Below are 57,376 nucleotides of genomic sequence, written 5' to 3'. Positions count from 1 at the left end.
ACCCCAGCGAGCGCCCGCTCGACGGCACGCCCGTCATCGACGTGGACCGCGGCGGAAAGATCACCTGGCACGGCCCCGGCCAGCTCGTCGGCTATCCGATCATGAAGCTGCCCCGGCCGGTGGACGTCGTGGCCCACGTCCGACGCCTGGAGGAGGCGCTGATCCGCACCGCCGCCGACTTCGGCCTGGAGACCACGCGGGTCGAGGGCCGCTCCGGTGTCTGGGTGCTCGGCGACCCGGTCGAGGAGCGCCCGAAGATCGGCGGCCTCTCCCTCGACTTCGACCCGCGGCTCGCCGACGAGGAGTTCGACCCCCGGCTCAACGGGCCCGAGTACGCCCCGTCCAACGCCGGCCAGCGGCGCGAGGACCGCAAGCTCGCCGCCATCGGGATCCGGGTCGCCAAGGGCGTCACGATGCACGGCTTCGCGCTCAACGTGAACCCGGACAGCACCTGGTTCGACCGGATCATCCCCTGCGGGATCCGGGACGCCGGTGTGACCTCGCTCTCGTACGAACTGGGCCGTGAGGTCACCATCGCCGAGGTGCTCCCGGTCGTCGAGCGCCACCTGAAGGACGTACTGGAGCAAGCCGAGTTGCGGCCCCGCGAGATCGAGACCGCATAGAGACCTCCCCGCTGCGGGAATGAGTCCGGCCGCTCGCAGGTTGGGCGACGTAAGAGCGTACGAAATTACGGGCGTACCCTGGTGGGCGCCCGAACAATCGAAGTCACAGGGAGCCGGTCGTGTCCGCAGTCGCACCCGACGGACGCAAGATGCTGCGCCTCGAGGTCCGGAATGCCCAGACCCCCATCGAGCGCAAGCCCGAGTGGATCAAGACCCGGGCGAAGATGGGCCCCGAGTACACCAAGATGCAGGCCCTGGTGAAGGGCGAAGGACTGCACACGGTGTGCCAGGAGGCCGGCTGTCCCAACATCTACGAATGCTGGGAGGACCGCGAGGCCACCTTCCTCATCGGCGGTGACCAGTGCACCCGGCGCTGCGACTTCTGCCAGATCGACACGGGCAAGCCCGAGGCGCTGGACCGCGACGAACCGCGCCGCGTCGGCGAGTCCGTCGTCACGATGGACCTGAACTACGCCACCATCACCGGCGTCGCCCGCGACGACCTGGCCGACGGCGGTGCCTGGCTGTACGCCGAGACCGTGCGCCAGATCCACCAGCAGACGGCGGGCCGCGAGGCCGGCCACACCAAGGTCGAACTGCTGGCCCCCGACTTCAACGCGGTGCCGGAGCTGCTGGAGGAGGTCTTCGCCTCCCGCCCCGAGGTCTTCGCGCACAATGTCGAGACGGTGCCGCGGATCTTCAAGCGGATCCGCCCGGGCTTCCGCTACGAGCGCTCGCTCGACGTGATCACCAAGGCGCGCGAGTACGGCCTGGTCACCAAGTCGAACCTGATCCTCGGCATGGGCGAGGAGCGCGAGGAGGTCTCGCAGGCCCTGAAGGACCTGCACGAGGCCGGCTGCGAGCTCATCACCATCACCCAGTACCTGCGGCCCTCGCCGCGGCACCACCCCGTCGAGCGCTGGGTGAAGCCGGCCGAGTTCGTCGAGCTGGCGAAGGAGGCCGAGGAGATCGGCTACTCGGGCGTGATGTCCGGGCCGCTCGTCCGCTCGTCGTACCGGGCCGGTCGTCTGTACGCGCAGGCCATGGAGAAGCGCGCGTCCGTCTGACGCGCGGCGCGACCGTCCGTGTGAAGTCGCGCACAAAGTGCTACCAACGAGTAATACCGCATCGGCGCGGCCCCTAGGCTCTTTCATGACGGAAGAACCCGGCGGGCCGCGTCGGCGTATACAACGTGTCCATCACATTTGACCGACCGGTCACGCCCTGGTAACACCAGTCAGTGACGCTTGGTCCACGCACCGTAGACGCCCGCCCACCTCGCGAAGACGTGAGCATCGTGAAAGGGATCGACATCATGCAGGCCGCGCCCGTACGCGCCATCGCCATCCCGACGCTCTCCGACGCCTTCCGGGGCCTCGAATCCCTCCTGATGAGCGGGGCCCGCCGCAACGCCTGGACGGCGGTCCTGGAGGACCGCCAGCGGGCCAAGGACCGGGTCGAAACCGAACACGTACTTGAGGCCGCGGCTACCCGAACCCCGCAGGCCACGTAAACTTCGCTTTATGGCGAGGAAGTCAAACGCAGAGACTGCTGCGAACCCCGGGCGACTGAAGCAGATCGCCCTGACGTACAAGATGACGCGCAAGGCCGACCCGAAGGTCGGTCTGATCGTCGCGGGCGTGGGAATCGTCACCTTCGGTGTCTTTCTTGCGATCGGCTTCCTGATCGACCACCCGGTCTACCTGGGCATCCTGGGCTTCCTGGTGGCTTTCCTCGCGATGGCGATCGTCTTCGGGCGACGGGCCGAGCGGGCTGCCTTCGGGCAGATGGAAGGGCAGCCGGGAGCGGCCGCGGCCGTACTGGACAACGTGGGACGGGGCTGGACGACCACCCCGGCCATCGCGATGACCCGGCAGCAGGACATCGTCCACCGTGCCGTGGGCAAGGCCGGCGTCGTGCTGATCGCCGAGGGCAACCCGAACCGGGTGAAGCCGCTGCTCGCGAACGAGAAGAAGAAGATGGCCCGGATCATGCCGGACGTGCCGGTCCACGACTTCATCGTGGGTACGGGCGAGGGCGAGGTGCCGCTCAAGAAGGTGCGCACCACCCTGCTCAAGCTGCCGCGCGTCCTGACCGGCCCGCAGATCACCGCGGTCAACGACAAGCTGCGTGCCATGGGTGACCTCATGAGCAACATGCCGCTGCCGAAGGGCCCCATGCCCAAGGGCATGAAGATGCCGCGCGGCGGAAAGATGCGCTGACCCGCTCAGCGGATTTTCGTATACGAGACAGGGGCGCCCCCCGAGCCGGCCGGCTCGGGGGGCGCCCCTGTGTCTGCTTGCACGTGCTAGATGCGGACCTGGACGGCGCGCGCGAGGCGGTCGTGGAGGCCGCGGCCGTCGCGGTCCCAGATCAGCGCCGGGATGACCAGGGCCAGCAGCAGCGTGCGCACGACCACGCGGACGAAGCCGAGGCGGCCGCCGTCCTCCGCGACCACGCGCAGGCCCAGGACCCGCTTGCCGGGTGTGAAGCCCACGGTGCCGACCGTCAGGACGGTCAGGGCCACGAAGAGCCCGAGGGTCCAGTTGCCCGCGGCGCCCAGGTTCCCGCCGGTGATCAGCCCGTACGCGATGAGCTGGCAGCCGATCCAGTCGAGGGCCACGGCCCCGATCCGGCGCCCGAAGCGCGCCACCGAGCCGGGTCCCTGCTGGGGCAGACCGAGCCGCTGCCCCGGATAGCCGAAGTCGACACCCATCTCCTCGGCGGCCGCCTTGGGGCCGGAGAGCCAGGATCCGATTGCCTGTCTGTTGTCCACCCGACCACGGTACCGGTGGCGCCTCACGGCGCTCCGGCCGGACCCTGGTTAACTTGTGCGAAACAAATGGGTCATGCTTGGGAAATCCCGTCTGCTTATGGTCGGGTCAGCGTGCGGCACCGCACTGACGCACCACGAGCTATAAAGCCCGTCCCTCCCCCGGGGTCGGGAGTAGGAGGAGTTGGATGTTCCAGAACGCCGACGAAGTCAAGCAGTACATCGAGGAGAACGACGTCAAGTTCGTCGACGTCCGCTTCTGCGACCTGCCTGGTGTGATGCAGCACTTCACGATCCCGGCGCGGGCATTCGACCCGGCGGAGGAGCTCGCCTTCGACGGATCCTCGATCCGCGGCTTCCAGGCGATCCACGAGTCCGACATGGCCCTGCGCGCCGACATCACCACCGCGCGCCTGGACCCCTTCCGTCGCGACAAGACGCTGAACATCAACTTCTTCATCCACGACCCGATCACGGGTGAGGCCTACAGCCGCGACCCGCGCAACATCGCGAAGAAGGCCGAGGCGTACCTCGCCTCCACCGGCATCGCCGACACCGCGTTCTTCGGGCCCGAGGCCGAGTTCTACATCTTCGACAGCGTGCGCTTCGCGACCACCGCGAACGAGGGCTTCTACCACATCGACTCCGAGGCCGGCGCCTGGAACACCGGTTCCGAGGAGAACAACCGCGGCTACAAGGTCCGCTACAAGGGCGGCTACTTCCCGGTCGCCCCGGTCGACCACTTCGCGGACCTGCGCGCCGAGATCTCCCTGGAGCTGGACGCCCAGGGCCTCCAGGTCGAGCGCCAGCACCACGAGGTCGGCACCGGTGGCCAGGCCGAGATCAACTACAAGTTCAACACGCTGCTGGCCGCGGCCGACGACCTGATGCTCTTCAAGTACATCGTGAAGAACGTCGCCTGGAAGAACGGCAAGACGGCGACCTTCATGCCGAAGCCGATCTTCGGCGACAACGGCTCGGGCATGCACGTGCACCAGTCGCTGTGGGCCAACGGCGACCCGCTGTTCTACGACGAGGCCGGCTACGCGGGCCTGTCGGACACCGCCCGCTACTACATCGGCGGCATCCTCAAGCACGCCCCGTCGCTGCTCGCCTTCACCAACCCGACGGTGAACTCCTACCACCGCCTGGTGCCGGGCTTCGAGGCGCCGGTCAACATGGTGTACTCGCAGCGCAACCGCTCCGCCGCCATGCGCATCCCGATCACGGGCTCGAACCCGAAGGCCAAGCGCGTCGAGTTCCGCGCGCCGGACCCGTCCTCGAACCCGTACCTGGCCTTCTCGGCCCTGCTCCTCGCGGGCCTCGACGGCATCAAGAACAAGATCGAGCCGATGGAGCCGATCGACAAGGACCTCTACGAGCTCTCCCCGGACGAGCACGCGAGCGTCCCGCAGGTCCCGACCAGCCTCGAGGACGTCCTCAAGGCCCTGGAGGAGGACCACGAGTACCTCCTGGCCGGCGGTGTCTTCACCCCCGACCTGATCGAGACCTGGATCGACTACAAGCGCACGCACGAGATCGCCCCGATCGCGCAGCGTCCGCACCCGCACGAGTTCGAGCTGTACTTCGACCTCTAAAAATGCCTGATGGGAGGCCCCCCGCCACGCTCCACGGAGCGAGGCGGGGGGCCTTTCCGCTTTGACAGGTCGACCAGGTGGAGTAAGGGTGGAAATGACCTAAAGGCCTCATAAGCGAGACATGTTCGGAGGTGCATGAGAATGCGCCGTAGGATCGTTGCGGCAACGATGGCCGGAGCCGCGGGAATCGCCATCGGTCTGCTGCCCGTAGCCAGCGCTTCGGCCTCGGTCGTCGCCGGCAGCGGCGGCGGAGGGAATGGCGGCTACGACTGCTACCGGTACCCCTCGAACCGCTCGGACGCCCGGTGGGACTACTGCTGCAACCGCGACTGGCGTGACCGGCCCAGCTGGTGCTGGGACAACGCGGGCGTCGGCGGCGACCGCGGCTACTGGCGCGACAGCAACTGGAACGACTCCGACTGGCGCCGGGGCAACTGGAACGACGACGCGCACTGGAACAACTCCGGTCGCGGCGGCAACGGCAACTGGAACGACTGGGGCAACGGTCGCGGCGGCAACGGTGACTGGGGCAACGGCCGCGGTGGCAACGGCAACGGCGACTGGGGCAACGGCCGCGGTGGCAACGGCAACGGTGACTGGGGCAACGGCCGCGGTGGCAATGGCGACTGGGGCGGCGGTGGCAACGGCGGCGGCAACGGTGGCGGCGACTGGGGCGGCGGCGGCAACGGTGGCGGCGACTGGGGCGGCGGCAATGGCGGCGGCAACGGTGGCGGTGGCGGTGGCGGCGGCTGGGGCGGTGGCCGCTGAGGCCGATCGGACCACGGAGGGCCGTGGGACCCGGACCGGGGCGATGCCCCTGCCGCGCTGGCTCAGCGCAGCAGGGGCATCGCGCCCGTGAGGTCGCGCAGGCACAGGACCGCGAGCTCGGCGGGGGAGCCGGGCCCCGATACCGGGGCGTCCGTCTCCGACCACAGCTCCAGCGCCACCCGGATCGCGTCCGTGGCCGCGGCGGCCAGGAGCCGTACCTCCCGCAGCTCGGCGTCCGCCCCCGCCAGCCTGCCGATCACCGGGACCAGGCGCTCCTCGGAGTCCTGGTTCACGCGGTACCAGACGGCGCGCAGGGCCTCGTCGTCCGCCGCCGCGCGCAGCAGGCCGCGGGTCACCTCCAGGCCCTCCTCGACCGCCTGCGGGCCGCTCAGCGACCGGGTGACGGCGCGTTCCAGGGCCTCGGCGAGCGGGCTGCCCGGGTCCTCCTCCGCGAGCAGTGCGCGCCAGGCGTCACCGCCGCCCGCCAGCAGCGGTGCCACGGCCTCCTGCTTGTTGCGGAAGTAGCGGTAGAAGGTGCGCAGCGCCACGCCCGCGCGATGGGCGATGTCCTCGGCGGTGGTGCCGTCGGGGCCGTGCTCGGCGAACAGCTCGCAGGCGGCGCGGGCGATGTCGAGCTGGGTGGCGGCCTTGCGGCGCTCGGTCAGCGACTGCGCACCGGAGCCGGCCTGGGGGGTGTACGGACGAGGGGATCTCACGGGGTGCAGCCTACCGTTCGCCCGCCCCGTGAAAGACATCTCTTGTCAGCATGACAAAACGTGTCACTCCTTCGGTACGCTCGCGCCATGAACCGTTACGAAGGACGTCGCGTCCTCATCACCGGCGGCGGCTCCGGCATCGGCCGCGCCACCGTCCACCGCCTTCTCGCCGAGGGCGGCCGGGTCCACGCGGTGGACGTCAGCGAGGCCGGCCTGAAGGCCACCGCCGAATACGCCGCAGCGGCGGGCCACGGGGACCGGCTCACCACCGCGCTCCTCGACATATCCGACGAGAACGCCGTCAGGGAGGGCGTCGCCGCCGCGACCGGCTCCCTCGGCGGCATCGACGTACTCGTCAACGCGGCCGGCATCCTGCGCTCCGCGCACACCCACCACACCACCCTGGACCTCTGGAACCAGGTCATCGCCGTCAACCTGACCGGCACCTTCCTGATGATCCGCGAGTCCCTGCCGGCCCTGCTGGCCGCGGACCGGCCGGTCGTCGTGAACTTCAGCTCCACCTCGGCGTCCTTCGCCCACCCCTACATGTCCGCCTACGCGGCCAGCAAGGGCGGCATCCAGTCCATGACCCACGCCCTGGCCGCCGAGTACAGCAAGCAGGGCCTGCGCTTCGTCAGCGTCGCGCCCGGCTCCATCGAGAGCGGTATGACCACCGGCAACGGCCCCGGCCTGCCCGAGGACACCGACTGGTCCCTCTTCACCAAGCTCGCCCCGGCCATCGGCCAGGGCTTCGCCGGCCCCGAGACCGTCGCCGGCGTCGTCGCCATGCTCGGCTCCGAGGACGGCGCCTTCATCACCGGCACCGAGATCCGCATCGACGGCGGCACGCACTGCTGAACCGGGGCGTCAGCCTCTGAAGCGGTCCCACAGCCGGGGGAAGCGCTCCGCGAGCACGGCTTCGTTCTCGAAGTCCAGCGGGGTGCCCTCCGGCTCCGCCGCCTGCAACGGAATGCCCAGGTCCGGGGCCACCGCCCCGGTCAGCTGCTCGTACGCCTCGTCGGCCGCGTACCCGAGCTCCTCGCCGTCGCCGTCGATCTCCTCGTCGAAGTCGCCCAGCAGCTCCGCCAGATGGTCCGGGTCGTGCACCCCGCCCTCGAAGACCTCCCGGCCCTGGCCGATCAGCCAGCACCGGAAGTAGTCGAAGGCGTCGTCGCTCGCCCCGTCGAGCAGCACCCAGGCCGCGCCCCACAGGTCCCAGGTGTACGCCCGGTTGTACCGGGACTCGAAGTGCCGGGCGAAGTCCAGGACGGAGTCCGGATCGAGCTGTGCCAGCCGCTCCACGAGCAGCTCGGCATGTTCCTCGGGGTCGCCTTCGGCGGCCTCGCGGGTACGGTCGACGATCTCCCAGAACTCCGTCTCGTCCATCACGGCTCCAGCATCACGGCTGTGTCCCCGCGCCGCCACCGCTCATACGGCGAAAGGCCGGTGCCCGCCCCCTGCGGGGCGGGCACCGGCCCTACTCGTCCGGATTCACACGGCTCAGAGGCCGTAGCGCTCCCGGGCCTCCTTGACGGCGGAGGCCGGAACCTCGCCACGGCGGGCGAGCTGCGCCAGCGCGGCCACGACGATCGACTGGGCGTCGACGCCGAAGTGGCGGCGGGCACCCTCGCGGGTGTCGGACAGACCGAAGCCGTCCGTGCCCAGCGAGGTGTAGTCCTGCTCCACCCACTGGCTGATCTGGTCCGGGACCTGGCGCATCCAGTCGGACACGGCGAGGACCGGCCCGGCCGCACCCTCCAGCGCGCGGGTGACGTACGGGGTGCGCACCTCGCCGCGCAGCAGCGCCTCGTCGCACTCCAGCGCGTCGCGGCGCAGCTCGCCCCACGAGGTGGCGGACCAGACGTCGGCGGCCACGTTCCAGTCGGCGGCGAGCAGCTTCTGGGCCTCCAGGATCCAGTGGATCGCGGTGCCCGAGGCCATCAGCTGGATCTTCGCGGCGTCGGCGGCCGGCGCGTTCTCCAGGTCGGAGGCCTGGTTGAAGCGGTAGAGGCCCTTGAGGATGCCCTCTTCCACGCCCTCCGGCATGGCCGGCTGGACCTTCGGCTCGTTGTAGACCGTGAGGTAGTAGAAGACGTCCTCGGGGCTCTCGCCGTACATCCGGCGCAGACCGTCCTTGACGATCACCGCGATCTCGTACGCGAACGCCGGGTCGTAGTTGAGCGACGCCGGGTTCGTGGACGCGATCAGGTGCGAGTGGCCGTCCGCGTGCTGCAGGCCCTCACCGGTCAGGGTCGTGCGACCGGCCGTGGCGCCGACGATGAAGCCCTTGCCGAGCTGGTCGGCGAGCTGCCACATCTGGTCGGCGGTGCGCTGCCAGCCGAACATCGAGTAGAAGATGTAGAACGGGATCATCGGCTCGCCGTGCGTCGCGTACGACGTGCAGGCGGCGATGAAGTCGGCCATGGCGCCGGCCTCGGTGATCCCCTCGTTGAGGATCTGGCCGTCCTTGGCCTCCTTGTAGTACATCAGCTGGTCGCGGTCGACCGGCTCGTACGTCTGGCCCAGCGGCGAGTAGATGCCGGCCGACGGGAAGAGGGACTCCATACCGAAGGTGCGGGCCTCGTCGGGGACGATCGGCACCCAGCGCTTGCCGGTCTCCTTGTCCCGCATCAGGTCCTTGACGAGCCGGACGAAGGCCATGGTGGTGGCCATCTCCTGCTTGCCGGAGCCCTTGAGCAGCGGGGCGAAGGAACGGTCGGCCGGGGCCGGCAGGGCCACGTGCTTGACCTTGCGGGCCGGAGCCGGGCCGCCGAGCGCCGCGCGGCGCTCGTTCAGGTACCGGACCTCGGGGCTGTTGGCGCCCGGGTGGCCGTAGGGGACCTGGCCGTCGGCGAAGGCGCTGTCCGGGATCGGGAGGTCGAGCTTGTCGCGCATGCTCTTGAACTCGTCGATCGTCAGCTTCTTCATCTGGTGGTTCGCGTTCTTCGACTCGAACCCGGCACCCAGCGTGTAGCCCTTGACGGTCTGCGCCAGGATGACCGTCGGCGCGCCCTTGTGCTCCAGGGCGGCCTTGTACGCGGCGTAGACCTTGCGGGGCTCGTGGCCGCCGCGGGAGCTGTGGAAGCACTCGGCGATCTTCGCGTCGGTGAGCAGGGCGCCGAGGGCGACGAGCTCGGCGTTGGCACCGAAGAAGTGCTGGCGGATGTAGGCCACGTCGCGGGTCGCGTACGTCTGGAACTGCGCGTCCGGTACCTCGCGCAGGCGGCGTACGAGGGCGCCCGTGGTGTCGAGCTGGAACAGCTCGTCCCAGGCGGAGCCCCACAGCGACTTGATGACGTTCCAGCCGGCGCCGCGGAACTGCGCCTCCAGCTCCTGGACCACGCGGAAGTTGGCGCGGACCGGACCGTCGAGGCGCTGCAGGTTGCAGTTGATGACGAAGGTCAGGTTGTCGAGCTGCTCGCGGGAGGCGAGGGCCAGGGCGGCGGTCGACTCGGGCTCGTCCATCTCGCCGTCGCCGAGGAAGGCCCAGACGTGCGAGTTCGCGGTGTCCTTGATGCTGCGGTTCTGCAGGTAGCGGTTGAAGCGCGCCTGGTAGATCGCGGAGAGCGGGCCGAGGCCCATGGACACCGTGGGGAACTCCCACAGCCACGGCAGGCGCCGCGGGTGCGGGTAGGACGGCAGGCCGTTGCCGCCGGACTCCTGGCGGAAGTTGTCGAGCTGCTGCTCGGAGACCCGGCCGTCGAGGAAGGCGCGGGCGTAGATGCCGGGGGAGGCGTGGCCCTGGATGTAGAGCTGGTCGCCCGATCCGTCGGCCTCCTTCCCGCGGAAGAAGTGCTGGAAGCCGGTCTCGTACAGCCACGCGGCGGAGGCGAAGGTGGCGATGTGGCCGCCGACGCCGTACTTGGAGCCGCGGGTCACCATGGCGGCCGCGTTCCAGCGGTTCCAGGCGGTGATCCGGGCTTCCATCGCCTCGTCACCCGGGAACTCGGGCTCCGCGGAGGTGGGGATGGTGTTGACGTAGTCCGTCTCCAGCAGCTTCGGCAGGGCGAGGCCGGCGGCCTCGGCGTGCTGGAGCGTGCGGCGGAGCAGGTATTCGGCGCGGCGCGTACCGGCGGCCTGTGCGACGGCGTCGAGGGAGGCCGCCCATTCGGCGGTCTCCTCGGTGTCGCGGTCCGGGAGCTGGTCGAGCTCGCTCGGAAGCTTTCCTACGGGGTCGGACATCGCTGTGCGCCGCCTTCCGGACAAAGGAGAGGTGGTGAAGAAAATCCCTGACGGGCAGGACAGGGTCGGTGGACCTGGTTGAGGTCCGCCACGACTGTAAATCCCTGATCGATGATCGATCAAATAAAAGTGACAAAGAAACGTCGATCTGACGAAAGTCGGCACCGCGTGCCAGCGAAACGGGCACGCGGTGCCGGTCAAACCAGGGCGAAACGGTCGCTCAGGCCCGGGGTGCGCACCCCAACACGTGCCGCTTCACCAGCACGCCGATGTCCGGATCCCGACTGCGGAAGGCCTCGACGAGGGCCTCGTGCTCCTCCGCGTAGGACTTCTGGACGGTCCCCAGCCAGCGGATGGACAGGGCCGTGAACACCTCGATGCCCAGGCTCTCCCAGGTGTGGAGCAGCACGCTGTTCCCGGCGGCCCGCACCATCTCCCGGTGGAAGCCCACCGTGTGCCGCACCTGCGCCGTGCCGTCCGAGCTGCGGTCGGCCTCCCACAGGGCCGCCACGTGCGGCTCCAGGGCCGAGCAGTCGGCCGCGAGCCGCGGCGCCGCCAGCTCGGCCGCGATCTGCTCCAGACCCGCCCGGACCGGGTAGATCTCCTCCAGGTCGGCGGCGGAGAGGTTCCGTACGCGCACGCCCTTGTTCGGCGCCGACTCGATCAGCCGCAGCGTCTCCAGCTCGCGCAGCGCCTCCCGTACCGGGGTCTGGCTGACCTCCAGCTCCACGGCGATGCGCCGCTCCACGATCCGCTCACCGGGCTTCCAGCGCCCGCTGACGATCCCCTCCACGATGTGCTCGCGGATCTGCTCGCGCAGCGAGTGCACGACGGGTGGGGTGATCATCGGGGCTTCATCTCCTGGTGGGTGTGCAGGGACACGACGGGGCCTGATGCGTAGACAATACGGCGGCGCCCCCGCCCGGGAGTATCCCGGACGGGGGCGCCGACAGTGAGGCTGGTTACAAGCCGTTCGGCTCAGAGGCCGAGCTCGACCTCGAACTCGCCGGCCTCGAGGATCGCCTTGACCGCGGTGAGGTACCGGGCCGCGTCCGCGCCGTCCACCAGACGGTGGTCGTAGGACAGGGTCAGGTACGTCATGTCGCGGATGCCGATGTTGGTGCCCTCGGCGGTCTCGATGACCACCGGGCGCTTCACCGTGGCACCGATGCCCAGGATGGCGACCTGGTTCGGGGGCACGATGACCGTGTCGAACAGCGCACCGCGCGAACCGGTGTTGCTGATGGTGAAGGTCGCGCCCGACAGCTCGTCAGGCGTGATCTTGTTGCCGCGGACCTTGGCGGCCAGGTCGGCGGTCGCCTTGGAGATGCCCGCCAGGTTGAGGTCGCCGGCACCCTTGATGACCGGGGTCATCAGGCCCTTCTCGGAGTCCACGGCGATGCCGATGTTCTCCGAGTCGAAGTAGGTGATGGTGCCCTCGTCCTCGTTGATCCGGGCGTTGACGACGGCGTGCGCCTTCAGTGCCTGGGCAGCGGCCTTGACGAAGAACGGCATCGGGGACAGCTTGACGCCCTCGCGGGCGAGGAAGCCGGCCTTGGCCTTCTCGCGCAGCTTCATGATCTTGGTGATGTCCACCTCGACCACGGAGCTGAGCTGCGCCTGCGAGTGCAGGGCCTTCATCATGTTGTCGCCGATGACCTTGCGCATGCGGGTCATCTTGACCGTCTGACCGCGCAGCTCGGAGACCGCGGCGGCCGGAGCCTTGGCGGCGGGAGCGGCAGCGGCCGGCGCCGGAGCGGCGGCAGCGGCCTTGGCGGCCTCGGCGGCGGCCAGGACGTCCTGCTTGCGGATGCGGCCACCGACACCGGTACCCGAGACCGCGGACAGGTCCACGCCGGACTCCGAGGCGAGCTTGCGCACCAGCGGGGTCACGTACGCGCCCTCGTCACCGGCGAACGCCGGGGCGGCGGCCGGAGCGGCCGGGGCAGCGGCCGGAGCCGGGGTCACCGGAGCCGGAGCGGCGGCCGGGGCGGCAGCCTGGACCGGCGCCGGAGCGGCGGCCGGGGCGGGCTGGACCGGAGCCGGAGCGGCCGGGGCAGCGGCCGGAGCGGCGGCGGGGGCCGGAGCGGCCTCCGCCGGAGCCGGGGCGGCAGCCGGAGCCGGAGCGGCCGGGGCGGCACCGGCGACGCCGATGACGGCCAGACGCGCGCCGACCTCGGCGGTCTCGTCCTCGCCGACCAGGATCTCCAGCAGGGTGCCGGAGACCGGCGCGGGGATCTCGGTGTCGACCTTGTCCGTCGAGACCTCCAGCAGCGGCTCGTCGGCCTCGACCGACTCGCCGACGGCCTTCAGCCAGCGGGTGACGGTGCCCTCGGTGACGGACTCGCCCAGGGCGGGGAGCACCACGTCCGTGCCGGAGGCGGCGCCCGCGGCGGGGGCCTCGGCAGCAGGGGCCTCGGCGGCCGGCGCCGGAGCGGCCGGAGCCTCGGCGGCCGGGGCGGGGGCCTCGGCGGGGGCGGCCTCGGCAGCGGCCGGAGCCGCAGCGGCGGCCGGCTCGGCGGCCGGAGCCTCGGCGCCGGAACCGTCGTCGATGACGGCCAGCTCGGCGCCGACCTCGACGGTCTCGTCCTCGGCGACCTTGATGGAGGCCAGGATGCCGGCGACGGGCGACGGGATCTCGGTGTCGACCTTGTCGGTCGAGACCTCGAGCAGCGGCTCGTCGGCCTCGACGCGCTCGCCCTCGGCCTTCAGCCAGCGGGTGACAGTGCCCTCAGTGACGCTCTCGCCGAGCGCCGGAAGGGTTACGGAAACCGACATGGTTTCTGTTGCTCCTTACGAAAGTGCGGAAGTGGTCGTCGCGCCCGGGACGAACTAGTCGTGGGAGTGAAGCGGCTTGCCGGCCAGGGCCAGGTGGGCCTCGCCGAGCGCCTCGTTCTGGGTCGGGTGCGCGTGGATGAGCTGCGCGACCTCGGCCGGCAGGGCTTCCCAGTTGTAGATCAGCTGGGCCTCGCCGACCTGCTCGCCCATCCGGTCACCGACCATGTGGACGCCGACCACGGCACCGTCCTTGACCTGGACGAGCTTGATCTCGCCCGCGGTCTTCAGGATCTTGCTCTTGCCGTTGCCCGCCAGGTTGTACTTGAGGGCCACGACCTTGTCCGCGCCGTAGATCTCCTTGGCCTTGGCCTCGGTGATGCCGACGGAAGCGACCTCGGGGTGGCAGTAGGTGACGCGCGGGACACCGTCGTAGTCGATCGGGACGGTCTTGAGACCGGCCAGACGCTCCGCGACCAGGATGCCCTCGGCGAAGCCGACGTGCGCGAGCTGGAGGGTCGGGACGAGGTCGCCCACGGCCGAGATCGTCGGCACGTTGGTCTGCATGTACTCGTCGACCAGGACGTAGCCGCGGTCCATCGCGACGCCCTGCTCCTCGTAGCCCAGGCCCTGCGAGACCGGGCCGCGGCCGACGGCGACGAGCAGCACCTCGGCCTCGAAGGTCTTGCCGTCGGCCAGCGTCACGCGGACGCCGTTCTCCGTGTACTCGGCCTTGTCGAAGAAGGTGCCGAGGTTGAACTTGATGCCGCGCTTGCGGAAGGCGCGCTCCAGCAGCTTGGAGCTGTTCTCGTCCTCGACCGGCACGAGGTGCTTGAGACCCTCGATGACGGTGATGTCGGAGCCGAAGGACTTCCACGCCGAGGCGAACTCGACGCCGATGACGCCGCCGCCCAGGACGATCGCGGACTCGGGCACGCGGTCCAGGACCAGCGCGTGGTCCGAGGAGATGATGCGGTTGCCGTCGATCTCCAGGCCCGGCAGGGACTTCGGCACGGAGCCGGTCGCCAGCAGGATGTGGCGGCCCTGGATGCGCTGGCCGTTCACGTCGACGGAGGTCGGCGAGGAAAGGCGGCCCTCACCCTCGATGTACGTCACCTTGCGGGAGGCGACCAGGCCCTGCAGGCCCTTGTACAGGCCCGAGATGACCTCGTCCTTGTACTTCTGCACACCCGCGACGTCGATGCCCTCGAAGGTGGCCTTCACGCCGAACTGGGCGGCTTCGCGCGCCTGGTCCGCGATCTCGCCCGCGTGCAGCAGAGCCTTCGTGGGGATGCAGCCGTTGTGCAGGCAGGTGCCGCCGAGCTTGTTCTTCTCGATCAGGGCAACGTCCAGACCCAGCTGGGATGCGCGCAGCGCCGCGGCGTAACCGCCACTGCCACCGCCGAGGATCACTAGGTCGAAAACGGTGCTGGCGTCGTTCGCCACGTCACGTCCTCCATGCATGTGCGCCGGGCACCGGTCCTCTGTGACCGGGCGGCGGCTGGTAATCGGCCGCTGTTTCTTCGGCCCTGTGGTGGGGGCCCTGTCCTGCCGAGAACCCATCTTCGCATTTGTCGGGGGAACGCGGGACGCCGGGCCCACGTTGTGAGAGGGCGTTCTCTCCGAAGCCGGGGTTACCGCTGCGTAGAAACCTACGGATTTCGTTGTCGGCAGAACGCACCCCGGGACCCGACCGGGCCCCGGGGTGCGGTATGCGTCACACCGGGTGCGTCAGCCCAGGTCGCCCGTGGCCGTGCGCTCGGCCAGCCGCACCAGGGTGCGCACGGCCGAGCCGGTGCCGCCCTTGGGGGTGTAGCCGTGCGGCGCGCCCTCGTGGAAGGCCGGGCCGGCGATGTCGAGGTGGGCCCAGGTGATGCCCTCGCCGACGAACTCCTGCAGGAAGAGGCCGGCGACCAGGCCGCCGCCCATGCGGACACCCATGTTCGCGATGTCGGCGGTGGGGGAGTCCATGGTCTTGCGCAGCTCGGCGGGGAGCGGCATCGGCCAGGAGGACTCGCCGACCTCCTCCGCGATCTCGTGGATCGAGGTGCGGAAGGCGTCGTCGTTCGACATGATCCCGAAGGTGCGGTCGCCGAGGGCCAGCACCATCGCGCCGGTCAGGGTGGCGACGTCGACGATCGCGTCCGGGTTGTCCTCGGAGGCCTTGGTCAGCGCGTCACCGAGGACCAGGCGGCCCTCGGCGTCCGTGTTGAGGACCTCGACGGTCTTGCCGCTGTACATGCGCAGGACGTCGCCGGGCTTGGTGGCGGAACCGGACGGCATGTTCTCGGCGAGCGCGAGCCAGCCGGTGACGTTGACCCGCAGGCCCAGCTTCGCGGCCGCGACGACGGAGGCGAACACGGCGGCGGCGCCGGCCATGTCGCACTTCATCGTCTCGTTGTGGCCGGCCGGCTTCAGGGAGATGCCGCCCGAGTCGTAGGTGATGCCCTTGCCGACGAAGGCCAGGGTCTTCTCCGCCTTGGGGTGCGTGTAGGTGAGCTTCACCAGGCGCGGCGGGTTCTCGGAGCCCTTGCCGACGCCCATGATGCCGCCGTAGCCGCCCTTGACCAGGGCCTTCTCGTCCAGCACCTGGACCTTGACGCCGTTCTCCTTCGCGGCCGCGGAGGCGACCGCGGCGAAGGCCTCGGGGGTCAGGTCGTTCGGCGGGGTGTTCACCAGGTCGCGGGCCACGTTGACCTCGGCCGCGATGACGGCGGCGCGCTCGGCGGCGGCCTTGTGCTCCTTGTCGCGCGGCTTGGCGCCCAGCAGGGCCACCTCGGCGAGCGGCTGCTTCGGACCGGAGTCCTTGCCGTTGCCGGCCTTCTTCTCGCCGCCCTGGTAGGCGGTGAAGGCGTACGCGCCCAGCAGCGCGCCCTCGGCGACGGCGGTGACGGCGGAGGCGTCCTCCAGGGGGAGGGCGAAGCCGGCCTTCTTGCTGCCGTGGAGCGCGCGGGCGGCGGCGCCGGCGGCGCGGCGCAGCACCTCCTCGTCGAACGACTCGTCCTTCTCCGGGACGGAGCCGAGCCCCACCGCCAGCACGACCGGGACCTTGAGGCCTGCCGGGGCCGGCAGCTTGGTGACCTCGCCTTCGGCACCCGAGGCGCCGAGTGCGTCGAGGACACCGGCGAGCTTGCCGTCGAACGCCTTGTCCACGGCCTCGGCGCCCGCGGCGACGATCGCGCCCTTGGGGCCCTTGGCGACACCGACGACGAGGGCGTCGGCGCGCAGCGTCGCCGCGCCGGCAGTGCTGAGAGTCAGAGCAGTCACGGTGGTGAAGTCTCGCTTCCGTTTGTGTGTGTGGGCCGAGTGGGTGGACGGCCATCCGTAGCGATCGTATTCGGGGCCCGACGGCCGCCTGAAAGGAGCCTACGCGCACGGACTCGCCCGTACGTCACTCGAAGGTTTGGCAAGTTGTTCGATCAAGAAGCCATCAGGTTCACCCATCCGTGGACTCTGCTCCAGGTTTGCCTCGTAGACCTGACGAGGTCCGAAAGACTCGGTCCACTCTCGCAAGGGGACGCGGGGTTCCTTTGCATGATTTCCACAGAGCCTCCCCGGCCCGGCCGACCGCCAAGGGCCGTTCCGAGGGATGCCTGCGGGGGGAAAGGCCGAAATGGTCAACAAGAACCGGATGAACAGGCTGGCCGCCGTCATGGCTGCGGCTGCCCTGGTGTCCGTTGCAGTACCCGCCGCGACCGCCCAGGCGGCCGTGACACCACCGCGGATCGACCTCAAGGTGCTCGTCGTCGACGACGGCGGCAGCTCGGTCGAGGCGATCACCGCGGAACTCCGGGACACCGGAGTGCCCTACACCCGGGTCCAGCTGGGCAGCGCGGGCCGCCCGGTCATCAACGCGGCGTTCCTCAGTGACACCGTCGACGGCCGGCCGCGCGCCAAGTACCAGGGCGTGGTCCTGCCCAACGAGAACCCCTTCGGCGAGGGCTCCGCCGAGATGGCCGCGCTCGCCGCGTACGAGACGGCGTACGGGATCCGCCAGGTCGACGCCTACACCTGGGCCCACCCGGGCGTCGGGCTGGAGTACACCGACAACGGCGGCTTCAGCGGGCAGCTCGACGGCACCCAGGCCGCCGTCACCACCGCCGGCAAGGCCGGACCCTTCGCCTACCTCGGCGGGCAGGTCACCTTCGAGGACAACTCCGCCCTCGTCCCCGAGAGCTACGGGTACATGGGCAAGCCGCGCCCCGGCTACACCAGCTACGTCGACGCGCCCGTCGGCTCCGGCCGGGCCTCCCTGGTCGGCGAGTACACGCACGACGGACGCAGCGAACTGGTCGTCACCTTCGGCTACAACCAGTACCAGCAGCAGTTCCGGCTGCTCGCCCGCGGCATCGTCGACTGGCTGACGCAAGGGGTGCACCTCGGCCAGAGCCGCAACTACTTCGCGGTCCACGTCGACGACGTCTTCGCCCCCGACGCCCGCTGGAACAAGGAGCTGAACTGCACGCCGGGCGACTACGCCTGCGCGGGCGGCGAGGGCATGGAGAGCACCATCCGGATGAGCGCCGCCGACGCCGTGTACGCGGCGCAGTGGCAGACCTCGAAGAACTTCAAGCTGGACATGCTCTTCAACGGCGGCGCCGGCGAGGAGTGGAAGGCCGAGAACGGCGGCGTCGACGCGCTGACCGCCCAGCTCGTCGCCGACCGCGCCAAGTACCGCTGGATGAACCACACCTACACGCACCCGTTCCTCGGCTGCGTCCAGAACACCGCCGTCACCCCGTGGACCTGTACGAAGAACGCCCAGGGCGCGATCCAGTACATGAGCCGCGCCGAGATCTCCGCCCAGATCCGGGACAACAACAACTGGGCCGCCTCCAAGGGCATCACCCTCGACCGCACCGAACTCGTCACCGGCGAGCACTCCGGCCTCAAGACCGCTCCGCAGCAGCCCGTGGACAACCCCAACCTGGCCGGCGCCCTCGCCGACAACGGGGTCAAGTGGGCCGGCAGCGACAACTCCCGCGAGCCCGCCCAGCGAGCGGTCGGCTCCGCCCTCACCGTCCCCCGGCACCCGATGAACGTGTACTACAACACGGGCACCAACGCCGAGATGGCCGACGAGTACAACTGGATCTACACAAGCCGGGCCCACGGCGGAAGCGGCGTCTGCGAGGACAACCCGGCCACGTCCACCTGCCTACCGGCCCCGCTCGACGTCAACACCGGCTACCTGAACTACATCGTCCCGGCCGAAGCCCGTACCGCCCTGCGGCACGTCCTGGCCAACGACCCGCGGCCGCACTACGTCCACCAGTCCAACCTCGCCGAGGACCGGACCCTCTACCCGGTGCTCAACCAGGTCCTCGACACCTACCGCGCCCTCTACGCTCCCAGCGCGCCGATCGTCAACCAGTCCATGAAGGACACCGGTGTCGAGCTCCAGCGCCGCGCGGCCTGGGACAAGGCGATCGCGGACGGCAAGGTCACCGCCTACCGCATCGGCAAGGACGTCACCATCAAGGCGCCCTCGGGGATCGTCGCCCCGGTCACCGCCCCCAACGGCACCAAGAAGCAGATGCTGCTCGGCACGTCGGACTTCGGCACCGCCTACGCCGGCAACCGCTCCGCCTGGACCGGCCCCGAGCTGCTGCAGAGCGCCGTCACGCTCAAGCTGCCCAGCTGACCGTCCGCACAACACCACCCGAGTAGCACCCAGCGCCGGCGCTCCGCGAACCCAACGGGCGCCGGCCCCTTTTCCGTCCTGGGGGGACACACCGCATGAGTCATGGGCGTCACGTCACCATGCTCACCGAAGGCACCTATCCACACGTCCACGGGGGCGTCAGCACCTGGTGCGACCAACTGGTCCGCGGCATGCCGGAGGTCGACTTCAACGTCATAGCCCTGACCGGCTCCGGACGCGAGCCGGTCACCTGGGAACTGCCCCGCAACGTCTACCGGCACACAGCCGTCCCGCTCTGGGGTCCACCCCCGTCGAAGGCCCTTCGCGGCCGCCGGTCCACCCTGCGCGGCAGGGCCCACCGCCGCTTCACCCAGGTCTACGAGAGCCTCCTGCTCTCCCTGCTCGACCCGGCGGCCGACCCCGCCGACCGCACCTTCTCCGAGGCCCTGCGCGAACTGGCCGTCCTGGCCCGGGCCGGGAAACTCGCCCCGGCCCTGCGCTCCGAATCGGTTCTGCGCCTCCTGATGAACGTCTGGACCCGGCCCGGGCTCTCCACCGCCGAAGCGGCGCCCACCATCCACGACGCGCTCACCGCGACCGACCTGCTGGAACACGCGCTGCGGCCGCTCTCCGTCCGCATCCCGCCCGACAGCGTCGCCCACGCCGTCAGCAGCGGCCTCGCCACCCTTCCCGCCCTCGCCGCCAAACACCTCGACGGGGTGCCCTTCCTCCTCACCGAGCACGGCATCTACCTGCGCGAGCGCTACCTCGGCTACCGCACCGCCGAGCAGCGCTGGCCCGTCAAGGCGCTCATGCTCGGCTTCTACCGCGAGCTCAACACCGAGGGCTACCGCCAAGCCGACCTGATCACCCCCTGCAACCAGTACAACCGCCGCTGGGAGGAGCGCGGAGGCGCCGATTCCGAGCGGATCCGCACCGTCTACAACGGCGTCGACCCGCACGCCTTCCCCGAGGCCGGCCCCGAACCGGACGTGCCCACCCTCAGCTGGTGCGGCCGCATCGACCCGATCAAGGACCTCGAAACCCTGATCCGGGCCTACGCCTTCATGCGTGAGGAAATGCCCGCCCTGCGGCTGCGCCTCTTCGGCCCCGTCCCGGCGGGCTGCGAGGAGTACAGGCTGCGCCTGGAGAAGCTCGCCGCCGAGCTCGGCGTGACCGACGGGATCACCTACGAGGGCCGCATCGAGCAGGTGGCCCAGGCCTACGCGGCCGGCTCCGTCGTGATGCTCTCCTCCATCAGCGAGGGCTTCCCCTTCAGCATCATCGAAGCCATGTCCTGCGGCCGCACCACCGTCTCCACCGACGTCGGCGGGGTCCGCGAGGCCGTCGGCGACACGGGCCTGGTCGTCCCGCCGCGCGAGCCCGAGACCATGGCCCGCGCCACCCTCGCCCTGCTCCGCGACGACGAACGCCGCGCCGAACTCGGCCGCATGTCCCGCAGGCGGGTCGTGGAGAAGTTCACCCTCCACCAGTCCGTCGACGGCTTCCGGCACATCTACCGGGAACTCGCCGGCCAGCCCGTCCTGCCCGTCCACGCGGGCGACGCCTGGACCCAGCGGCTCGCCGACCCCTGGTACCGGGAACTCGCGGCCGACGGGAGCCTGTGGTGAGCGGATCCCTCTGGCTCAAGCCCCCCGGCCCGGGCTCCGGCCCGGGCTCGGGCTCCGGCACGCTCCCGGCGATCCCCCGGCCGCGCCCCGGGGACCCGGGGCCCGCCGCCGACCCGATGGACGAACTGGCCGAACGCCTCGACGTGTTCATCGCCTCCGCCGTCCACCCCGACGAGATCGCCGCCGTCCTCGAATCCGACGGCATGACGGACGAGTACATCCGGCTCACCTACGGCCGCCACGACTCCTTCGCCCTCGCCGAGGAGCTCTACGCCCGCGTGCCCCGCTCCTTCCCGGAGACGGGGCCCGCCCCCGACCCCTGGAAGGTCTCCCTCACCGCCTGCCTGCTGCGCGGGGTCATCTTCGCCCTGCCGGGCCTCGCCTACCTCCTGGGGGCGCCCCTCCTCGAAGGCCCGCCGGACCGCCTCGGCCTGCCCGCGGGGACGCTGACCCTGCTCGCCGGTGCGCTCATCGGCTGGGTCTGGGACCAGGCCCTGTCCCACCGCGCCTACTCCTGGCTCGGCCTCGGCGACCGGGCCGCCGCCGGGCGGACCCTGCTCGTCGGCGCCCCCGTCGGATCCCTGCTGGGCACCGCCGCGGCGCTGGCCGTGCCCGGCGGGCCGCCGTTCTCCTACGCCTTCGCCGCCGGCCAGGCCCTGTACGTCGGGGCGGCCACCTGCCTGCTGGTCCTCGGCCGGGAGCGGGTGCTCCTCGCGGCCCTCGCCCCGATGGCCGCCGGCGCCGCGGCCGTGCTCTTCGTCGACCTGCCCGTGCCGGTCCGGGTGGCCCTCCTCGTGGTGTCCCTCCTGGCCGCCTGCACCCTGGCCGCACGGGAACTCCCGCTGGCCGACGGGCTACGGGCCGCCGCGCACCGGATCCGGGGCCGGGCGGTCCGCCGGCCCGCCCGGGTGGGCCCCGTGCGCTGGCAGATGCTGCGCGGGGCCGAGGAGGAGTACACACCTCGCGGGCCCCGGCTCGGCGACTCGGTGCCCTTCGGCGTCTTCGGCCTGGGCACCGGCCTGCTCGTGCTCTACGCCGCCCTGGGCGAGGTGCTCGCCGGAGGCCCCGCCGAGGCCGTCGCCGCCCCGTCGGCGGTGGCCCTCACCCTCAGCATGGGCCCCGCCGAGTGGCTGCTGCACCGCTTCCGCAGCGGCACCCTCTCCGGACTCCAGGGGGCCCGCTCGCCCCGCCAGTTCCGGGCCCGGATGCTCAGCACCCTGACCCGCTGCCTGAGCACCTACCTGGCGGTGCTGCTGGCCCTCGGAATGACCGGAACCCTGCTGTGGCCCGGAGCCCCCGGACTCACCGTGGTCCGCGTCGCCACCCTGCTGCTCCTCGGGGCGGTGATGTGGAGCGGGCTGCTCCTGCAGTCCTTCGGAGCCGTCCGGCCCGCGGCCGTGGTCTGCGCCTCGGCCGCCGTGGCCCAGAGCCTGGCACTGCTCACAGGACTGGGCCAGCCCCGGGTCGTCCAGCTGGCCGTGGCGGGCACGGCCGCGGCCGCACTGGCCACCCTGGTCTGCCTGCTCCTCGGCCGCGCGACCGCCCACCGATGACGCACGAGACGCACGAGACGCACGAGTCGCACAAGATGGACGAGACGGACGAGAAGAAGGACCCCATGCTGCTGGTGCCCCTCTACGAGCATCCCGCCGACCGGCCCGAGGCCTGGGATCGGCTGATCCGCTGCGCGGACCGGCTCCACTCGGTGGTGCTCAACCCCGAGAACGGGCCCGGCGCCGCCCGCGACGAGCGGTTCGCCCTCGTCGCCGAGCGGCTCCGGGAGGCCGGCGTACCCGTACTCGGATACGTCGACACCGACTACGGGCGGCGCCCGCACGCCGCAGTGGTGCAGGACCTGCTGCGCCACCGCGACTGGTACGCCACCGACGGGGCCTTCCTCGACCAGGCCTCGTCCGACCCCGAGCTCCTCCCGCACTACGGGCGGCTCACCGTGGCCGCCCGTAGTGCGGGCGCCCACACCCTCGTCCTCAACCACGGCGCCCACCCGCACCCCGGGTACGCGGAACTCGCCGACCTGCTCGTCACCTTCGAGGGCCCCTGGGACGCCTACCGGGACGCGGCCGCGCCGCCGCCCTGGACGGCCGACCACCCCGCCCAGCGGTTCTGCCACCTCGTCTACGGCGTCCCGCCCGGCGAACTCGCCGCCCGGCTCGCCGGGGAACTGGCCGCGGAACGCGGTGCGGGAGTGCACTGCGCCGTCCCGGGAAACGGCCCGCACCCGTGGGGGACCCTCCCGTACGCCCTGGAGACGGCGGGATGAAGGCGTTGCGGCCGCTCCGGCTCCTGCTGGTCCTGCCCCTGCTGCTGCTCGCCGCGTGCACGGCCGGACCCGACGACGAGGGTGACGACGAACCGCACCACTGGCCGGAACTCGCCCCCGGACAACGCTGGCAGCCCCCGCCGGGCACCGACTGGCAGTGGCAGCTCACCGGCAGGCTCGACACCTCGGTGAAGGCGCCCGTCTACGACGTCGACGGGTTCGACACCACCAAGGCGCAGGTCGCCGCGCTGAAGAAGGCCGGCCGCAAGACCATCTGCTACCTCTCCACCGGGGCGTGGGAGGACTTCCGGCCGGACGCAGAAGCGTTCCCGCAGAACCTCCTCGGCAAGGGCAACGGCTGGGAGGGGGAGCGCTGGCTGGACATCCGGCGCGTGGCGGAACTGGAACCGCTGATGGCCAAGCGGTTCGACATGTGCCGGGAGAAGGGCTTCGACGCGGTCGAGCCGGACAACATGGACGGCTACAAGAACACCACCGGCTTCCCGCTCACCGCCGACGACCAGCTGCGCTACAACCGGCTGATCGCGAAGCTGGCCCACGACCGGGGCATGTCGGTCGGCCTGAAGAACGACCTCGACCAGATCCCCCAGCTCGTCGGGGACTTCGACTTCGCGGTCAACGAGCAGTGCGCGCAGTACGACGAGTGCGAGAGGCTGACCCCGTTCATTGCCGCGGGCAAGGCGGTCTTCCACGCGGAGTACGAACGGTCGACGTCGAGCTTCTGCCGAGGGTCGAGGACGCTGAAACTCAGCTCGATCCAGAAGCGCTACGACCTCGACGCGTGGCGCAAAACCTGCCCCTAGCCCTGCGGGCTCGCCCGACGGATCCGTCCGCCCCGTGACCCTCCGGCTGCGCCGGGGCATTTCCAGCCTCGCCGGATGTGCCCGGCCGGGGCGGGGACAGGACACTCGGCGGTCAGGCCCACGGCAATACGGCGTGGACGCGGTAGCCGCCGCCGAAGCGGGGGCCCGTGGAGCAGGAGCCGCCCAGGGCCGTGGCCCGCTCCCGCATGCCGAGGAGGCCGTGGCCGCCGCCCGGCTCGGTGTCGACGGGCTCCGTGCCACCGTCGTCGAGCACCGTCACCTCCACCGACGGCCCGACCCGGACCACGCTCACCTCGGCCCGCGCGCCCGGCCCCGCGTGCTTGCGCACGTTGGTCAGCGCCTCCTGGATGACCCGGTACGCCGCAAGGTCCACCGCGGCCGGCAGCGGCCCCGTCCCGCAGTCCAGCTGGACGATCACCTCCACCGGCAGCCCGGCGTGCCGGAAGGTGTCCACCAGCTCGTCGAGGACGCCCAGCCCCGGCGCCGGCTCCGTCGGCGCCTCCGGATCACCGGACTGCCTCAGCAGGCCGACGGTCGCCCGCAGCTCGTTCAGCGCCGACCGACTGGCGTCCCGTACGTGCGCCAGCGCCTCCTTGGCCTGGTCCGGGCGCCTGTCCATGACGTGCGCGGCCACCCCGGCCTGCACGTTGACGAGGGCGATGTGGTGGGCCACCACGTCGTGGAGGTCCCGGGCGATCCGCAGCCGCTCCTCCGCGACCCGCCGCCGGGCCTCCTCGTCGCGGGTGCGTTCGGCCCGTTCGGCCCGCTCCCGGATGGCGTCGACGAAGGCCCGCCGGCTGCGCACGGCGTCCCCGGCGGCCGCGGCCATGCCCGTCCAGGCGAAGATCCCGAGGTTCTCCTGCGCGTACCAGGGCAGCGGCCCGGCGAGCATCGCCACACCGGTCAGGCCCGCCATCGTGAGCAGCCCGATCCGCCAGGTCGTCGGCCGGTCGGTGAGGGCCGCCACCGTGTACAGGGCGATCACCGTGCACATGGCGACGGGCGCCCGCGGCTCCCCGGTGGTCAGCTCCAGCAGCGAGAGCCCGCAGGTCACCGCGAGCACGGCGATCGGCTGCCGGCGCCGGAACACGAGCGCGGCCGAGCCGAGCAGCATCAGCAGCAGGGAGAACGGCTCGGGGGTGCGCGTCCCGAAGGTGGGCCCGTGCGGTCCGTGCGGATCGGCGAAGGAGCCGACGACCATGGCGACGAGCGCGCCGAACGCCAGCACGGCATCGGTGGCCAGCGGATGGGCCCGCATCCACTGCCGGGTGGGGGCGAACCGCCCGAGGTCTGTCGTCACCCCGATACGGTACGGCCTGCCGCGAGGCCGCTCAGGGCGGAGGGCCCTGGCCCACCGGGACGCGGGAGCGCACCGGGCCCCACTGGGCCCGGACCACGCAGACGGCCATGACGGCGGCAATGGCCGCCAGGTGCTCCTTGCCCGCGAGATTGTTCTTGATCAGCACCTCCCCGATCATCGCGAGGATCACCAGGGCGCCGGTCAGGTAGGCCCGGTAGCGCCAGCAGAGGTAGATGGCGAGGCCGACCACGGCCGCCGACGGCCCGGTGTCGTTGACGATGCGGTCGGACACCGGCAGGCCGAAGGGGTGCTCCGGGCCGAGTGCGACGCCGATCCGCGCGTACGTGGTCCCGGCGAGGGTGGCGACGTAGCCGATCACCAGCGTGCGCCACCAGCCGATGCAGATCTCCGCGATGCCGAACACCAGCAGCATCTGTGCGAGCGCCCCCCACACCGGCAGGTCGAGGGCCGGGACGAACAGCGACAGGGGAGTGCGCAGCAGGGCCAGCCAGAACGGGTCGACGGCCTTGACCGACCCGAGGCCCTGCACCGGCTGGAAGCCCCACGAGGTGTTCTGCACGATCTGGAAGACCGAGGTCAGGCAGACCGCCCCCAGGGTCATCGGGATCGCCCGCCACTTGTCGCGGACGAGGGCGTCCCGGACGGTCCAGAACATGGGGCCCCACTCGCGGCGGGCGAACCGCCGCAGTGGCGTGCTGCTGTTCCGCGCTGTCAACGGCGGGTCTCCAGGTGTCTGCGGTGCAGCCACTTCGGAAGGCCGGGGGCCTCCAGGAAGCCCTCGGCCCGTCCGGCCGCGACACCGATCCGCAGCAGGTCCGAACTCTTCTCGAAGAGCATGAACCGCGGTTCCCAGATAGGCCGGTATTTGGCGTTGGCCCGGTAGAGGGACTCGATCTGCCACCAGCGGGAGAAGAAGCTCAGCAGTGAGCGCCACATCCGCAGCACCGGACCCGCTCCGAGCCGGGACCCGCGCTCGAAGACCGACCGGAACATCGCGAAGTTCAACGAGACCTGGGTGACCCCGATCTCCTTGGAGCGTTCGAGGAGTTCGATGACCATGAACTCCATCAGGCCGTTCTCGGAGTCCCGGTCACGGCGCATCAGGTCCAGCGACAGGCCCTTGGGGCCCCACGGCACGAAGGACAGCACGGCCCGCAGATCGCCGTTGCCGTCGGTGCACTCCAGCATCACGCACTGGCCGTCGGCGGGGTCGCCCAGCCGGCCCAGCGCCATGGAGAAGCCGCGTTCGGTGGCTCCGTCGCGCCAGGCGTCGGCGCGGCGCACGAGTTCGGCCATCTCCTCGGCCGGGATGTCGGCGTGGCGGCGGATGCGGACCGTGTACCCGGCCCGCTTGACGCGGTTGTAGGCCTGCCGGACGGTGCGCATGGCACGGCCCTCCAGGGTGAACTCGGCGGTCTCCACGATCGCCTCGTCGCCGAGCTCCAGCGCGTCCAGGCCGTGCCGGGCGTAGATCTGCCCGGCCTCCTCGCTCGCCCCCATCACGGCCGGCACCCAGCCGTGCTCGCGGGCCTCGGCCAGCCACGGGTCGATGGCGCCGGGCCAGGCCTCCGGGTCGCCGATCGGGTCGCCGGAGGCGAGCGAGACCCCGCCGACGACGCGGTAGGTCACGGCGGCCTTGCCGGTGGGGGACCAGATCACGGACTTCTCGCGGCGCAGCGCGAAGTAGCCGAGCGAGTCGCGGTCGCCCTGCCGGGCCAGCAGCGCCCGCAGCCGCTCCTCGTCCTCCTCGCTGATCGGGTCGACGGCGCGGCGCGAACGGAACGCGGCGAACAGCACGGCGAGCAGCAGCAGCATGGACATGACGTTGATGAACACGTCCACCCAGCCGGGCGGGGTGATCGCCGCGGAGGCCCGGTCGTCGGGGGCCAGGGTGATCAGCCGCATCACGCCGTACTTCCAGCGCTCCGGGAAGGAGACGCCGGCGCTGTCCGGGGAGGTGTTGGCGGCGCCCACGAGCAGGGCCGCGACGAGCGAGGTGACGAGCAGGCCGACGGCGGCGACGGCGGCGGCGAACGCCGGGTTGGAGCGGTCGCCCTTGGCGTAGAACTCGCGGCGGCCCAGCAGCAGCGCGCCGGTGAAGAGCGCGGTCAGGGCCAGCGAGACCCAGTTCTGCGGGTGTTCGCGGATCTCCTCGTACGCGAAGAGCGCGTAGGCGAGGAGCAGGGCGAGGAGGCCGCTCAGGACGAGGTTCAGGATCCAGGAGGCGCGCTTGCGGCGGCCGAGGGTGACGGCCAGCAGCAGCGTGAACAGACCGGAGGCGAAGCCCGCGGTGAGCATGTAGGGGGTGTAGAAGTCCTCGACGTTGTGGCGCCGCAGGTCCTGCCCGAGCGAGACCCACACCGCGCTGAGGAAGTTGATGAAGGTGACGACGCGCAGGTACCAGACCGCGAAAGCGGCTCCGCGCTGTGAGCGGGCGCTCCCCCGACCGGTCTCCCGGCCGCCCCCCGCCGCCTTGCCGCCGGGGTCCCCGCCGGTCTCTTTCCTGCCGGATGACGGACCGGTCGCCGGTACGGCGGTGCGGTCGGTCTCTGCGCTGGTCAAACGGACCTCTCCCATAAAAAGCGATCATATGGGGCGTCGCTGTCCGTGATGGTGCGGCCGGGGGCCGCGGCCTGGTCAGGACCGCGGACCCCGGCGGCTCATTCCGTCGGCTCCTCCGCCGCGCGCTCAGGAAGCTCCGCCGCGAGTGCGGCGGCCGCCTGGACGAGGGGGAGGGCCAGCAAGGCCCCGGTTCCTCCACCTACTGTGACGCCGTGATCGAGCACGGGGTTGAGCGCCATTCGGTCAAGTGCCTTCGCCTGCCCCGGCTCGCCGCTCGCCTGACCCGCCAGCCACCAGTCAGGAGCCCGGAATGCGGCCCTCTGGGCCACCAGTCCGCACGCGGCCGAAACAACACCGTCGAGGATGACGGGCGTACGGCGCACCGCGCACTGGAGCAGGAATCCGGTGATGGCGGCGACGTCCGCACCGCCGACCGCCGCCAGCAGCGCGACCTGGTCGCCCAGGACCGGGCGGGCCCGGCGCAGCGCGTCGCGGATCGCCGCGCACTTGCGCATCCAGGCCAGGTCGTCGATGGGCCGGCCGCCACGCCCCGTGACCACCGAGGAGTCCGTTCCGCACAGGGCGGCGACGAGGGTCGCGGCGACGGTCGTCCCGCCGACGCTGAGGTCGCCGAGGACCACCAGGTCGGTCCCCGAGTCGGCCTCCTCGTCGGCGATGCGCATGCCGAGCCGCAGCGCGGCCTGCGCCTCCTCGACCGTCAGCGCGTCCTCGACGTCGATCCGGCCGCTGCCGCGCCGGACGCGGTGCGCCACCACGTCCTCGGGGAGCAGCCCGGGATCGCAGTCGAGACCGGCGTCGACGATCCGTATCGTGGCGCCGAACCGGCGGGCCAGGACGGCCACGGGGCTGGACCCGTCGAGCACGTCCCGCACCAGCTCGTGGCCGGTGGACGCGGCCCGGGCGGACACCCCCTGCGCGGCGATCCCGTGGTCGGCGGCGAACAGCACCACGCGGGGCCGCTCGATGGCCTTGACCGGAACCTGCCCCTGCGCGGCGGCGAGCCACTCGGCGAGTTCGTCGAGCCGCCCCAGCGCGCCGGGCGGTACGGCGAGGCGCTCACGGCGTTCCTCGGCATCACGCCGGACGCCCCCGTCGGGGCGCTCGATCAGATCGGAGAAGTCGTCGAGATTCAGCGTGCTCATCTGCCAGAGAGTACAGCCGGTGAAGCCCTCCCTCAGGCCTTGGCGGGCCCGGCCGGCGCCGGCCCCTCCCGGGTCGCCCAGGGAGGCCGAACACCCCGGCGGGGTCTACTCCTTCAGTACGGTCGCCTGCCCCGCGACGACCAGCAGGACGTGCTCGCACTCGCCCGCCACCCGGGCGTTCAGCCGGCCCAGCTCGTCACGGAAGCGACGGCCCGAGGCGGTGGCCGGAACGACGCCCGAACCGACCTCGTTGCTCACCAGCACCACCTGGCGGCGGGTCGCGCGGACGGCCGCCACCAGAGCGGCGGTCCGCTCGCCCAGCTCCTGGCGCCCGTGCTCGGCCCAGACCTCGTCGTCCCAGGCCCCGGCCCGGTCCATGGCGTCGGTCAGCCACAGCGCCAGGCAGTCGATCAGCAGCGGAGGCCCTTCCTCGGCGAGCAGCGCGACCAGCTCGCACGTCTCCACCGTCCGCCAGCTCGCCGGCCGGCGCTCCCGGTGCAGGCCGACCCGCTGCGCCCATTCCGCGTCCCCGTTCCGGGTGCCCCCGGTGGCGACGTAGACCACCTCGGGGAAGGACTCCAGCCGCCGCTCCGCCTCGACCGACTTGCCCGAGCGGGCCCCGCCCAGCACCAGCGTGCGGCGCGGCAGGTCCGGCACCGCGCGGTAGTCGCCGACGAGCACGGTGGTCCCGTCCGGTACCGCCCGCGCCCCCGCGGCCGCCAGTCGGCGCTCCAGCTCCCGGCCCGGCGGCACGTCGTGGTCGAGGTGGACGGCGATCACGTCCGTGGCCGGGCCGACGGCCCCGTTCGCCCGCAGCCGGGCCAGCGCCTCGGGGCGGCCCAGCACGTCGGCGAGCACCATGTCGTACGCGCGCTGCCCGGCCCGCCCGGCGGTCCCGGCCGGCGCCCCGCCCGGCGGCAGGTACAGCAGCCGGCCGCCGTCCGGGCCGGTCACCTCGTACCCCGTGCCCGGCGCGTCCATCGGCACCGCCCGCACCCGGTGCCCGGAGATCACCGAGAGCTCCTGCCCGTCCGGGACCCGCCCGGCGGTCGGCAGCCCCGGCGGCAGCTCCACCGCGGGCCCGTCGTGCGGGTGGGTGAGCAGGACCTGCCGCACCCCGGCCAGCGAATGCCCGGCCCGGGCGCCGGCCAGCACCGCACCGGGGGTCAGGTCGAGCAGCAGCGCCCCGTCGACGAGGACCGCCGTGGCGGCGCGGGAGCGCGGCCCGACGCAGACGGCGCAGGCCGCGCAGGGGCAGCCGGGGCGGGGCAGCCCCTCGGGGGTACCGGTGCCGAGCAGAGTGAGTTCCACAGGATGATCCTCCCGCGTCGCGGAGACTGCTGCGCGCCCGGTTACTCTGCGGGCAGACTCAAGGCGAGAAGCGTGTGAGCAGCGGACGAGCAACGGAGGCGGACATGGCGTGGACGTGGCGGTTCGAGACGGCCGAGGGCACCGAGACGAGCCCGTCGGTGGTACCCGAGGAGTTCACCACGCAGGGCGACGCGGAGTCCTGGATCGGGGAGTACTGGAAGGACCTGCTGGAAGGCGGTACCGAACAGGTGAAGCTGTCCGACGACAGCGGCACGGAGCTCTACACGATGAGCCTGCGCTCCGCGCTGGAGGCCTGACCCCTCCGAGTCGTACGGCCCGCCGCATCCGCGGCGGGCCGTACGGCCGGAGTCAGCCCCGGACGCCGCAGAGGTGCAGCAGTGCGGCGACACCCCGGTAGGGGTCGGTGCGGCCGGCCCGGTCCTCGGCGGCCAGCAGCCGCTCCAGCTCCTCGTCGGGCGGCAGCACCTCGCCGGCCTCGGTGCCGTCCGTGAAGACGCGTACGCCGTACCAGGCCTGCAGCGGCGCACCGATCCCCGACAGGGTCGCGGTGAGCCCGGCCAGCCGGTCGGCGCGTACGTCCAGGCCCAGCCGGTTCGTGTAGTCGGTGCTGTCGAAGGCGGCCAGGGCGCCCTTCCAGTCACCGTCCAGCCCGTGCCGCATGGCGAGCGCGTCGCCGTTGCGCACCAGCAGGGACAGCAGTCCGCCCGGAGCCAGCATCCGGGCCAGCCCGGCGAGCATGGCGTCCGGCTCGGGCACGTACATCAGCACCCCGTGGCACAGCACCACGTCGAAGCTGCCCGGAAGGAAATGGGCGCCGGTCTCGCGCCCGTCCCCCTCCAGCAGCTCGACCCGGTCGCGGATCCCGGCGGGCTCCACGGCCAGTGCCTCGCGTGCGACGGCCAGCATGCCCGGATCCTGCTCCAGGCCCGTCACCTTGTGCCCGGCGCGGGCGAGGCGCAGCGCCTGGGTGCCCTGTCCCATGCCGACGTCGAGAACGCGCAAGCGCTGCCCCACGGGGAAGCGCTGCGCGATCTGTTCGTCGACCTGTCGGCCCACGAGCTCCTGACGGACCGCGTTGCGCAGTCCGCCCAGGCCCTCGAGCCACAGGCGTGCCCCCTCGGCGAAACCGTCCCCCGACGCGCCGGGCGTCCCTCCGGTCAGGGCCGTTCCCCGCGCTTGACCTGCGGCTTCGGCAGGCGCAGCCGACGCATCTGCAGGGTGCGCATGAGGCCGTACGCGACCGCGCCGCGGCGCGGCTCGTTCGGGAAGCGCTCATTGAGCGCCTTGCGCAGGCGGAACACCAGACCGATGGAGTCCAGGATGATCAGCGCGATCACACCGAGCCACAGCAGCAGCGCGATGTTCTGGATCGTGGGCTGCCGCACCATGCTGAGCACGAGGATGACCACGGCCAGCGGCAGGAACATCTCGGCGACCGAGAAGCGGGAGTCCACGAAGTCGCGGACGAACCGGCGGACGGGGCCCTTGTCGCGCGTGGGCAGGTAACGCTCGTCGCCGCTGGCCAGCGCCTCGCGCTGCTTGGCCATCTCGGCGCGGCGGCGCTCACGGGCTCGCTTCGCGTCCTCCTTGCGATTGCCGGTCGAGGCCACCACGGCCTTGCGCTGCGACTGTGCCACGGCGCGCTTCGGCGTAGGGCGGCCCTTCGGGGCCTGCGGGTCACGGGGCTGCGAGAGGTCGGCGCTCACCTTGTCGGTGGCGGCGGCCTTCTCTTCCTTGGAGGAGCGGCTACCAAACACAAAACCCAAGCCTACGTGGTTGCGGGCACCCGCCCCACCCCGGTGGGGAACGATCCGGCAACGGCGGGCGTCCTTCCCTGTGCACGGTCCGAGCAGCGGGGCCCGCCGTCCGTACGGTCGGGGACCCACCTACTCCTCTCGCCTGATACGGCGGAGGCGTAGTCGTCCTGGAGGAGGAGCGCATCCGTCCTCGAACAGTGCGGTAATGGAGACAGGGCCCGTACTGTGGGTTCTGTCGGTGACCTGGAGCACAGTCCGTCTAGAAGGGGGCGCGCGAAGCCCATGAGCGGTGTCATGAAGCGTATGGGGATGATCTTCCGCGCGAAGGCGAACAAGGCCCTTGACCGGGCCGAGGACCCGCGCGAAACCCTCGACTACTCGTACCAGAAGCAGCTTGAACTGCTGCAGAAGGTACGCCGCGGCGTCGCCGACGTGGCGACGTCCCGCAAGCGCCTCGAACTGCAGCTGAACCAGCTGCAGGGGCAGTCCGCGAAGCTGGAGGACCAGGGCCGCAAGGCCCTCGCCCTGGGCCGGGAGGACCTGGCCCGTGAGGCCCTGTCCCGCCGCGCCTCGCTCCAGCAGCAGGTCAGCGACCTGGAGGTGCAGCACCAGACCCTCCAGGGCGAGGAGGAGAAGCTGACGCTGGCCGCGCAGCGGCTCCAGGCGAAGGTGGACGCCTTCCGCACGAAGAAGGAGACCATCAAGGCCACCTACACCGCGGCCCAGGCACAGACCCGGATCGCGGAGTCCTTCTCCGGCATCTCCGAGGAGATGAGCGACGTCGGCCTGGCCATCCAGCGCGCCGAGGACAAGACCGCCCAGCTGCAGGCCCGGGCCGGCGCGATCGACGAGCTGCTGGCCTCCGGCGCGCTCGACGACCAGAGCGGCCTCGGCTCCAAGGACGACATCCAGGCCGAGCTGGACCGCCTCTCGGGCGGCACGGACGTCGAGCTGGAGCTCCAGCGGATGAAGGCGGAGCTGGCCGGCGGCCCGTCCGCGCAGCAGCAGGCGATCGAGGGCGGCGCCCAGGGCAACGCCCAGCAGCCGCAGACCCAGCACCGGTTCGACAAGCAGTAGGACGGGGCCGTCATGATCGTCCGCATCATGGGGGAAGGCCAGCTGGACGTGGCCGACAGCCACTTCGCCGAGCTCAACAAGCTGGACGACGAGCTGCTCGCGGAGATGGAGGGCGGCGACGAGGAGGGCTTCCGGCGCACCCTGGGGGCATTGCTCGAAGCCGTCCGGCGGCTGGGCGCGCCGCTTCCGGACGACGCCCTGGAACCTTCCGAGCTGATCCTGCCGGGGCCCGACGCGGGCCTCGACGAGGTCAGGGACATGCTCCGCGACGACGGCCTGATCCCGGGCTGAGACCGGACGCACCGACACGACGACGGGCCCTCCCCTGCCGGGGGAGGGCCCGTCGTCGTGTCGCTTCGCGTGTCCCGGCCCTGCACCGCTCAGTCCGGCGGTGCCGGCGGCTTCTCCAGGGGCACCGGCCGCGGGTCCGGGGCACCGCCGATGAAGTCCTCGAACCTGCGCCGCCGCCGCGTCCAGCGCCGGTCGTGGTGGAAGGCCCGCAGTCCGGCCCTGGCCCGGGCGCGCGGCCGGTTCACGTAGAACCGCTTCGCGTACGGGGAACCGGGCCGGGCCAGCCGGATCGCGCCGACCAGCGCCACGAAGGGGATGACGACGCCGAACAGCGCGGTCCGCGCCTTGCCCTTCCACAGGGCGATCAGCGCGAGGCAGAAGTTCCCGGCCGCGTTCATGACGACCAGCCCGCGGCTCTGGCGCTCCTCGGGGGTCAGGTCGTTCACCCCGAAGGGCACGAACCCGCCCAGGACCAGGGCCACCACCGCGGCCGTCACGACCACGATCTCCACGCTCTTGCGGCCCTGCTCGCTCCAGTAGACGTCGTCCAGGTGCAGGATCAGCGCGAACTCGTCCAGGACCAGCCCCGCACCCAGCCCGAAGATCACGGCCGAGAGGGCCGCGCCGAAGCTGTTGCGGGCGCTGCCGATCGCACCGAACCCGCCGATGATCACGAGGATCACGCCCGGCACCACGTGGTGGATGTGCAGGCCGCCCGGGGTGACGTTCTTGAAGGGGCCGCGGCCGGCCCGGATCATGCGGGTGATCACGCGGGTGACCAGGAACGACGTCACGAAGGACACCAGGGCGAGCAGCATGGGCAGCTTTCCTGGCTCCATGATGTTCCGATACCACCAGTGACCCATACCACTGACTCCCTATTTGGAACGTAATGGGTAATTTACCGTCCGCTCCGAGCGGGTAGCGTTCGCGCCGATGACAGATTCGTTCGACGGTCCGCCCCGTACGCCGCCCCCGGAACGCGCCTCGCTGCGCGACGGCGTCCGCTTCGCCTTCGGCACCCTCACCGTGCTGCCCGCCCGCATCACCCGCTGGGACCGCCCCGCGGCCCGCACCGGAATGGCCTGCGCCCCGCTCGCCGGACTGGTCGTCGGCGCGCTCGCGGCCGTTCCCGGAGTGCTCCTGCTGCTGCTCGGAGCCGGACCGCTGCTCGCGGCGGCCGTCACCGCCGCCGTACCGGCCGCGCTGACCCGGGGGCTGCACCTGGACGGCCTGGCCGACACGGCGGACGGACTCGGCAGCGCCAAGCCGGCCGACGAGGCACTGCGCATCATGAAGCAGTCCGACATCGGACCCTTCGGCGTGATCGCGCTGGTCGTCGTCCTCCTCGTGCAGACGGCCGCCCTGTTCGAGCTGTACGCCGAGAGCTGGGTCCGCGGCGCCCTCGCCGCCGTCATCGCCGCCGTCGCGGCCCGCCTCGCCATGACCCTCGCCTCCCGCGAAGGCGTCCCGCCCGCCCGGCCCGGGGGGCTCGGCGCCGCGGTCGCCGGGGTCGTCCCGCGCCCGGCCGCCGCCGGCCTCGCGGTCCTCGTCACCGCCGCGGCCGCCGCGGCCGCCCTCCCGATCGGCCTGCCCGCCGCGGCCCGGTCCGCGGCGGCGGTCCTGGCCGCCCTGCTCGCCGCGGAGCTGCTGCTCCGCCGCTGCGTGCGCCGCTTCGACGGGGTCACCGGCGACGTGTTCGGGGCCCTGGCCGAGGTGGCGGCGACCACCGCGCTCATCGTCCTCGCCCTCGGCTGAGACCTCCCCGCGTACGCTCACCCCCGTGGATCACACTCCGACGGACCTGCCCTCCGCCGCACCGATCAGGGTGCTGCTCGCCGACGACCAGGCCCTGCTGCGCAGCGCCTTCAAGGTGCTCGTCGACTCCGAGCCCGACATGGAGGTCGTGGGGGAGGCCTCCGACGGGGCGCAGGCCTTCGAACTCGCCCGGCGGGAACGCCCCGACGTCGTGCTGATGGACATCCGGATGCCCGGCACCGACGGGCTCGCCGCCACCCGCATGATCAGCGCCGACCCGGAACTCGCCGCCGTGCGCGTGGTGATGCTGACGACCTTCGAGGTGGACGAGTACGTGGTCTCCGCGCTGCGCGCGGGCGCCTCAGGCTTCCTCGGCAAGGGCGCCGAGCCCGATGAACTGCTCAACGCCATCCGCGTCGCCGCCGCCGGTGAGGCACTGCTCTCCCCGGCCGCCACCAAGGGCCTCATCGCCACCTTCCTCGCCCAGGGCGGCGGCGCCGACCCGGCCGCCGCCGGCACCTCGGCCGGGATCCACGCGGAGCGGCTCGCCGCGCTGACCGTCCGGGAGCGCGAGGTACTCGTACACGTCGCCGCGGGCCTGTCCAACGACGGCATCGCCGGACGGCTGGAGGTCAGTCCCCTCACCGTCAAGACGCACGTGAACCGGGCCATGGCCAAGCTCGGCGCCCGCGACAGGGCCCAATTGGTCGTCATTGCCTACGAATCGGGACTCGTCCGGCCCCGCGTGGAGTAGCGCCGGAGTAGCGGTGGAGTAGTGCCATGTACTACGGACGCGGTATGCCGCACATAAGGACGGCACCTGCGAGCGACGAAACCGGCCCGCTCCATGGGACAGGGTGGGAGTGCCCTCGCGTTCGTCACTGCAGAGAGATCCCATACCCATGTCCTGGCTGTCCCGCTTCAGCCTTGCCCAAAGGGCGTTGGTCGGCCTCGTGTCGATCGTCGCGCTCCTCTTCGGCGCCATAGCCATTCCGCAGCTCAAGCAGCAGCTGCTGCCCTCCATCGAACTCCCGATGGTGTCCGTGCTCGCGCCGTACCAGGGCGCCTCGCCCGACGTGGTGGAGAAGCAGGTCGTCGAACCGATCGAAGCCATGCTCAAGGGCGTCGACGGCATCACCGGCATCACCTCCACCGCCAGCGAGGGCAACGCCCTCATCATGGCCACCTTCGACTACGGCGACAGCGGCACCAAGCAGCTCGTCGCCGACGTCCAGCAGGCCGTCAACCGGGCCCGCGTCCGGCTGCCCGCCGACGTGGACCCGCAGGTGGTGGCCGGTTCCACCGACGACATCCCGACCGTGATCCTCGCCGTCACCTCCGACAAGGACCAGCAGGCCCTCGCCGACCAGCTGGAGAAGTCCGTCGTGCCCGTCCTCTCGGACATCGAGGGCGTCGGCCAGGTCAGCGTCGACGGCGTCCAGGACCTCCAGGTCACCGTCACCCCCGACGAGGCCAAGCTCGCCGCCGCCGGCCTCGACGGCTCCGCCCTCGCCCAGGGCCTCCAGGCGGGCGGCGCCGCCCTCCCCGCCGGCTCCTTCGACGAGGCGGGCAAGAACCGCACCGTCCGCGTGGGCAACGGCTTCACCTCCCTCGCCCAGGTCGAGGACCTGCGGCTGAGCCCCGGCCCGGGCAGGCCCGCGGTCCGCCTCGGCGACGTCGCCGTCGTCAAGCAGGAGCCGGCCAAGGCCGTCTCCATCACCCGCACCAACGGCAAGCCCAGCCTCGCCCTCGTCCTGACCATGGACAAGGACGGCAGCGCCGTCGCCATCTCCGACGCCGTCAAGGACAAGCTGCCCGAGCTGCGTTCCACGCTCGGCGCCGGCGCCGAGCTGACCGTCGTCAGCGACCAGGGACCGGCCGTCGCCAAGTCCATCTCCAGCCTCACCACCGAGGGCATGCTCGGCCTGCTCTTCGCGGTGATCGTGATCCTGGTCTTCCTGGCGTCGCTGCGCTCGACGCTGGTCACGGCGGTCTCCATCCCGCTGTCCGTGGTCCTCGCGCTCATCGTGCTGTGGACCCGCGACCTGTCGCTCAACATGCTGACCCTCGGCGCGCTGACCATCGCCATCGGCCGGGTCGTCGACGACTCGATCGTGGTCCTGGAGAACATCAAGCGCCACCTCGGCTACGGCGAGGAGCGCGAGGCCGCGATCATCACCGCGGTCAAGGAGGTCGCCGGCGCGGTCACCTCCTCCACGCTCACCACCGTCGCCGTGTTCCTGCCCATCGGCCTCGTCGGCGGCATGATCGGCGAGCTCTTCGGCTCCTTCTCGCTCACCGTCACCGCGGCCCTGCTGGCGTCGCTGCTCGTCTCGCTGACGGTCGTTCCGGTGCTCTCGTACTGGTTCCTCAGCGCACCCAAGGGCGTCACGCGCGGGGACGCCGAGAGCGCGGCGCAGGCCCGGCGCGAAGCCGAGGAGAAGGAGGCGCGCAGCCGCCTCCAGCGCTTCTACGTACGGGTCCTGGGCTTCGCCACCCGGCGCCGCCTGACCAGTGTGGCCATCGCGGTGGTCGTCCTCCTCGGCACCTTCGGCATGACCCCCCTGCTGAAGACCAACTTCTTCGACCAGGGCGAGCAGGACCTCCTGACGGTCAAGCAGGAGCTGGCCCCGGGCACCTCGCTGGCCGCCTCCGACGAGGCGAGCCGCAAGGTCGAGAAGGTGCTGGGCTCGGTCGACGGCGTCAAGAGCTACCAGGTCACCGTCGGCTCCTCCGGCTTCCTCGCGGCCTTCGGCGGCGGCACCGGCTCCAACCAGGCCTCCTACCAGGTCACCCTGAAGAACGCCGGTGACGCCGAGGCCGTGAAGAAGCGGATCGAGGACCAGCTGGCCGCCCTCGACGGCATCGGCGAGACCCGCATCGCGGCCGGCGACGCCTTCGGCAGCCAGAACCTCAGCGTGGTCGTCAAGGCCGGCGACGGCGAGGTCCTCGCCAAGGCCGCCGAGCAGGTCCGCGCCGAGGTGGCCAAGCTGGACAACGTCACCGACGTGCAGAGCGACCTGTCCCAGTCCGTGCCCCGGATCTCGGTGACCGCCACGCCCAAGGCGGCGGACGCGGGCCTGAACCAGGCCGCGCTCGGCGCGATCGTCGCCCAGGCCGTCCGCGGCAACCCGGCCGGCAAGGCCGTACTGGACGACACCGAGCGGGACATCGTCATCAGGTCCGCGCAGCCGGCCACCACCCTGGCCGAACTGCAGGCGCTGCCGGTCGGCCCGGTCAGGCTCGGCGACATCGCCGAGGTCAAGGAGGTCCCCGGCCCGGTCGCGATGACCCGGATCGACGGCGCCCGCGCCGCGACCATCACCGCGCGCCCGCAGGGCGACAACACGGGCGCGGTCAGCACCGAGCTGCAGACGAAGCTCAAGGCCCTGGACCTGCCCGACGGTGCCACGGCCTCCATCGGCGGCGTCTCCGAGGACCAGGACGAGGCGTTCGGCTCCCTCGGCCTCGCCATGCTCGCGGCCATCGCCATCGTGTTCATGCTGCTGGTGGCGACCTTCCGCTCGCTCGTCCAGCCGCTGATCCTGCTGGTGTCCATCCCGTTCGCGGCAACCGGCGCGCTCGGCCTGCTCCTCGTCACCGGCACCCCCATGGGCGTCCCGGCGATGATCGGCATGCTGATGCTCATCGGCATCGTCGTGACCAACGCGATCGTCCTGATCGACCTGGTCAACCAGTACCGCGCCCAGGGCCTCGGCGTCGTCGAGGCGGTCGTCGAGGGCGGCCGGCACCGTCTGCGCCCGATCCTCATGACGGCCCTGGCGACGATCTTCGCGCTGCTCCCGATGGCGCTCGGCGTCACCGGCGAGGGCGGCTTCATCTCGCAGCCGCTCGCGGTCGTCGTGATCGGCGGCCTGGTCAGCTCGACCCTGCTGACGCTGCTCCTGGTGCCGACCCTCTACACGATGGTCGAGCTCCGCAAGGAGCGCCGCCGCGCGAAGAAGACGGCCCGCCTGACGGCGGTCCCGCCGCAGGACCGGCCGGAGGAGACCCCGGCCAAGGTCTGACCGGTGGCGCGGGCCCCAGGGGCCCGCGCCGTCCGGCGGCCGGAGCACGCAGAAGGGGCGCCCCCGACCGGGGGCGCCCCTTCTGCGTGTGTTCGCTCCGTACCGGCTACGGGAGGGCGAGCATGCGCTCCAGCGCGAGCTTCGCGAAGCTCTCCGTCTCCTTGTCGACCTGGATCTGGTTGACGAGGGTGCCCTCGGCCAGGGACTCCAGCGTCCACACCAGGTGCGGGAGGTCGATGCGGTTCATCGTCGAGCAGAAGCAGACCGTCTTGTCGAGGAAGACGACTTCCTTGTCCTCGGCAGCGAATCGATTCGCCAGACGGCGGACCAGGTTCAGCTCGGTGCCGATGGCCCACTTGGAGCCGGCCGGGGCCGCCTCCAGCGCCTTGATGATGTACTCCGTCGAGCCGACGTAGTCCGCGGCCGCCACGACCTCGTGCTTGCACTCGGGGTGGACCAGGACGTTCACGCCGGGGATGCGGGCGCGGACGTCGTTGACCGAGTCGACCGAGAACCGGCCGTGGACCGAGCAGTGCCCGCGCCACAGGATCATCTTGGCGTCGCGCAGCTGCTCGGGGGTCAGGCCGCCGTTCGGCTTGTGCGGGTTGTAGAGCACGCAGTCGTCCAGGGACATGCCCATGTCGCGGACGGCCGTGTTGCGGCCCAGGTGCTGGTCCGGGAGGAAGAGCACCTTCTCGCCCTGCTCGAACGCCCACTCCAGGGCCTTCTTCGCGTTGGACGAGGTGCAGATCGTGCCGCCGTGCTTGCCGGTGAAGGCCTTGATGTCGGCAGAGGAGTTCATGTACGAGACGGGGACCGTCACACCGGCGATGCCGGCGTCGGTCAGCGCGTCCCAGCACTCCGCGACCTGCTCGGCGGTGGCCATGTCGGCCATCGAGCAGCCGGCGGCCAGGTCCGGCAGGACCACCTTCTGGTCGTCCGAGGTCAGGATGTCCGCGGACTCGGCCATGAAGTGGACGCCGCAGAAGACGATGTACTCGGCCTCCGGCTTGGCGGCCGCGTCCTTGGCCAGCTTGAAGGAGTCACCGGTGACGTCGGCGAACTCGATGACCTCGTCACGCTGGTAGTGGTGGCCGAGGATGAAGACCTTGTCCCCGAGCTTCTCCTTGGCCGCGCGGGCGCGCTCCACGAGGTCCGGGTCGGACGGCGAGGGCAGGTCGCCGGGGCACTCCACCCCGCGCTCGCTCTTGGGGTCGGCCTCACGGCCGAGCAGCAGCAGGGCAAGGGGCGTCGGCTGGACGTCCAACGGCTGGGCGGTGGTCACGACACGCACCCTTTCTGTTCTGCGACGAGGGATTTCAGGATCATCGCTTCGACTTCTCGTCTACTTGACGCTATCTATCATAACCGCTTCACGTCAGTTTGACGATGCCGATAGTGTCAATGTGACGCATCAGCCCTCGATTCGCCGGGCCCGCGCCCGCGCCCGGTGTGCGAGCATGAATATCTGAAACAAGCGTCGGGTCCCGGAATGAATCCGCGGTCCCGCTCGTTGCCACCGACGGCAAGAGTCCGACGTTTCCCCGCACCCCGCGGGGAGCCGCCCACTTCGGGAGTGAATGCAGATGTCCGTACAGGACGACAAGACCACTGTGAGCGACGGCATCCTCCTGTCCGACGCCGCCGCCGAGAAGGTCAGGACCCTGCTGGAGCAGGAAGGCCGCGATGACCTGGCGCTCCGCGTCGCCGTCCAGCCCGGCGGCTGCTCCGGCCTGCGCTACCAGCTCTTCTTCGACGAGCGTTCCCTCGACGGCGACGTCGTGAAGGACTTCGACGGTGTGAAGGTCGTCACGGACCGCATGAGCTCCCCGTACCTCCACGGCGCGTCCATCGACTTCGTCGACACCATCGAGAAGCAGGGCTTCACGATCGACAACCCCAACGCCACGGGCTCCTGCGCCTGCGGCGACTCGTTCAGCTAAGCCTGAACCGCCCGAACGACGAGGGCCCGCCCCGGTCGCATCCGACCGGGGCGGGCCCTCGCGCATGCCCGGGGGGCGGCTGCCGCGCTACTGCCGGGGGAGCTCCTTGCCCGTCGTGGCGTCCAGCACCTTCCGGTCGCCCAGCGGCTCCTTCAAGGTCACCGACTGGGACTTCTCCTCGGCCAGCATGATGCAGGCCTGACCCGGCTTGTTCGGCGTGTCAGTGATCTTCACCATGACCGACCCGGTCTGCTCCCGCGCCTCCACGGCGTAGGTGCTGCACGGGCTGCCCCAGAAGTTCACCGTCAGCTTCCGGTCGGCCTCCTTGTACGAGAACCCGGGCACGGTACGGCTGCCCGGACCCGGGGTGTTCTCCTTCGCGGACGCCGGCTCGGTCACCGTGTGACCCGGCGCGCCGCCCTGGCCCGCCACCTCGAACAGCCAGGCCGGGACCAGCCCCCGCGCCCCGTCGACCGTGCCCGGAGCCAGCCCGAGCACCGCACCCTTCACCGTCTCGGTGCGCGGCGGCTTCATCGGCCGCGGCTCCGGATTGCACGGCACCGTCTCCGCGGCCCCCGCCGCGGTGTCCGCCGTCAGCGGCACCGCGCTCGCGCAGCCGCCGGGTTCCGGCGCGCCGCCGGCGGAACCGTTCGACCTCGCGTTCAGCCGGGCCAGCGCCTCCACGGCCCCGACCACCGACTGCTCGGCCGCCCGCACCGGCGCCTTCAGCTCACCGTTGCCGCCCACCACCGAGCCGTCCGCGCCGACGCTCACCTTGGTCGACCAGCCCTGCGTGGGCAGCCCGCCGACCACCGGATCCGCCGTCACCACCCGCACCGCGCCCTGCGTGAGCCGGGCGTCCAGCGTGGCCCCGTCCTGGCCCAGGGCCTTCAGCACCGGGGCCGCGGCGGCCTTGGCCGCCTCCTCGGACACCGGCTTGCCGTTCCCGTCCGCGCTCCCGCCGTCCCGGGGGAGCGTGGCGGGGCCGCAGGTGTCCTTGCCGCGCACACAGTCGTCCCCGGCACCGTTGCCCGCGCCGTCGCCGCCCGCCTGGAAGCGGTTGAAGTTCCAGGTGCCCGGGGCCGTACGGGCCACCGTCAGCCGCGGCCCGGAGCCGTCGGCGGCCTCCCCGGCCAGCCAGACGTCCCCCTCCAGCCGCGGCGCGCCCGTCATGCCCAGGGCCGCCGCGAGCCGGGCCACCTCGGCCTCCGCGACCTCCCCGGACACGCTGTAGGCGGGCGCCGTCGCCGGGGCCTCCGGCAGCTTCACGTCGGCCCGGTAGACCACGCCCCCGCCCGACGGATCCGGTTCCCCCGGTGCGATGCCCGGCCCCGAGGGGTCTCCCGCGTCACGGGGCGCGGACGCCGCGCTGTCACCCGTACGACGGGACGCGCCGTCGCTCTGGGCCGCGGACGCCCAGTAGGCGGTACCGCCGCCCGCGAGCAGGACGGCGGCCGCGATCGAGCCGACGACCCAGGCGGGCCGTCGTCGTGTGCCGCTTGAAGTGCCGGGTTCTTCGCTGGTCACTGCATCGCTCCTTCACTTGTCCCGCAGTGTCTGATGCGGGTGTGACGGAACAGGGGCGCAACCGGTTCCCCTCCTGCCTCCTACTGGTCCCCGTACGCGGCGGTGGAGGCGATCAGCCGGGCCGAGGACGCCGGCACCCTGACCCCGTGGATCTGCGAGGGCCCCACCCGGACCGGCCGGGGGCCCGCCTCGACACCCCAGTGCGGGGCCATCCGGGCGCAGTCCCCCAGCAGACGGGCGAAGCCGGGCCGTCCCGGGCCTTCCGCTCCGCGCCTCTCAGCGGTGTACTCGCAGTAGCCGTAACCGTCGGTATAGGTCATGCAGGCACCGTAGGCACCGGAGCTCTCGCGAAGAAAGACCTACTAAGGGGTAGTTTCTGGGGTTCGTCCGGGGGTTCGGCCCGGGGACACTTACCGGGTAGTTTTGACTGTCCCTCGCCGTCCTCAGCAGGAGCGTCCACGCCGTGCGCATCGCAGTCACCGGCTCCATCGCCACCGACCACCTCATGACCTTCCCCGGCCGTTTCGCCGACCAGTTCGTCGCGGACCAGCTGCACACGGTCTCCCTCTCCTTCCTCGTCGACAACCTCGACGTGCGGCGGGGCGGTGTGGGCCCGAACATCTGCTTCGGCATGGGGCAGCTCGGCAGCCGCCCGATCCTGGTCGGAGCCGCCGGCTCCGACTTCGACGAGTACCGCGCCTGGCTCGACCGGCACGGCGTCGACACCGAGTCCGTCCGCATCTCCGAGGTGCTGCACACCGCGCGCTTCGTGTGCACCACGGACTCCGACCACAACCAGATCGGCTCCTTCTACACGGGCGCGATGAGCGAGGCCCGCCTGATCGAGCTGAAGTCCGTGGCCGACCGCGTGGGCGGGCTCGACCTCGTCCTCATCGGCGCGGACGACCCCGAGGCGATGCTGCGCCACACGGAGGAGTGCCGGACGCGGGGGATCCCCTTCGCCGCCGACTTCTCGCAGCAGATCGCCCGCATGGACGGCGACAACATCCGCACCCTGATGGAGGGCGCGACCTTCCTCTTCTCGAACGAGTACGAGAAGGGCCTCATCGAGTCGAAGTCCGGCTGGACCGACGAGGAGATCCTCTCCAAGGTCGGCACCCGCGTGACCACGCTGGGCTCCAACGGCGTCAGGATCGAGCGGGCGGGCGAGGCCGCGATCGTCGTCGGCTGCCCCGAGGAGAACGCGAAGGTCGACCCGACCGGCGTCGGCGACGCCTTCCGCGCCGGGTTCCTGACGGGCCTGGGCTGGGGCGTCGGCCTGGAGCGCGCGGCTCAGCTCGGCTGCATGCTCGCGACCCTTGTCATCGAGACGCTGGGCACCCAGGAGTACACGCTGGCCCGCGCGCACTTCATGGAGCGCTTCACCAAGGCCTACGGCGACGAGGCCGCGGCGGAGGTCCGCGCCCACCTGGCGTGACGCCGCCCCCGGGGCGGGGTGGTTCTCTCCCCGCCCCGCCCTTTCTCCGTTTCCCGGGCTCCGCCCGGACCCCTCTCCCGGCTGCGCCAACCGCTGACTTTCCGGATGCGCCGGCCACTTTCAGCCTCGGCCAGGCAGATTCAGCCTCGCCGGCGTTTGAGGCGCGGGTCCGGGCGAGCCCGGTGCCCGGCGGAGCCGGATTTCGCCCCGCCGTGGCTACGCTCCGCGGCGGACCGTGTAGGCGGTGCCGGCCGGGCGGGGGGTTTCGCCCAGGTACGCGTGCCCCCGCATCGCGCACCACGCAGGGATGTCCAGCCGGGCCACCTCGTCGTCCGACAGGACGGTCACCGTGCCGCCCACCGGGACCCGGACGATGGCCCGGGCCAGCTCGATCACCGGCTGCGGGCAGCGCAGCCCGAGCGTGTCGAGCTCCAGTGCATCCGCCTCCGGTGCCACCGCGGCCGGCTCCGAGACGCCGAGCCGCTCCCGTACGCCCGCCACCGCACCCGGCAGCACCTCCAGGAACGCGTTGACGTCCGCCGCCGGGGTCCCCGGCGGCAGGGACACCCGTACGTTCCCCTCCGACAGCACGCCCATCGCCCGCAGCACGTGACTGGGGGTCAGGGTGGAGCTCGTGCAGGAGGAGCCCGAGGAGACCGAGAAGCCCGCCCGGTCCAGCTCGTGCAGCAGCGCCTCCCCGTCGACGTACAGACAGGAGAAGGTGACCAGGTGCGGCAGCCGCCGGTCCGCGTGGCCGACCACCTCGACGTCCGGGACCAGTCGCACCACCCGCCGCCGGATGCGGTCCACGAGGGTCCGCAGCCGGGCGGCCTCCGCGTCCGCCTCCGCCCGTACGGCCCGCAGCGAGGCCGCCGCCGCCACGATCGCGGGAAGGTTCACGAAGCCGGGGGAGCGGCCCGACTCCCTTTCGTCCGCGGGGCCTTGGGGCGAGAACCGCACCCCCTTGCGAACCGTCAGCAGGCCGACCCCGGGCGGGCCGCCCCATTTGTGCGCACTCGCCGCCAGGACGGACCAGGCGCCCTCCACGGGACCCCAGGCCAGCGACTGTGCCGCGTCCACCAGCAGCGGCACCCCGGCCGCACCGCAGACCTCGGCCACCTCGGCCACCGGCTGGACCGTGCCCACCTCGTGGTTGGCGGACTGCAGGCAGGCCAGGGCGGTCGCCGGCCCCAGCGCGTCCGCGTACCCGGCGGCGGACACCGCACCCCACCGGTCCACCGGGACCTCGTAAACGCTCCCGCCGCGCGCCTCGTGCGCCGCCGCCGAATGCAGTACAGAACTGTGTTCGACCGCTGATACGACCAGATGGTCGCCGACGCGCCGCCGCCCGGCGAGGACGCCGGCGATGCCCGTGTGAACCGCGTGCGTCCCCGAAGGAGTGAACACGAGCTCGTCGGCGCGGCATCCCACCGCCTCCGCGGCGGCCTCCCGCGACGCGTCCAGGAGCAGCCGCGCGCGCCTGCCCTCCCGGTACAGCCGGGCCGGATCGGCCCAGCCCTCGTCCAGGGAGGCCTGCAACGCCTGCCGGGCCACGGGGTGCAGGGGAGCGGCGGACGCGCTGTCGAAGTACGGCATCCGGCCACGCTAGCGCCGACCCCCGAGCGTTCGAGGTCAGGGGGCGTCAGATGGGCCCCGGAGCCCGCCATTCAGGGCCATTCGCACCGTCCCCCGTACGGCGGATCCATCCCTTCGGGGGCAGTAGCGGCGCGTTGGGCACCCTCCCCGCGCGACCCCAAATAGCGTCCAGTAGGGTTTGGTCCGCATAAACATCCAAACCCCTGCCTGCGTCAGGGCCGGCGACCGACCCGAACACGGCCGCGGCCGGCCGCGCGGGCCGAGACTCTCGGGAAGGCGCTACGTGAGTCCCTACGGCTCCGACCGCTCGCCGCGGCGCCCGATGCGGCGGAAGCTGCTGCAGGCGCTGACTGCGGGCGTGGTCCTGGCGACCGCCACTGGTTGCTCGTATACATGGAAAGACTTCCCCCGCCTCGGAATGCCGACTCCGGTAACCGAGGAGGCGCCGCGCATCCTCTCCCTGTGGCAGGGATCCTGGGCCGCCGCGCTGATCACGGGCATCCTGGTGTGGGGCCTGATCATCTGGAGCGTCATCTTCCACCGGCGCAGCCGGACGAAGGTGGAGGTCCCCCCGCAGACCCGGTACAACATGCCCATCGAGGCGCTGTACACGGTGGTCCCGCTCATCATCGTCTCGGTGCTCTTCTACTTCACCGCGCGTGACGAGTCGAAGCTGCTCGCCCTCACCCCGAAGCCGCCGCACACGATCAACGTGATCGGCTTCCAGTGGAGCTGGGGCTTCAACTACATCGAGAACGTCGACGGCGACGCGGCGACCCCGAAGGCGGGTGCGGTTCCCAAGGAGCTCGCCTCCATCCCGGACCGCTTCACCAAGGACTTCCCGGCGGGCGCCGAGGGCGTCTACGAGAAGGGCGTCCCGAGCGACCGCAACCCGCAGACGGGCAACCCGGGTCCGACCCTGGTCCTCCCCAAGGGTGAGAAGGTCCGCTTCATCCTGTCGTCGAACGACGTCATCCACTCCTTCTGGGTGGTCCCCTTCCTGTTCAAGCAGGACGTCATCCCGGGCCACACCAACGTCTTCGAGGTCGTCCCGAGCCAAGAGGGCACCTTCATGGGCAAGTGCGCCGAGCTCTGCGGCGTCGACCACTCCCGGATGCTCTTCAACGTCAAGGTGGTCTCGCCCGAGAAGTACCAGGAGTACCTGAAGGACCTGGCGGAGAAGGGTCAGACCGGCTTCCTCCCCGCCGGCATCCAGCAGACCGACCCGGCCCGGAATGCGGAAGTGAACAAACTGTGAGCATCCTCAACGAATCCCAGGGTGCCGCCGCAGCTGACTCGTACGAGAACGAGCTGCCGGTGCGGCGCAAGCAGCCGGGCAACGTGGTCGTGAAGTGGCTCACCACCACCGACCACAAGACCATCGGCACGATGTACCTGGTCACCTCGTTCGTGTTCTTCATCATCGGCGGTCTGCTGGCGCTCTTCATGCGCGCCGAGCTGGCCCGTCCGGGCACGCAGATCATGTCGAACGAGCAGTTCAACCAGGCGTTCACCATGCATGGCACGATCATGCTGCTGATGTTCGCCACCCCGTTGTTCGCGGGCTTCGCCAACTGGATCATGCCGCTGCAGATCGGTGCGCCCGACGTGGCGTTCCCGCGGCTGAACATGTTCGCGTACTGGCTGTACCTCTTCGGCTCGACCATCGCGGTGGCCGGCTTCGTGACCCCGAACGGCGCCGCCGACTTCGGCTGGTTCGCCTACTCCCCGCTGTCGGACGCGGTTCGCTCGCCCGGCATCGGCGCGGACATGTGGATCATGGGCCTGGCCTTCTCCGGCTTCGGTACGATCCTCGGCTCGGTCAACTTCATCACCACGATCATCTGCATGCGCGCTCCGGGCATGACGATGTTCCGCATGCCGATCTTCACCTGGAACGTGCTGCTGACCGGTGTCCTGGTCCTGCTCGCCTTCCCGGTCCTGGCCGCCGCGCTCTTCGCGCTGGAGGCCGACCGCAAGTTCGGCTCGCACATCTTCGACAGCGCCAACGGCGGCGCACTGCTCTGGCAACACCTCTTCTGGTTCTTCGGACACCCAGAGGTGTACATCATCGCGCTGCCGTTCTTCGGAATCGTTTCCGAGATCATCCCGGTCTTCTCGCGCAAGCCGATGTTCGGTTACATCGGCCTGATCGCCGCGACGATCGCGATCGCCGGCCTCTCGGTGACCGTGTGGGCCCACCACATGTACGTCACCGGCGGTGTACTGCTGCCGTTCTTCTCCTTCATGACCTTCCTGATCGCGGTACCGACCGGTGTGAAGTTCTTCAACTGGATCGGCACCATGTGGAAGGGCTCACTGTCCTTCGAGACCCCGATGCTCTGGACGATCGGCTTCCTGGTCACCTTCACCTTCGGTGGCCTGACCGGCGTCATCCTGGCATCGCCCCCGATGGACTTCCACGTCTCCGACTCGTACTTCGTCGTCGCGCACTTCCACTACGTCGTCTTCGGCACCGTGGTGTTCGCGATGTTCGCCGGCTTCCACTTCTGGTGGCCGAAGTTCACGGGCAAGATGCTGGACGAGCGCCTCGGCAAGATCACCTTCTGGACGCTGTTCATCGGCTTCCACGGCACCTTCCTGGTGCAGCACTGGCTCGGCGCCGAGGGCATGCCGCGCCGTTACGCGGACTACCTCGCCGCCGACGGCTTCACCACGCTGAACACGATCTCCACGATCAGCTCCTTCGTGCTCGGCCTGTCGATGCTGCCGTTCATGTACAACGTGTGGAAGACGGCCAAGTACGGCAAGAAGATCGAGGTCGACGACCCGTGGGGCTACGGCCGTTCGCTCGAATGGGCGACGTCCTGCCCGCCGCCGCGGCACAACTTCCTCACGCTGCCGCGCATCCGTAGCGAGTCGCCCGCCTTCGACCTCCACCACCCGGAGATCGCGGCGCTCGACCACCTCGAGGACCACGGCGCCAAGGCTGCCGTCACCGGTGGCAAGGAGGCCGGCAAGTGAAGATCCAGGGCAAGATGTTCCTCTGGCTCTCCTTCTTCATCCTGATCATGGCCGTCGTGTACGGCGTGTGGTCGAAGGAGCCCGTCGGAACCACCGCGCTCTTCCTGGCCTTCGGCCTGAGCGTCATGATCGGCTACTACCTGGCCTTCACGGCCAAGCGCGTCGACGAGATGGCCCAGGACAACCTGGAGGCCGACGTCGCCGACGAGGCCGGCGAGCTGGGGTTCTTCTCCCCGCACAGCTGGCAGCCGCTCTCGCTCGGCGTCGGTGGCGCGCTCGCCTTCATGGGCGTCATCTTCGGCTGGTGGCTCATGTACTTCTCGGCCCCGATCATCCTGATCGGCCTGTGGGGCTGGGTGTACGAGTACTACCGCGGTGAGAACGCGAACCAGTAGTCACAAAGCAGTACCCGCGCGGCCCGTCCGCGCACCACGTGGGGCCCGGACACCTCTTCGGAGGAGTCCGGGCCCCTCGTTTGCAGTCACCCCGCGCGCCGTAATTGTCATATCTTCATAGCGTTGGCTCCATGAAGCACTCACCGCGTCTTTGGACGGTACTCAGCTGCTCCCTGCTGGTCGCGTCCCTCGGGGCCGGCGCCACCGCATGCGGGTCCGGCGACAACCCGCTGTCAGCCCGTCCGGTGGACGCGGGCGAGCAGGTCGCCTTCAACCAGACCGCAGGCAGCCGCCCCGTAGACCCCAACCGGCCCCTGGAGATCACCGCCAAGGCCAAGGGCAGCCGGATCACCGACGTCACGGTCGTGGACACCCACGGCCGCCGCCTGGCGGGCGAACTCAGCGCCAAGGGGGACCGCTGGCACAGCACCGTCCCCATGGCCGCAGGCGTCCGCTACACCGTCACCGTGAGCACGGAGGACCAGAGGGGCACCCCGGGCCAGCGCACGATGGCCTTCGACACCACCCCGTCCAAGGGCGTCCTGAAGGTCGAGTTCGGCCCGGAGGAGGGCAAGTACGGCGTCGGCCAGCCCCTCACCGCCGAACTCAACGAACCCGTCAAGGACAAGGCGGCCCGCGCCGTCGTCGAACGCGGCCTGGTCGTCGACGCCCCGCCCGGGGTCGAAGGCGCCTGGCACTGGGTCGACGACAAGAACCTGCACTACCGCCCGAAGGACTACTGGCCCGCCAACACCACGGTCTCCGTACGGAGCAACCTGGAGGGCATCAAGGTCACCGACGACCTCCACGGAGCCGCCGCCAAGCCGCTCAAACTGGAGATCGGCGACCGCGTCGAGGTCACCACCGACGCCTCCGCGCACTGGCTGACGTTCAAGCGCAACGGAGAAGTGATCAATTCCATCCCGGTCACCACCGGCAAGCCCGGATTCTCCACGCGCAACGGCATCAAGGTGGTGCTGGGGAAGCAGTACTACGTACAGATGCGCGGGGACACCGTCGGCATCGGCGGCAGCGAGTACTACAACCTGCCCGTCTACTACGCCACCCGCGTCACCTGGAGTGGTGAATACGTCCACGCCGCGCCGTGGTCCGTCGGCTCGCACGGCTACGCGAACGTCAGCCACGGCTGCACCGGCATGAGCACGGGCAACGCCGCCTGGTTCTACGAGAACATCACCGAGGGCGACATCGTTCAGGTGATCAACAGCATCGGCGACGACATGGACATCTTCGGCAACGGGTTCGGGGACTGGAACATGGACTGGAAGGACTGGCGCGAGGGCAGCGCCCTCCTCAAGGGCACCCAGGACGGCCGCAGCCACATCGACCAGGCCCGCCTCCGGCCGACGGTCTGAGCAGCCGGCCGGGCCCCCGGACCCTGTCCGGGGGCCCGCCGCCGTCGTCGGGGGGTCAGGCCGCCGAGGAGGACAGCCGGGAACGCAGCAGACCCGCCAGGGCGTCCGCGAACGCCACCGGATCCACCGGAAGGGTCACGGCGGCGTCGGCGCGGCTCCAGGTGGCCAGCCAGGCGTCCTGGGGGCGACCCATCAGCAGCAGCACCGGAGGACACCGGAAGATCTCGTCCTTGATCTGCCGGCACACGCCCATGCCCCCGGCCGGAACCGCCTCGCCGTCCAGCACGCACACGTCGATGCCGCCCGCGTCCAGCTCCGACAGGACCGCCGGCAGGGTCGCGCACTCCAGGAACTCCACCGGCGGCAGATCCGCGGCGGGACGGCGGCCCGCCGCCAGTCTCACCTGCTCCCGGGTGCTCGTGTCGTCGCTGTAGACCAGAACCCGCGCAGTCGCCCGCATTTCGATCCTCCACGTGTCCCATGAATCACGTTGATGTTGCGCGGGATGCTACTCCTCCCGCCGCCCGGTCAGCATCGGTTCGGACATGTGCACGAAGCTGTTCGGAGAGGTGATCTGATGGGCCGTTCGGGCCTTGCACACGCCCCTGACACTCCGAACGGCACCCCCCGGGGTGAGGGCGGGATAAGCGACCGACATAATGTCGGTCGTGGCGACAGCAACGACAGTAGATACCGGGCACGCGCACCCGACGGTCAACCGGCCGAACCTCGTCAGCGTCGGAACCATCATCTGGTTGAGTTCCGAGCTGATGTTCTTCGCGGCCCTCTTCGCGATGTACTTCACCCTGCGATCCGTGACAGGTCCCGAGTACTGGACAGAGCAGGCTTCGGCCTTGAATCTGCCCTTCTCGGCGACGAACACGACGATCCTGGTGCTTTCCTCCCTCACCTGCCAGCTCGGCGTCTTCGCCGCGGAGCGCGGTGACGTGAAGAAGCTCCGGACGTGGTTCATCATCACGTTCGTCATGGGTGCGATCTTCATTGGCGGCCAGGTGTTCGAGTACACCGAGCTGGTCAAGCACGAGGGCATGAGCCTCTCGTCCGGTCCGTACGGCTCGGTCTTCTACCTGACCACCGGCTTCCACGGTCTGCACGTGACGGGCGGTCTCATCGCCTTCCTGCTGGTCCTCGGCCGGACGTACGCGGCCAAGAGGTTCACCCACGAACAGGCCACGTCGGCCATCGTCGTGTCCTACTACTGGCACTTCGTCGATGTCGTCTGGATCGGCCTCTTCGCCACGATCTACCTGATCAAGTAGCGAACACGTCACCGGGTCCGACCCGGCACTCCATCCAGACACACCGACGCAGAAGATCCTGACACCGGGGTAATCCGTGAAAAAGCTCTCCGCACGACGACGCCATCCGCTGGCGGCGGTCGTCGTTCTACTCCTCGCGCTGGCGGCCACTGGGGGGCTGTACGCCGCCTTTGCTCCCGCGGGCAAGGCGCAGGCCGATGAAACCGCCCAGTCCCTCGCCATCGAGGAGGGCAAGAAGCTCTACGCCGTGGGTTGCGCAAGCTGCCACGGAACCGGCGGTCAGGGTTCCTCTGACGGCCCGAGCCTGGTCGGCGTCGGCTCCGCGGCCGTCGACTTCCAGGTGAGCACGGGCCGCATGCCCGCCCAGCAGCCCGGCGCCCAGGTGCCGAAGAAGCCGGTCATCTACACCCAGGCGCAGATCGACCAGCTGGCCGCGTACATCGCCTCCCTCGGTGCCGGCCCGATCACGCCGACCGAGAAGCAGTACGACCCGGCGGACGCCGACATCGCCAACGGCGGTGAGCTGTTCCGCAACAACTGCGCGCAGTGCCACAACTTCACCGGTGAAGGCGGCGCGCTGACGAACGGCAAGTACGCCCCCAACCTTGAGGACGTCTCGCCCAAGCACATCTACGAGGCCATGCAGACCGGCCCGCAGAACATGCCCTCCTTCCCCGACAGCACCATGCCGGAGAAGCAGAAGAAGGACATCATCGCGTACCTCCAGAACGTGAACGGTGAGAAGTCGACCAACCCCGGTGGTCTCAAGCTCGGTGGCCTCGGCCCCGTCTCCGAGGGTCTGTTCGGCTGGATCTTCGCTCTGGGTGCGCTGATCGCTGTCGCCGTCTGGGTCGCGGCCCACACCGCTAAGGCCAAGAAGTCATGAGTAGCCAAGAGATTCCCGAAGAGAAGCACCTGCCGAGCGAGCAGGGCGACGCCCACCACGGTGGCGTAGCAGTGGCGGACGACCCGTTCGCCGACCCGGGCCTGCCGGTCCACAAGCCGCGCATCCAGGACATCGACGAGCGTGCGGCGAAGCGTTCCGAGCGCACCGTCGCGATGCTCTTCACGCTGTCGATGCTGGCGACGATCGGCTTCATCGCGTCCTACGTGATCTTCCCGGTCGACAAGATCGTCTACATCTTCCCCATCGGGAAGGTCAGCGCGCTCAACTTCTCGCTGGGCATGACGCTGGGTACGGCCCTCTTCTGCATCGGCGCGGGCGCGGTCCACTGGGCCCGCACCCTGATGTCCGACGTCGAGGTCGCCGCCGAGCGCCACGAGATCGCCGCTCCGGCGGAGGTCAAGGCGCAGGTCCTCAGTGACTTCGCCGACGGCGCCAACGAGTCCGGCATCGGCCGCCGCCCGCTGATCCGCAACACGATGCTGGGCGCGCTGGCCATGCTGCCGCTCTCCGCCGTCGTGATCATGCGCGACCTGGGCCCGCTGCCCGAGGAGAAGCTGCGCAAGACCCTGTGGGCCAAGGGCAAGATGCTCATCAACCAGAACACGATGGAGCCGCTGCGTCCCGAGGACGTGCTCGTCGGTTCGCTGACGTTCGCCATGCCCGAGGGCCTGGACGAGCACCAGCACGACTTCCAGGTCCAGATCGCCAAGGCCGCCCTGATGATCGTCCGCATCCAGCCGGAGGACATCAAGGACAAGCAGGAACTCGAGTGGTCCCACGACGGGATCGTGGCCTACTCGAAGATCTGCACCCACGTCGGCTGCCCGATCAGCCTGTACGAGCAGCAGACGCACCACGTGCTCTGCCCGTGCCACCAGTCCACCTTCGACCTCTCCGACGGCGCCCGTGTCATCTTCGGCCCGGCCGGTCACGCCCTTCCGCAGCTGCGGATCGGTGTGAATGACGAAGGCTTCCTCGAAGCGCTCGGCGACTTCGAAGAGCCCGTCGGCCCTGCATTCTGGGAGCGCGGATGAGCACCGCCACTGACAACAAGGCGCGCAAAGCGCCGGCCGGCGAGCGGGTAGCGGACTGGGCGGACGGCCGCCTGGGCATCTACAGCCTCGCCAAGGCCAACATGCGCAAGATCTTCCCGGACCACTGGTCCTTCATGCTGGGTGAGATCTGCCTCTACAGCTTCATCATCATCATCCTCACGGGTGTGTACCTGACGCTGTTCTTCCACCCGAGCATGAACGAGGTGGAGTACCACGGTTCGTACGTCCCGATGCAGGGCGTCCTGATGTCCGAGGCCTTCGCCTCGACGCTCGACATCAGCTTCGACGTCCGCGGTGGCCTGCTGATCCGCCAGATCCACCACTGGGCGGCGCTGATCTTCGTCGCGGCGATGATCGTGCACATGATGCGCGTCTTCTTCACCGGCGCGTTCCGCAAGCCGCGCGAGGTCAACTGGATCTTCGGCTTCCTGCTGCTGGTCCTCGGCATGTTCACCGGCTTCACCGGTTACTCGCTGCCGGACGACCTGCTCTCGGGTACCGGTGTCCGCTTCATGCAGGGCGCCATCCTGTCCGTCCCGGTCGTCGGCACGTACCTGTCGATGTTCCTGTTCGGCGGGGAGTTCCCGGGCGGCGACTTCGTCGCGCGCTTCTACTCGGTGCACATCCTGCTGCTGCCCGGCATCATGATGGGCCTCCTCGTGGCCCACCTGATCCTGGTCTTCTACCACAAGCACACCCAGTACGCGGGCCCCGGCAAGACGAACAACAACGTCGTCGGCATGCCGCTGCTGCCGGTCTACATGGCCAAGGCCGGAGGCTTCTTCTTCCTGGTCTTCGGTGTCATCGCGGTCGTCGCCGGCGTCGCCTCGATCAACCCGATCTGGGCTCTCGGCCCGTACCGCCCGGACCACGTGTCCACCGGTGCGCAGCCCGACTGGTACATGGGTATGCCGGAAGGCCTGATCCGTGCCATGCCCGGCTGGGAGATCAACCTGTGGGGCCACACGCTCGTCCTGGGCGTGTTCATCCCGCTGCTGCTCTTCCCGCTGGTGCTCGGCGCGATCGCCGTCTGGCCGTTCATCGAGTCCTGGGTCACCGGCGACAAGCGCGAGCACCACATCCTGGACCGCCCGCGCAACGTCCCGACCCGTACGGCCTTCGGTGTCGCCTGGATCGCGGAGTACATCGTGCTCCTCATCGGCGGCGGCAACGACATGTTCGCCCAGTACTTCCACCTGTCGATCAACTCGATCACGTGGTTCGTCCGGATCGGCTTCTTCGTCGTCCCGGTCCTCGCCTTCATCGTCACCAAGCGGATCTGCCTCGGCCTCCAGCGCCGGGACCACGACAAGGTGCTGCACGGTCGCGAGACCGGCATCATCAAGCGTCTGCCGCACGGTGAGTTCGTCGAGGTCCACGAGCCGCTCCCGCAGGGCAAGCTGCACACCCTCACCGCGCACGAGCAGTACAAGCCGATCGAGATCGGCCCGACGGTCGACGAGAACGGTGTCGAGCGCAAGGTGAAGGCCATGGAGAAGCTGCGCGCGAAGCTCAGCAAGGGCTTCTACGCCGAGGGCAACCAGATCCCGAAGCCCACGGTGGAGGAGTACAAGGAGATCCAGTCCGGCCACGGCCACCACTGATCCCCCGCACCACCGCATGAGGGACTGATTCCGGTCAGTCCTGGTGTCGCCACGGCGAGAGCCCCGTCCAGTGTCTGGACGGGGCTCTTTGCCGTAACCGGGGCTGGATAGGCTGATCTCCGACCCATTCGACGGGGAACCCCTACAGCAGCAGGAGCTGACCATGAACGTTGCGACCCCGGCAGGCGGCGACAGCGTGGCGGCCCGTGGCTGGCCGGGCGTCCTCGACGCCCTGCTGACCGGCCAGGACCTGCGCGCCGACGACACCGCCTGGGCCATGGACCGGATCATGCGCGGGGAGGCCACCGACGCCCAGATCGCCGGCTTCGTGGTCGCCCTGCGCGCCAAGGGGGAGACGGTCGCGGAGATCAACGGCCTGGTACGGGCCATGTACGGGCACGCCAACCTCATCGAGGTACCCGGCCGCACCGTCGACATCGTCGGCACCGGCGGCGACGGGGCCAAGACGGTGAACATCTCCACGATGTCGGCCGTCGTCGTGGCCGGAACCGGCGCCAAGGTCGTCAAGCACGGAAACCGGGCCGCGTCCTCCGCGAGCGGATCCTCGGACGTCCTGGAGAAGCTCGGCGTCAACCTCGACCTGAGCACCGCACGGGTCGTCGAGGTCGCCGAGGAGGCCGGCATCACCTTCTGCTTCGCGGTGAAGTTCCACCCGGCCCTGCGGCACGTCGCCGGGGCCCGCCGCGAACTGGGCATCCGGACCACCTTCAACATCCTCGGCCCGCTGACCAACCCGGCCCGCGTCCGCTCCCAGGCCACCGGCGTGGCGGACCCCCGGATGGCCCCCATCGTGGCGGGCGTGCTCGCCGAGCGCGGCTCGTCCGCGCTGGTGTTCCGCGGCGACGACGGCCTGGACGAGCTGACCACCACGGCGACCTCCCGGGTCTGGTGGGTCCGGGACGGGAAGGTCGCCGAGCAGTCCTTCGACCCGCGCGACGTCGGCATCCCCCTGGTCGACGTGTCCGCCCTGGCCGGCGGCGACCCCTCGTACAACGCCGACGTGGCCCGCCGCCTGCTGGCCGGCGAGGCCGGCCCGGTACGCGACGCCGTGCTGCTGAACTCGGCGGCCGCCCTGGTGGCCCTCGACCCGGGCGCGGGCAGCCTGGAGGAGCAGATCGCCGCCGGCATGACCCGCGCGGCCGAGTCGATCGACTCCGGCGCCGCCAGGGCCGCACTGGAGCGCTGGGTGACGGCCAGCAACGCCTGACCCGGCGCCCGTTTCCGGCCAGACCCCGGTCCGCCATTCGGACCGGGGTCTTGTGCTCGGGGGATCTTGTGGCAGGATGCTGACCAGGTCACGAGTGACAGCGTTTAGGCCCCGGCTTGCTGTCCGGCAACCCTCCTTCCGTGGCGGGGTGCCCCGGGTGATGACCAGGTCGTAGGCAGCAAGGCCTACGGCAAGCGCGGATCCCTCGACACCAGGGGTCCTGGTCTCTCGAGGAGCGTTTTCCGTGAGCAAGCGAATGCGATAGGGCGACTGACGCCCCTTCTTCACCCTCGGACCAGGGTCACTTCCGCGTACCGCGACGTCCCGTCCGAGGCCACTCCCGTACCCCGGACGGCCGCACGGCCGTACCCGCGTACGGGCACACCGAAGCCATTCAGCCCTGCCTGCCGGGAGAAACCGCCATGTCCGCATCCCTGAACACCGCCACCGCCACCACCGTCGCCGCCGCCCAGGACCCCGCATGTGGCGAGCCGCTCGCCGTCCTCGGCCGCGACGTCACCGTCCCCCTCGTCACCGGCGGCGAGGTCACCTACGCGGCCCTCGACTACGCCGCCAGCGCCCCCGCCCTCCAGCGGGTCTGGGACGACGTCGCCGCCTACGCCCCGTACTACGGCAGCGTCCACCGCGGCGCCGGATACCTCTCGCAGCTGTCCACCGACCTCTTCGAGCAGAGCCGCGTCACGGTCGCCGAGTTCCTCGACTGCCGCCCCGGCGACCAGGTCGTCTTCACCCGCTCCACCACCGACTCCCTGAACCTGCTCGCCGCGGTGCTCCCGGCCGACTGCCAGGTCTTCGTCTTCGAGACCGAGCACCACGCCTCGCTCCTGCCGTGGACGAACGCGCAGGTCACCTACCTCAACGCGCCGCGCACCCCGGCCGAGGCCGTCGCCACCCTG

General features: G+C 70.8%; 51 protein-coding genes and 1 riboswitch (2 of these 52 only partly in view). Of the genes, 30 read left to right on the top strand and 21 right to left on the bottom strand.

The window, feature by feature from the left end; translation table 11 throughout:
- The 4 genes from lipB to E6U81_RS15015 all read left to right on the top strand — a co-directional run.
- Positions 1-623 carry the 3' portion of a lipoyl(octanoyl) transferase LipB gene (gene lipB, locus E6U81_RS15030; protein WP_136230575.1) on the top strand. It extends 169 nt beyond the left edge of the window, so only the last 623 of its 792 coding nucleotides appear in the window; its start codon lies beyond the left edge, outside the window; the stop codon is at positions 621-623.
- A 119-nt stretch (positions 624-742) separates the two neighbouring features.
- Positions 743-1,690 carry a lipoyl synthase gene (lipA, locus tag E6U81_RS15025; protein ID WP_136230574.1) on the top strand — a complete coding sequence of 316 codons (948 nt, stop codon included), beginning with the start codon at positions 743-745 and terminating at the stop codon, positions 1,688-1,690.
- 248 nt (positions 1,691-1,938) lie between these two features.
- Positions 1,939-2,136 carry a hypothetical protein gene (locus E6U81_RS15020; protein WP_136230622.1) on the top strand — a complete coding sequence of 66 codons (198 nt, stop codon included), beginning with the start codon at positions 1,939-1,941 and terminating at the stop codon, positions 2,134-2,136.
- Positions 2,137-2,146: 10 nt separating this feature from the next.
- Positions 2,147-2,845, top strand: coding sequence for a DUF4191 domain-containing protein (locus E6U81_RS15015; RefSeq protein ID WP_030849255.1), 699 nt, complete (start codon positions 2,147-2,149; stop codon positions 2,843-2,845).
- Positions 2,846-2,931: 86 nt separating this feature from the next.
- On the opposite strand, the gene E6U81_RS15010 is transcribed toward E6U81_RS15015, so the two are convergent.
- Positions 2,932-3,399 (bottom strand): RDD family protein, encoded by a 468-nt coding sequence (locus tag E6U81_RS15010; RefSeq protein WP_031153161.1) that lies wholly within the window; start codon positions 3,397-3,399, stop codon positions 2,932-2,934.
- A gap of 185 nt (positions 3,400-3,584) precedes the next feature.
- Between E6U81_RS15010 and glnA the strand changes: the two genes are divergently transcribed.
- Positions 3,585-4,994: a type I glutamate--ammonia ligase gene (gene glnA / locus E6U81_RS15005; RefSeq protein WP_136230573.1), complete on the top strand. Its 1,410-nt coding sequence runs from the start codon at positions 3,585-3,587 to the stop codon at positions 4,992-4,994.
- A gap of 141 nt (positions 4,995-5,135) precedes the next feature.
- On the top strand, positions 5,136-5,762 hold the full coding sequence (locus E6U81_RS40485; protein WP_206309932.1) for a hypothetical protein: 627 nt from the start codon (positions 5,136-5,138) through the stop codon (positions 5,760-5,762).
- A 62-nt stretch (positions 5,763-5,824) separates the two neighbouring features.
- On the opposite strand, the gene E6U81_RS14995 is transcribed toward E6U81_RS40485, so the two are convergent.
- Complete coding sequence (locus tag E6U81_RS14995; protein ID WP_240803809.1) at positions 5,825-6,478, bottom strand: TetR/AcrR family transcriptional regulator; 654 nt, start codon at positions 6,476-6,478, stop codon at positions 5,825-5,827.
- Positions 6,479-6,565: 87 nt separating this feature from the next.
- Between E6U81_RS14995 and E6U81_RS14990 the strand changes: the two genes are divergently transcribed.
- Positions 6,566-7,336, top strand: a complete 771-nt coding sequence (locus E6U81_RS14990) for an SDR family oxidoreductase (RefSeq protein WP_136230571.1) — start codon at positions 6,566-6,568, stop codon at positions 7,334-7,336.
- A gap of 9 nt (positions 7,337-7,345) precedes the next feature.
- Here the strand turns inward: E6U81_RS14990 and E6U81_RS14985 are convergent, their stop codons facing one another.
- From E6U81_RS14985 to E6U81_RS14960, 6 genes are all read right to left on the bottom strand, one after another.
- Positions 7,346-7,864 (bottom strand): DUF4240 domain-containing protein, encoded by a 519-nt coding sequence (locus E6U81_RS14985; protein WP_136230621.1) that lies wholly within the window; start codon positions 7,862-7,864, stop codon positions 7,346-7,348.
- A gap of 114 nt (positions 7,865-7,978) precedes the next feature.
- Positions 7,979-10,660 carry a pyruvate dehydrogenase (acetyl-transferring), homodimeric type gene (aceE, locus tag E6U81_RS14980; protein ID WP_136230570.1) on the bottom strand — a complete coding sequence of 894 codons (2,682 nt, stop codon included), beginning with the start codon at positions 10,658-10,660 and terminating at the stop codon, positions 7,979-7,981.
- A gap of 220 nt (positions 10,661-10,880) precedes the next feature.
- On the bottom strand, positions 10,881-11,504 hold the full coding sequence (locus tag E6U81_RS14975; protein ID WP_030654838.1) for a GntR family transcriptional regulator: 624 nt from the start codon (positions 11,502-11,504) through the stop codon (positions 10,881-10,883).
- A 134-nt stretch (positions 11,505-11,638) separates the two neighbouring features.
- Positions 11,639-13,438 carry a 2-oxoglutarate dehydrogenase, E2 component, dihydrolipoamide succinyltransferase gene (gene sucB, locus E6U81_RS14970; RefSeq protein ID WP_136230569.1) on the bottom strand — a complete coding sequence of 600 codons (1,800 nt, stop codon included), beginning with the start codon at positions 13,436-13,438 and terminating at the stop codon, positions 11,639-11,641.
- 54 nt (positions 13,439-13,492) lie between these two features.
- On the bottom strand, positions 13,493-14,881 hold the full coding sequence (gene lpdA / locus E6U81_RS14965; protein ID WP_136230568.1) for a dihydrolipoyl dehydrogenase: 1,389 nt from the start codon (positions 14,879-14,881) through the stop codon (positions 13,493-13,495).
- 285 nt (positions 14,882-15,166) lie between these two features.
- Positions 15,167-16,702, bottom strand: a complete 1,536-nt coding sequence (locus tag E6U81_RS14960; protein ID WP_136230567.1) for a leucyl aminopeptidase — start codon at positions 16,700-16,702, stop codon at positions 15,167-15,169.
- A 346-nt stretch (positions 16,703-17,048) separates the two neighbouring features.
- On the opposite strand from E6U81_RS14960, the gene E6U81_RS14955 reads away from it, so the two are divergent.
- From E6U81_RS14955 to E6U81_RS14935, 5 genes are all read left to right on the top strand, one after another.
- Complete coding sequence (locus tag E6U81_RS14955) at positions 17,049-19,079, top strand: hypothetical protein (RefSeq protein WP_136230566.1); 2,031 nt, start codon at positions 17,049-17,051, stop codon at positions 19,077-19,079.
- A 95-nt stretch (positions 19,080-19,174) separates the two neighbouring features.
- Positions 19,175-20,710 (top strand): GT4 family glycosyltransferase PelF, encoded by a 1,536-nt coding sequence (gene pelF / locus E6U81_RS14950; protein WP_136230565.1) that lies wholly within the window; start codon positions 19,175-19,177, stop codon positions 20,708-20,710.
- The gene (locus E6U81_RS14945) at positions 20,707-22,263 is read left to right on the top strand and encodes a hypothetical protein (protein ID WP_136230564.1); all 1,557 of its coding nucleotides are present in this window, start codon (positions 20,707-20,709) and stop codon (positions 22,261-22,263) included. The genes pelF and E6U81_RS14945 overlap by 4 nt, the downstream gene beginning before the upstream one ends.
- 65 nt (positions 22,264-22,328) lie before the next feature.
- On the top strand, positions 22,329-22,991 hold the full coding sequence (locus E6U81_RS14940) for a spherulation-specific family 4 protein (RefSeq protein ID WP_136230620.1): 663 nt from the start codon (positions 22,329-22,331) through the stop codon (positions 22,989-22,991).
- Positions 22,988-23,815 carry an endo alpha-1,4 polygalactosaminidase gene (locus tag E6U81_RS14935; protein WP_136230563.1) on the top strand — a complete coding sequence of 276 codons (828 nt, stop codon included), beginning with the start codon at positions 22,988-22,990 and terminating at the stop codon, positions 23,813-23,815. The genes E6U81_RS14940 and E6U81_RS14935 overlap by 4 nt, the downstream gene beginning before the upstream one ends.
- A 112-nt stretch (positions 23,816-23,927) precedes the next feature.
- Here E6U81_RS14935 and E6U81_RS14930 read toward each other — a convergent pair whose 3' ends face one another.
- From E6U81_RS14930 to E6U81_RS14910, 5 genes are all read right to left on the bottom strand, one after another.
- Complete coding sequence (locus E6U81_RS14930) at positions 23,928-25,094, bottom strand: sensor histidine kinase (RefSeq protein ID WP_136230619.1); 1,167 nt, start codon at positions 25,092-25,094, stop codon at positions 23,928-23,930.
- 73 nt (positions 25,095-25,167) lie between these two features.
- A complete protein-coding gene (locus E6U81_RS40480) occupies positions 25,168-25,812 on the bottom strand; it encodes a hypothetical protein (protein ID WP_206309936.1) in 645 nt (214 codons plus the stop codon).
- Positions 25,813-25,868: 56 nt separating this feature from the next.
- Entirely contained in the window at positions 25,869-27,734 is a 1,866-nt protein-coding gene (locus tag E6U81_RS14920; protein WP_136230562.1) for a phosphatidylglycerol lysyltransferase domain-containing protein, read from the bottom strand.
- An 83-nt stretch (positions 27,735-27,817) separates the two neighbouring features.
- Positions 27,818-28,873 (bottom strand): nicotinate-nucleotide--dimethylbenzimidazole phosphoribosyltransferase, encoded by a 1,056-nt coding sequence (cobT, locus tag E6U81_RS14915; RefSeq protein WP_206309935.1) that lies wholly within the window; start codon positions 28,871-28,873, stop codon positions 27,818-27,820.
- 114 nt (positions 28,874-28,987) lie between these two features.
- Positions 28,988-30,193: a bifunctional adenosylcobinamide kinase/adenosylcobinamide-phosphate guanylyltransferase gene (locus tag E6U81_RS14910; RefSeq protein ID WP_136230560.1), complete on the bottom strand. Its 1,206-nt coding sequence runs from the start codon at positions 30,191-30,193 to the stop codon at positions 28,988-28,990.
- Between the two features lie 104 nt (positions 30,194-30,297).
- Between E6U81_RS14910 and E6U81_RS14905 the strand changes: the two genes are divergently transcribed.
- Entirely contained in the window at positions 30,298-30,510 is a 213-nt protein-coding gene (locus tag E6U81_RS14905; protein WP_030849308.1) for a hypothetical protein, read from the top strand.
- A 52-nt stretch (positions 30,511-30,562) separates the two neighbouring features.
- Here the strand turns inward: E6U81_RS14905 and E6U81_RS14900 are convergent, their stop codons facing one another.
- Both E6U81_RS14900 and E6U81_RS14895 read right to left on the bottom strand, forming a co-directional pair.
- On the bottom strand, positions 30,563-31,321 hold the full coding sequence (locus E6U81_RS14900; RefSeq protein WP_136230559.1) for a class I SAM-dependent methyltransferase: 759 nt from the start codon (positions 31,319-31,321) through the stop codon (positions 30,563-30,565).
- Positions 31,322-31,371: 50 nt separating this feature from the next.
- Positions 31,372-31,971, bottom strand: coding sequence for a DUF3043 domain-containing protein (locus E6U81_RS14895; RefSeq protein ID WP_136230558.1), 600 nt, complete (start codon positions 31,969-31,971; stop codon positions 31,372-31,374).
- 282 nt (positions 31,972-32,253) lie between these two features.
- Between E6U81_RS14895 and E6U81_RS14890 the strand changes: the two genes are divergently transcribed.
- Entirely contained in the window at positions 32,254-33,048 is a 795-nt protein-coding gene (locus tag E6U81_RS14890; protein WP_078658699.1) for a PspA/IM30 family protein, read from the top strand.
- Between the two features lie 12 nt (positions 33,049-33,060).
- Entirely contained in the window at positions 33,061-33,339 is a 279-nt protein-coding gene (locus E6U81_RS14885) for a hypothetical protein (RefSeq protein ID WP_136230557.1), read from the top strand.
- Between the two features lie 89 nt (positions 33,340-33,428).
- On the opposite strand, the gene E6U81_RS14880 is transcribed toward E6U81_RS14885, so the two are convergent.
- Positions 33,429-34,205 (bottom strand): hypothetical protein, encoded by a 777-nt coding sequence (locus E6U81_RS14880; RefSeq protein ID WP_136230556.1) that lies wholly within the window; start codon positions 34,203-34,205, stop codon positions 33,429-33,431.
- A gap of 70 nt (positions 34,206-34,275) precedes the next feature.
- Between E6U81_RS14880 and cobS the strand changes: the two genes are divergently transcribed.
- The 3 genes from cobS to E6U81_RS14865 all read left to right on the top strand — a co-directional run bounded on the left by cobS (position 34,276) and on the right by E6U81_RS14865 (position 39,125).
- Positions 34,276-35,097: an adenosylcobinamide-GDP ribazoletransferase gene (gene cobS / locus E6U81_RS14875; RefSeq protein ID WP_136230555.1), complete on the top strand. Its 822-nt coding sequence runs from the start codon at positions 34,276-34,278 to the stop codon at positions 35,095-35,097.
- A gap of 25 nt (positions 35,098-35,122) precedes the next feature.
- Complete coding sequence (locus E6U81_RS14870; RefSeq protein WP_240803808.1) at positions 35,123-35,851, top strand: response regulator transcription factor; 729 nt, start codon at positions 35,123-35,125, stop codon at positions 35,849-35,851.
- Positions 35,852-35,999: 148 nt separating this feature from the next.
- Positions 36,000-39,125 carry an efflux RND transporter permease subunit gene (locus E6U81_RS14865; protein ID WP_136230554.1) on the top strand — a complete coding sequence of 1,042 codons (3,126 nt, stop codon included), beginning with the start codon at positions 36,000-36,002 and terminating at the stop codon, positions 39,123-39,125.
- Positions 39,126-39,231: 106 nt separating this feature from the next.
- Here E6U81_RS14865 and nadA read toward each other — a convergent pair whose 3' ends face one another.
- Positions 39,232-40,419, bottom strand: coding sequence for a quinolinate synthase NadA (gene nadA, locus E6U81_RS14860; RefSeq protein WP_136230553.1), 1,188 nt, complete (start codon positions 40,417-40,419; stop codon positions 39,232-39,234).
- Between the two features lie 292 nt (positions 40,420-40,711).
- Between nadA and erpA the strand changes: the two genes are divergently transcribed.
- The gene (gene erpA / locus E6U81_RS14855) at positions 40,712-41,068 is read left to right on the top strand and encodes an iron-sulfur cluster insertion protein ErpA (RefSeq protein ID WP_030010511.1); all 357 of its coding nucleotides are present in this window, start codon (positions 40,712-40,714) and stop codon (positions 41,066-41,068) included.
- An 87-nt stretch (positions 41,069-41,155) separates the two neighbouring features.
- Here the strand turns inward: erpA and E6U81_RS14850 are convergent, their stop codons facing one another.
- Both E6U81_RS14850 and E6U81_RS14845 read right to left on the bottom strand, forming a co-directional pair.
- Positions 41,156-42,595 carry a hypothetical protein gene (locus tag E6U81_RS14850; RefSeq protein WP_136230552.1) on the bottom strand — a complete coding sequence of 480 codons (1,440 nt, stop codon included), beginning with the start codon at positions 42,593-42,595 and terminating at the stop codon, positions 41,156-41,158.
- A gap of 80 nt (positions 42,596-42,675) precedes the next feature.
- Complete coding sequence (locus E6U81_RS14845; RefSeq protein ID WP_136230551.1) at positions 42,676-42,915, bottom strand: hypothetical protein; 240 nt, start codon at positions 42,913-42,915, stop codon at positions 42,676-42,678.
- Between the two features lie 143 nt (positions 42,916-43,058).
- On the opposite strand from E6U81_RS14845, the gene E6U81_RS14840 reads away from it, so the two are divergent.
- Positions 43,059-44,033, top strand: a complete 975-nt coding sequence (locus E6U81_RS14840) for a carbohydrate kinase family protein (RefSeq protein WP_136230550.1) — start codon at positions 43,059-43,061, stop codon at positions 44,031-44,033.
- A gap of 216 nt (positions 44,034-44,249) precedes the next feature.
- Here the strand turns inward: E6U81_RS14840 and E6U81_RS14835 are convergent, their stop codons facing one another.
- On the bottom strand, positions 44,250-45,629 hold the full coding sequence (locus E6U81_RS14835; protein ID WP_136230549.1) for a cysteine desulfurase/sulfurtransferase TusA family protein: 1,380 nt from the start codon (positions 45,627-45,629) through the stop codon (positions 44,250-44,252).
- Positions 45,630-45,912: 283 nt separating this feature from the next.
- Between E6U81_RS14835 and coxB the strand changes: the two genes are divergently transcribed.
- The 4 genes from coxB (at position 45,913) to E6U81_RS14815 (ending at position 50,385) form a co-directional block, all read left to right on the top strand.
- Complete coding sequence (coxB, locus tag E6U81_RS14830) at positions 45,913-46,887, top strand: cytochrome c oxidase subunit II (RefSeq protein ID WP_136230548.1); 975 nt, start codon at positions 45,913-45,915, stop codon at positions 46,885-46,887.
- On the top strand, positions 46,884-48,614 hold the full coding sequence (gene ctaD, locus E6U81_RS14825) for a cytochrome c oxidase subunit I (RefSeq protein WP_031153097.1): 1,731 nt from the start codon (positions 46,884-46,886) through the stop codon (positions 48,612-48,614). The genes coxB and ctaD overlap by 4 nt, the downstream gene beginning before the upstream one ends.
- Entirely contained in the window at positions 48,611-49,009 is a 399-nt protein-coding gene (locus tag E6U81_RS14820) for a cytochrome c oxidase subunit 4 (protein WP_031153095.1), read from the top strand. Before ctaD ends, E6U81_RS14820 begins: the two co-directional genes overlap by 4 nt.
- Positions 49,010-49,140: 131 nt before the next feature.
- Entirely contained in the window at positions 49,141-50,385 is a 1,245-nt protein-coding gene (locus tag E6U81_RS14815) for an Ig-like domain-containing protein (RefSeq protein ID WP_136230547.1), read from the top strand.
- A gap of 55 nt (positions 50,386-50,440) precedes the next feature.
- Here E6U81_RS14815 and E6U81_RS14810 read toward each other — a convergent pair whose 3' ends face one another.
- Positions 50,441-50,845 (bottom strand): hypothetical protein, encoded by a 405-nt coding sequence (locus E6U81_RS14810; protein ID WP_136230546.1) that lies wholly within the window; start codon positions 50,843-50,845, stop codon positions 50,441-50,443.
- 199 nt (positions 50,846-51,044) lie between these two features.
- Between E6U81_RS14810 and E6U81_RS14805 the strand changes: the two genes are divergently transcribed.
- The 6 genes from E6U81_RS14805 to E6U81_RS14780 all read left to right on the top strand — a co-directional run.
- Positions 51,045-51,665 (top strand): heme-copper oxidase subunit III, encoded by a 621-nt coding sequence (locus E6U81_RS14805; protein WP_030036314.1) that lies wholly within the window; start codon positions 51,045-51,047, stop codon positions 51,663-51,665.
- A 76-nt stretch (positions 51,666-51,741) separates the two neighbouring features.
- Positions 51,742-52,551, top strand: coding sequence for a c-type cytochrome (locus tag E6U81_RS14800; RefSeq protein ID WP_030036316.1), 810 nt, complete (start codon positions 51,742-51,744; stop codon positions 52,549-52,551).
- Positions 52,548-53,606: a Rieske 2Fe-2S domain-containing protein gene (locus E6U81_RS14795; RefSeq protein WP_136230545.1), complete on the top strand. Its 1,059-nt coding sequence runs from the start codon at positions 52,548-52,550 to the stop codon at positions 53,604-53,606. The genes E6U81_RS14800 and E6U81_RS14795 overlap by 4 nt, the downstream gene beginning before the upstream one ends.
- The gene (locus E6U81_RS14790) at positions 53,603-55,231 is read left to right on the top strand and encodes a ubiquinol-cytochrome c reductase cytochrome b subunit (protein WP_136230544.1); all 1,629 of its coding nucleotides are present in this window, start codon (positions 53,603-53,605) and stop codon (positions 55,229-55,231) included. The genes E6U81_RS14795 and E6U81_RS14790 overlap by 4 nt, the downstream gene beginning before the upstream one ends.
- A gap of 163 nt (positions 55,232-55,394) precedes the next feature.
- Positions 55,395-56,459, top strand: coding sequence for an anthranilate phosphoribosyltransferase (trpD, locus tag E6U81_RS14785; protein WP_136230543.1), 1,065 nt, complete (start codon positions 55,395-55,397; stop codon positions 56,457-56,459).
- A gap of 86 nt (positions 56,460-56,545) precedes the next feature.
- Positions 56,546-56,662, top strand: a riboswitch (SAM riboswitch).
- A 219-nt stretch (positions 56,663-56,881) separates the two neighbouring features.
- A protein-coding gene (locus E6U81_RS14780; protein ID WP_136230542.1) for an aminotransferase class V-fold PLP-dependent enzyme crosses the window boundary here: on the top strand, positions 56,882-57,376 show its beginning. 909 nt of this gene lie beyond the right edge of the window; only the first 495 of its 1,404 coding nucleotides appear in the window; its start codon is at positions 56,882-56,884; its stop codon lies off the right edge, out of view.

The sequence above is a fragment of the Streptomyces sp. A0592 genome (assembly GCF_004795115.1).
GTDB classification, from domain to species: domain Bacteria; phylum Actinomycetota; class Actinomycetes; order Streptomycetales; family Streptomycetaceae; genus Streptomyces; species Streptomyces erythrochromogenes.
This window is presented reverse-complemented; position numbering and strand designations above follow the sequence as displayed.

Coding starts and splice junctions, on each gene's coding strand:
- E6U81_RS15020 (WP_136230622.1), top strand. CDS start 1,939: ATGCAGGCCGCGCCCGTACGCGCCATCGCCATCCCGACGCTCTCCGAC.
- E6U81_RS15015 (WP_030849255.1), top strand. CDS start 2,147: ATGGCGAGGAAGTCAAACGCAGAGACTGCTGCGAACCCCGGGCGACTG.
- glnA (WP_136230573.1), top strand. CDS start 3,585: ATGTTCCAGAACGCCGACGAAGTCAAGCAGTACATCGAGGAGAACGAC.
- E6U81_RS40485 (WP_206309932.1), top strand. CDS start 5,136: ATGCGCCGTAGGATCGTTGCGGCAACGATGGCCGGAGCCGCGGGAATC.
- E6U81_RS14990 (WP_136230571.1), top strand. CDS start 6,566: ATGAACCGTTACGAAGGACGTCGCGTCCTCATCACCGGCGGCGGCTCC.
- E6U81_RS14985 (WP_136230621.1), bottom strand. CDS start 7,864: ATGGACGAGACGGAGTTCTGGGAGATCGTCGACCGTACCCGCGAGGCC.
- aceE (WP_136230570.1), bottom strand. CDS start 10,660: ATGTCCGACCCCGTAGGAAAGCTTCCGAGCGAGCTCGACCAGCTCCCG.
- sucB (WP_136230569.1), bottom strand. CDS start 13,438: ATGTCGGTTTCCGTAACCCTTCCGGCGCTCGGCGAGAGCGTCACTGAG.
- E6U81_RS14955 (WP_136230566.1), top strand. CDS start 17,049: ATGGTCAACAAGAACCGGATGAACAGGCTGGCCGCCGTCATGGCTGCG.
- pelF (WP_136230565.1), top strand. CDS start 19,175: ATGAGTCATGGGCGTCACGTCACCATGCTCACCGAAGGCACCTATCCA.
- E6U81_RS14940 (WP_136230620.1), top strand. CDS start 22,329: ATGCTGCTGGTGCCCCTCTACGAGCATCCCGCCGACCGGCCCGAGGCC.
- E6U81_RS14935 (WP_136230563.1), top strand. CDS start 22,988: ATGAAGGCGTTGCGGCCGCTCCGGCTCCTGCTGGTCCTGCCCCTGCTG.
- E6U81_RS14930 (WP_136230619.1), bottom strand. CDS start 25,094: ATGCGGGCCCATCCGCTGGCCACCGATGCCGTGCTGGCGTTCGGCGCG.
- E6U81_RS40480 (WP_206309936.1), bottom strand. CDS start 25,812: ATGTTCTGGACCGTCCGGGACGCCCTCGTCCGCGACAAGTGGCGGGCG.
- E6U81_RS14920 (WP_136230562.1), bottom strand. CDS start 27,734: ATGGGAGAGGTCCGTTTGACCAGCGCAGAGACCGACCGCACCGCCGTA.
- E6U81_RS14905 (WP_030849308.1), top strand. CDS start 30,298: ATGGCGTGGACGTGGCGGTTCGAGACGGCCGAGGGCACCGAGACGAGC.
- E6U81_RS14890 (WP_078658699.1), top strand. CDS start 32,254: ATGAGCGGTGTCATGAAGCGTATGGGGATGATCTTCCGCGCGAAGGCG.
- E6U81_RS14885 (WP_136230557.1), top strand. CDS start 33,061: ATGATCGTCCGCATCATGGGGGAAGGCCAGCTGGACGTGGCCGACAGC.
- E6U81_RS14880 (WP_136230556.1), bottom strand. CDS start 34,205: ATGGGTCACTGGTGGTATCGGAACATCATGGAGCCAGGAAAGCTGCCC.
- cobS (WP_136230555.1), top strand. CDS start 34,276: ATGACAGATTCGTTCGACGGTCCGCCCCGTACGCCGCCCCCGGAACGC.
- E6U81_RS14865 (WP_136230554.1), top strand. CDS start 36,000: ATGTCCTGGCTGTCCCGCTTCAGCCTTGCCCAAAGGGCGTTGGTCGGC.
- erpA (WP_030010511.1), top strand. CDS start 40,712: ATGTCCGTACAGGACGACAAGACCACTGTGAGCGACGGCATCCTCCTG.
- E6U81_RS14845 (WP_136230551.1), bottom strand. CDS start 42,915: ATGACCTATACCGACGGTTACGGCTACTGCGAGTACACCGCTGAGAGG.
- E6U81_RS14835 (WP_136230549.1), bottom strand. CDS start 45,629: ATGCCGTACTTCGACAGCGCGTCCGCCGCTCCCCTGCACCCCGTGGCC.
- E6U81_RS14815 (WP_136230547.1), top strand. CDS start 49,141: ATGAAGCACTCACCGCGTCTTTGGACGGTACTCAGCTGCTCCCTGCTG.
- E6U81_RS14810 (WP_136230546.1), bottom strand. CDS start 50,845: ATGCGGGCGACTGCGCGGGTTCTGGTCTACAGCGACGACACGAGCACC.
- E6U81_RS14805 (WP_030036314.1), top strand. CDS start 51,045: ATGTCGGTCGTGGCGACAGCAACGACAGTAGATACCGGGCACGCGCAC.
- E6U81_RS14795 (WP_136230545.1), top strand. CDS start 52,548: ATGAGTAGCCAAGAGATTCCCGAAGAGAAGCACCTGCCGAGCGAGCAG.
- E6U81_RS14790 (WP_136230544.1), top strand. CDS start 53,603: ATGAGCACCGCCACTGACAACAAGGCGCGCAAAGCGCCGGCCGGCGAG.
- trpD (WP_136230543.1), top strand. CDS start 55,395: ATGAACGTTGCGACCCCGGCAGGCGGCGACAGCGTGGCGGCCCGTGGC.